This window comes from Arthrobacter sp. B10-11 (assembly GCF_033142195.1).
In the GTDB taxonomy this organism is placed as follows: domain Bacteria; phylum Actinomycetota; class Actinomycetes; order Actinomycetales; family Micrococcaceae; genus Arthrobacter; species Arthrobacter oryzae_C.
Map to the genome: position 1 here is coordinate 112,276 of NZ_JAWMTH010000001.1, position 55,200 is coordinate 167,475.

The window sequence follows — 55,200 nt, forward strand, 5'->3', positions numbered from 1 at the left end:
TCGCTGAAGTCATTCCAGAGCGGCTGGTACTGCAGGCCGGCCAGTTCGGCGCCGGTGTAGGTGGCGGTAACCGCGGCCTCGGCGGCCTCGACGCCGGCCGTGCCGTCACCGTAGCCCAGGTCCTTGGCGTAGGCGCCCAGCAGGTCCGCCGCGAGCAGGAAGCTGCCCGAGACCGGGGCCTCCGCGGACGCGGCCTTGATGCCGTTGGGGCCGGCCGGCAGCACGGCATAGGTGATGGAAGGCCCGACGGCGAGCGCCAGGTTGGTGGGCAGGGTCCAGGGTGTGGTGGTCCAGGCGAGAGCCTGCACGCCGGCCAGTTGTTTGGACAGCCCGGACTCCCCGGCCGTGATGGGGAACGTGACGGTGACGGTCTGGTCCTGGCGGTTCTTGTAGACGTCGTCGTCCATGCGCAACTCATGGTTGGACAGCGGCGTCTCGTCCTTCCAGCAGTACGGCAGGACGCGGTAGCCGTTGTAGGTCAGGCCCTTTTCGTGCAGCTGCTTGAAGGCCCAGAGCACGGACTCCATGTATTCGACGTTGAGTGTTTTGTAGTCGTTGTCGAAGTCCACCCAGCGCGCCTGGCGTGTGACGTAGCTCTTCCACTCGTCGGCGTACTTCATGACGGAGGCGCGGCAGGCGTCGTTGAACTTGTCGATGCCCATGGCTTCGATCTGGGTCTTGTCCGTCATGCCCAGCTGCTTCATGGCTTCCAGCTCCGCGGGCAGGCCGTGGGTGTCCCAGCCGAAGCGGCGCTCAACGCGGCGGCCGCGCTGGGTCTGGTAGCGGCCCACCAGGTCCTTGGCGTAGCCGGTCAGGAGGTGGCCGTAGTGGGGCAGTCCGTTGGCGAAGGGAGGGCCGTCGTAGAAGACGAACTCGTTGCTGCCGGGCGCACCGCCGGGCGCGTCCGCGCTGCGCTGGTCGATGCTCGCCTGGAAGGTGCCGTCCTGGTCCCAGTACTTGAGGATGCGCTCTTCGATCTCCGGGAACTTCACGGAGGCGGATATGCCTGCGGCGCTGGAAGCTGTGTTGGAAGGAGAGGTGGTGGAACCGGTGCCTGACGCTGCGGCAGAGGCCTTGGGGTAATAGGTCATCTCGACATCCTGGGTTGAGCTAGTGAACAAGTGGATCATTCAGGATGCGAGGACGGCCCGTGCGCTGTTTTGCAACAGCACCGCACCGCGGTACCACCTCACTTACCGCCGCCGGACCCTGTGACAGGAGAGCACCGGCGTCGGCCGCTCATTTGCTGCTGTGACGGGCTTACCCGTCCGGTTCTACTGCTCCGGGTTCCTGCGTTGCAGGAGTCCGAAGGTTCTTCCGGAAGCTCACCGGTGATGGCCGGGTCAAAGCTGATACTCGATTGTACCCAGAGTCGCAGTGTTCTCCAGCAAAACGGCCCATGCCTGGACCCGGCCCCGGCCCGGCTCAGCCCTGCTTGCGGATCAGCTTGTAGTTGGCGGCCTGTGCCACGGGCCGGATCACAATCTGGTCCAGGTTGACGTGGTGCGGCGCCGTCACCGCGTAACGGACCACATCTGCCACATCCTCAGCCGTGAGGGGTTTCTCCACGCCCTGGTACACCTTCCCCGCCGCCTCCTGGTCACCCAGCCTGTTGAGGGCGAACTCCTCCGTCTGCACCAGGCCCGGGGCAACTTCGATGACCCGGAGGTTGTTTTCCACTTCCTCCAGGCGGAGTGCACCGGTCAGGGCGTGCTGGGCGAACTTGGCCGCGTTGTAGCCGGCGCCGCCCTCGTAGGCGGCGAGTCCCGCCGTCGAGGTCAGGTTCAGGACTGTGCCCTCCCCGCAGGCCCGCAGCATCGGAAGGAAGGCCCGGGTCAGTTTCATCGTGCCCAGGACGTTCACGTCGAACATCCACTCCCAGTCCTCGGTCTTGGCCTCCGCGATCCGGTCCGCACCCCGGGCACCGCCGGCGATGTTGATGAGGGTGTCAATGCCACCGGCCTTTGAAACCTCGGCCAGGAGCCGTTCCACGTCGTCGTCGTCGGCGATGTCCGCCGCAATCGCCGTGGCTCCGGTGGCGTCGGCGAGCGTTGCAAGCCGGTCCGCCCGGCGCGCGACGGCGAAAACAGTCCACCCTTCTGCCCTCAACGCCCGGACCGTGGCCTCCCCGATGCCTGTGCTTGCTCCCGTTACTACGGCTGCCTTCGTGCGCTTTTCCTCAGTCATGGCACCACCCTAGCGTCGGAGGAACTCCGGCAGCACACGGGCGTGACGGAATGCCACGGCAGGCGGCCGCGCAGGCGATGGAAGAGATCATGAAACAATTGCTCCATGGCTGAAGACACGCAGGGTACAGACACGCCCACCACCGCCCCCATCAACGTTCCGGACAAGCCCGCCCTTGAGGGGCTGGAAGACGCCCTCACCCGGCGCTGGCTTGACGAAGGGACCTACAAGTTCAATGCGGACACCACGCGGGAGCAGGTCTACTCGATCGACACTCCCCCGCCCACTGCGTCGGGATCCCTGCACGTGGGACACATGTTCTCCTACACCCAGACCGACGTGCTGGCGCGCTACCAGCGCATGACCGGCAAGAACGTTTTCTACCCGATGGGCTGGGACGACAACGGCCTGCCCACAGAACGCCGCGTCCAGAACTACTACGGTGTGCGCTGCGATCCGGCCATCCATTACGACGCCGGCTACCGGCCGCCGGCAGAGCCCGCCAAGAACCAGCGCGACTTTGATGTCATCTCGCGCCGGAACTTCATCGAGCTGTGCGAGGAACTCGCCGTCGAGGATGAGAAGGTCTTCGAGAACCTGTTCCAGACGCTCGGCCTGTCCGTCGACTGGGACCTGACCTACCGGACCATCGACGACAAGTCCCGGGCCATCTCCCAGCGCGCCTTCCTGGCGAACCTCGCCGCCGGCGACGCCTACATGGCAGAAGCCCCTACGTTGTGGGACGTGACGTTCCGCACTGCGGTTGCCCAGGCCGAGCTCGAGGACCGCGAGGTTGCCGGCGCCTACTACCGCTACCCGTTCTTCACCGAGGACGGCGAGAAGCTTTACATCGAGACGACCCGCCCTGAACTGCTGGCCGCCTGCGCCGCCCTGGTGGCAAACCCCGACGACGAACGGTACCAGCCGCTGTTCGGCAAGAAGGTCACCTCTCCCCTGTTCGGCGTCGAAGTGGAGGTGAAGGCGCACCATCTTGCCAAGGCGGACAAGGGCTCCGGCATCGCCATGGTCTGCACCTTCGGCGACCTCACCGACGTGACCTGGTGGCGCGAACTGCAGCTGCCCACCCGCGCGATCGTGGGCCGTGACGGCCGCATCGTCGGCGAGACCCCGGACTGGATCACCACCGAAGGAGGCCGCGCGGCCTTTGCCGCGATCGCCGGCAAGACGGTGTTCAGCGCCAAGGAGGCAGTCGTCGAGCAGCTGACGGCCGCTGGACTCCTCGACGGCGAGCCCAAGAAGATCATGCACCCGGTCAACTTCTTCGAGAAGGGCGACAAGCCCCTCGAAGTGGTGACGTCCCGCCAGTGGTACATCCGCAACGGCGGCCGTGACGAGGACCGCCGCGAACGCCTGATCGGACGCGGCAACGAGATCGAATTCCACCCGGCGTTCATGCGCTCCCGCTACGAAAACTGGATCTCCGGGCTGAACGGCGACTGGCTGGTGTCCCGCCAGCGCTTCTTCGGCGTGCCGGTGCCGGTCTGGTACCCGCTGGACGCCGACGGGAACCCGGACTACGACGCCCCGGTCCTGCCGACAGATGAGCAGCTCCCCGTCGACCCGGCTGCCGACGCCGCTCCCGGATACGAGGAAGCCCAGCGCGACGTGCCGGGCGGCTTCACCGGTGACGCCGACGTCCTCGACACGTGGGCCACGTCCTCGCTGACGCCGCAGATCGTGGGCGGCTGGAGTACGGACGAGGCACTGTTCTCCAAGGTCTACCCGTTCGATGTGCGCCCGCAGGCCCACGACATCATCCGGACATGGCTGTTCTCCACGGCAGTCCGTGCCGACGCGCTGCAGGACACCGCACCCTGGAAGCACGCAGCCATCTCCGGCTGGATCCTCGATCCGGACCGGAAGAAGATGTCGAAGTCCAAGGGCAACGTGATCGTCCCCACCGATGTCCTCGAGGAGTACGGCTCGGATGCGGTCCGCTACTGGGCGGCCTCGGCCAAGCTCGGCGCGGACACCGCCTACGAGATCGCGCAGATGAAGATCGGCCGCCGCCTGGCCATCAAACTCCTCAACGCCTCGAAGTTCGTCCTGAACCTGGGCGCCACGGAAAACTCGGTGGTTTCCGCGGACCTGTCGGTGCTCACCAACCCGCTGGACCGCGCGGTGCTGGCTCAACTTTCGGACGTCGTGGCCCAGGCCACCAAGGCGTTCGAGAACTACGACTACGCCCGTGCGCTGCAGATCAGCGAAAGCTTCTTCTGGCAGTTCACCGACGATTACGTGGAACTCATCAAGGACCGCGCCTACGGTGCGGCCGGCGAGCCCGAGAAGGCGTCCGTGCTGGCCGCCCTGGCCACCACGCTGGACACGTTGCTGCGGCTGTTCGCGCCGTTCCTGCCGTTCGCCACCGAAGAGGTCTGGAGCTGGTGGCGCAGCGGATCGGTGCACCGCGCTGAGTGGCCGGCCGCCCTTGAGGTGTCCGACGGCGACACCACCATGCTGGCGACTGTCGGGGTGGCACTGAGCGGCATCCGCAAGGCCAAGTCCGAGGCGAAGGTCAAGCAGCGCACTGAAGTGCTGTCCGCCACCATCACTGCCACGGAATCAATCACCACGCAGCTGAAGGCGGGCCTTGCCGACCTGAAGGCCGCGTCCAATGCGCGCGAGCTGACGCTCGTGGCGGGTGAAGGCGACCTGACGGTCAGCGATGTTGTCCTGGCCCAGCCGGAGGACGCCCCGGGCGCCTAGCGGGCAGTTCGGGAAAGGGGAAGCCCCATCAGCGAGGAACGCTGGTGGGGCTTCTGTTTTCGGGCAAAGGGGAAGCCCCATCAGCGTTTTGCCGTTGGTGGGGCTTCGACTTTTTCGATTGTCTCGTGACGTCTGTGACAATCTGGCGGAATCCTCGGAATTTCAGGTCTTCCTACCTCGTCACTGGTAGCCAGCTTCTGACTTTGCCGAAGGCTGCGTCAGATGCGTGTCACTGAATCTTTGGTTTCCGTGTCCCTCTTCTTTCGAAGTGGGTAAGAACTATTGTTGTCCTCCCCCCGGGCATCCGCAAGGGTCCCGGGAGAATTACAGGACAGTAATTATAGATGGCGGGACGTCAGTTGAATTCAGGGCGCTCGGTGCGGCTTCGCTTGATCTCGAAGAAGTGCGGGTACGCGGCCAGGGTCACCGCGGCGTCCCAAAGACGGCCGGCTTCCTCGCCCCTGGGAATACGCGTCAGCACAGGGCCGAAGAACGCCGTGCCGTTGAAGGCAACCACCGGCGTTCCCACATCCTGCCCCACGAGGGAGATGCCCTCTTCGTGACTGGCGCGCAACTGCTCGTCAAAAGCATCAGAAGAGGCCTCGGCCGCGAGCCCGGCCGGCAGGCCGCATTCGGCCAGGGCCTTGCTGATCACGACATCAAAATCCTGCTCGCCGGCGTCGTGGATCAGGCTTCCCATGGCGTCATAGAGCGGCTTGATGACCTGGTCGCCATGCTGCTCACGGGCGGCGATGATGACGCGCACAGGACCCCAGCCCTTGTCCATCGCTTCGCGGTAGCCGGGCTCGAGTTCCCGGCCCTCGTTCAGGACGGACAGGCTCATCACGTGCCACTCGGTTTCGATGTCACGGACTTGCTCCACTTCGCCCACCCAGCGGGACGTGATCCAGGCGAAGGGGCACAGGGGGTCGAACCAAAAGTCGGCTTTGCTCGCAGTGGTTTCAGGCACGTAAATCTCCTCCGGAAAAGGCGTCAGGGCATGGCGCACTACGGCGCACATCTACCAAGAGCAAAGTACTAAGCGGATTTATTCCGCCGCTTCGCCACCACGTCGTGGGCGATCATGGTGGGCTGGGCCTTCTTCGCCACCACGTCAGCCGTGATCACGACGCTCGCGATGTCATCCCGGCTCGGGAGGTCGAACATGACGGGAAGAAGCACTTCCTCCATGATGGCGCGGAGTCCGCGGGCACCGGTGCCCCGCTCCAGTGCCTGGTCCGCGATCATGTTCAGCGCTTCGTCGTCAAAGAGCAGCTCCACGCCATCCAGCTGGAACATCTTCTGGTACTGCTTCACCAGGGCGTTCTTCGGCGTGGACAGAATCTGGATCAGGGCCGGCCGGTCCAGGTTGGAGACCGTGGTGATGACGGGAAGCCTGCCGATGAATTCCGGGATCAGCCCGAACTTCAGCAGGTCCTCCGGCATGACCTCACCGTAGGAGTCGGAGTTGTTCTTGACTTCGTTCAGCGGAGCACCAAAACCGATGCCCTTGCGTCCGGACCGCGAGCCGATGATCTCTTCGAGGCCCGCGAAGGCCCCGGCAACAATGAACAGCACGTTGGTGGTGTCGATCTGGATGAATTCCTGGTGCGGGTGTTTCCGGCCGCCCTGCGGGGGAACCGAGGCCACCGTGCCTTCCAGGATCTTCAGCAGCGCCTGCTGCACGCCTTCGCCGGAGACATCCCGGGTGATGGAAGGATTCTCGCTCTTGCGGGAGATCTTGTCGATCTCGTCGATGTAGATAATGCCTTGTTCGGCCTTCTTGACGTCGTAGTCAGCGGCCTGGATGAGCTTCAGGAGAATGTTCTCGACGTCCTCGCCCACGTAACCGGCTTCGGTCAGCGCCGTGGCATCCGCGACAGCGAACGGAACGTTGAGGCGGCGCGCCAGGGTCTGGGCCAGATAGGTCTTGCCGCAGCCGGTGGGACCGATCAGGAGGATGTTCGATTTGGCGATCTCGACGTCGTCGTGGTGGACGCCTTCGGCGAGGCTGCCGCTCTTGGGGGCGTGGCCTGCCTGGATCCGCTTGTAATGGTTGTACACGGCCACGGCGAGGGAGCGCTTGGCTGGTTCCTGGCCGATGACGTATTCCTGCAGGAAATCGAAGATTTCACGCGGCTTGGGCAGTTCGAAGCTGCCGAGGTCCGCTACTTCTGCGAGTTCCTCTTCAATGATCTCGTTGCAGAGCTCAATGCACTCGTCGCAGATGTAGACGCCGGGCCCGGCAATGAGCTTGCGCACCTGCTTCTGGCTCTTTCCGCAGAAAGAGCACTTCAGCAGATCCGTGCTCTCGCCAATCCGAGCCATATGTGAACCCCTTAGTATCCTGCTGCTACCGCAGCACTGCACCGGTTGCTGGAATCACGGTGGGTCCGGAAGGTCCGGCCGTGACATGTTCCACTCTAGGTCACATTCGGCCTGAGGGGTGGAACCTTACGCGTTGAAAACGAAAGCCGGTGCGGTCCATTTATCATGAACCGCACCGGCTCCGCGTGTCGTGCCAGTTATCTGGCGATCGCCTGCGGCTTGATCTTGCGGGAGTCAAGGACCTGGTCGATGAGCCCGTAGGACTGTGCCTCAGCGGCGGTGAGGATCTTGTCACGCTCGATGTCGTTGTTGACCTGCTCGGACGTGCGGCCCGAGTGCTTGGCAAGCGTATCTTCGAGCCAGGAGCGCATGCGCATGACTTCAGCAGCCTGGATCTCCAGGTCGGAAGCCTGGCCGCCCTGGCCGCCGGACAGGGCCGGCTGGTGGATCAGCACGCGCGCGTTGGGCAGTGCCAGCCGCTTGCCCGGTGTGCCGGCTGCGAGCAGGACGGCGGCGGCGCTGGCCGCCTGGCCCAGGCAGACGGTCTGGATCTCGGGACGGATGTACTGCATGGTGTCGTAGATGGCCGTCATGGCGGTAAACGAGCCGCCCGGGGAGTTGATGTACAGCGTGATGTCGCGGTCCGGGTCGGTGGACTCAAGCACCAGCAACTGGGCCATGACGTCGTCAGCGGAAGCGTCGTCCACCTGGACACCCAGGAAGATGATCCGGTCCTCGAAGAGCTTCGTGTACGGGTCCTGGCGCTTGAAGCCGTAAGGCGTGCGCTCCTCGAACTGCGGCAGCACATAGCGGCTGGTGGGCAGGTTCCCGGCAGACGATCCGAAATTGTAGTTCATGTTCATTTCTCCTGGAATCATTTCTGTCTTAGCCGGTTACTTTTCCGAGCCGCTGGCGTTTTGCGTTCCGCCGCCGCCGGCCACCGATCCCGCGTGAGCGGCGATCTTGTCGAAGAAGCCGTACTCGAGGGCTTCCGTTGCCGTAAACCACTTGTCGCGGTCATTGTCCTTGAGGATGGTCTCCACCGTTTGGCCGGTCTGGTCGGCGGTGAGTTCGGCCATGACCTTCTTCATGTGGAGGATGAGTTCAGCCTGGATCTTGATGTCCGAGGCCGTGCCGCCGATGCCGCCGGACGGCTGGTGCATCAGGATACGCGCGTTCGGGGTGGCGTAGCGCTTGCCCTTGGTACCGGAAGAGAGCAGGAACTGGCCCATCGAGGCAGCGAGCCCGGTGGCGACCGTGACGACGTCGTTCGGAATGAACTGCATGGTGTCGTAGATGGCCATGCCTGCGGTCACGGAGCCGCCCGGCGAGTTGATGTAAAGGTAGATGTCCTTTTCCGGGTTTTCCGCCGACAGCAGCAGCAACTGCGAGCAGATCGCGTTGGCGTTTTCATCGCGGACCTCGGAGCCGAGCCAGATGATTCGCTCTTTCAGCAGGCGGTTGTAGATGTAGTTGTCCTGGGCTGCCGGATCGACAGTAGCCATCCGGGGGGCCCCTGCTTGCTGTGACATATGTACTTACCTCTCGCTGGCGACGGTGGCGTCACGGGACGACGCCACTGAAAATCACTACTTGGACACTAACCGGTTTCGCGGCCGTTTTGTTCTCACGGATCCCACTGTTCGCTGACGGCGCACGATTGGCGCAACGGCGCCGCACAGCACTACACGGCCGCCATTCCGGGCTTTAACAATTCCGGCTTAAACGGGGAAGCCCCCGGATCAGGGATCCGGGGGCTTCCGTGCAACGTGTGTTAGAACTTCACTGCTGCGGGGTCATCATTCGGCGTGGCTTCCTCAGCGGAGGCTTCAGCTTCAACCGCTTCGCTGTCAGCGGCCGGAGCTGCTTCAGCCTCGGCGGCTGCAGCTTCTTCGCCGCCGGGGCGGACGAAGTCGCTGAGGTCAACCTTGTTGCCCTCAGAGTCCGTGACCTCGGCCTGGCCCAGCACTACGGCCAGCGCCTTGCGGCGGCGGACCTCGGAAACCATCATGGGAACCTGGCCGGACTGGTCGATGATCTGGGCGAACTGGTTCGGGTCCATGCCGTACTGGCTGGCGGTGGTCACGATGTAGTCGATCAGCTCGTTCTGGCTGACGCCGACCTCTTCCTTGTCAGCGATGGCGTCGAGGATGATCTCGTTCTGGAAGGCACGCTCGGTGTTGGCCTTGACCTCCGCGCGGTGCTCTTCGGTGTCGTGCTCGCCCTCGCCGTGGGAGTTCTCGGCCTTGAAGTGCTGCTCCAGCTGCTCTTCGACGACCGACGCGGGGACGGGAACCTCAACGAGCTCAACGAGCTTGTCCAGGACCTTGTCACGTGCCTCGACGCCCTGCTCGACGACCTTCGATTCGGCAGCCTGCTTGGCGAGGTCCTCGCGCAGTTCGGCCAGCGTGTCGAATTCGGATGCCAGCTGGGCGAAGTCGTCGTCGGCCTCGGGGAGCTCGCGCTCCTTGACGGACTTGACCACTACCTTGACCTGGGCGGCTTCGCCGGCGTGGTCGCCGCCAACGAGGGTGGTCTCGAAGATGGCGTCCTCATCGGCGCTGAGGCCGGTGACGGCTTCGTCCAGGCCTTCGAGCATGGTGCCGGCGCCGACCTGGTAGGAGAGGCCGGAAGCGGAGTCAACTTCAGCGCCGTCGATCGAGGCGGTGATGTCGATGGTCAGGAAGTCAGAGTCGGCAGCCGGGCGGTCCACGGACTTCAGCGTGCCGAAGCGGCCGCGGAGTTCGTCGAGGGCCTTGTCAACGTCTGCTTCGGAAGACTCTGCAGCCGCAACCTCGACCTTGATGCCGGCGTAGTCCGGCAGTTCGATCTCGGGACGGATGTCGACTTCAGCGTGGAACTTGAGTTCGCCGTCGGTCGCGGTGGGATCCGGAACCTCGGTGATTTCAACCTCGGGGCGGCTCAGGGGGCGGATGCCGGTTTCCTGGACGGCCTCCTGGTACCAGCCGTTGAGGCCTTCATTGATGGCGGTCTCCAGCACGTAGCCGCGGCCGACGCGCTGGTCGATCAGCTTCGCGGGGACCTTGCCCTTGCGGAAGCCGGGGACCTGGATCTGCGAAGCAACAGTCTTGTATGCCTCTTCGATGCTGGGCTTCAATTCCTCAAAGGGGACCTCAACATTGAGCTTGACCCGCGTGGGGGTGAGGTTCTCGACAGCGCTCTTCACAGTCTAAGTACTCCTGGTTTTGTGGGATGGGGTTCTGCAAACGCAATGATCTGACAAGCTGCAGAGTCGGGGTGACAGGATTTGAACCTGCGACTTCCTGCTCCCAAAGCAGGCGCTCTAGCCAAGCTGAGCTACACCCCGTAAGTGCACAGAACAGTCTACGGTCATAACGGCCGGATATGCACATTTGACACCGGGGCACTGAATTAGGTTTAGTTGTATCCGGCTCGAGCAGCCGACCGGAAGAAATGCAGCAACATGCATCTCCCCGGGGACGTAGCTTAATGGTAAAGCCTCAGTCTTCCAAACTGATTACGCGGGTTCGATTCCCGTCGTCCCCTCCAGGACAATCGATAAGCAGTACAAACGAAAAGCCCCTCTCCGGAGGGGCTTTTCGTTGTTTCAGGCGCCTTGCTGGCACCGGGGGCACCAATAGAGCTTGCGGGCCGCAAAGTCTGTCAGCGCCACCGGGGTTCCGCAGTCGCGGCAGTCCAGGCCCTGCCGCCGGTAGACGAAGTGTGACTCCTCCGGCGCCGGAAGTCCGGCGGCGGATTCCGTCCAGTAACCGGGAGGTGTCGTTATGATCCTGCCGTCACGGACGCCGTCGGACATCATGGCAACGGTGTCCTCCCAGAGTTCGCCGGCCGCCTCGGCGTCCAGGGCACGGCCGGGCAGCCAGGGATCCAGTCCCTGGCGGAAGAGCAGTTCGGCGCGGTAGACGTTGCCGACGCCGGCGATCACCTTCTGGTCCATCAGCAGGGACGCGAGGGGCGTCTTCCGTGCGCGCACTCCTGCGACGAAGCCTTCCTTGTCCCCGGTAAGGTTCCGCAACGGGTCCGGTCCCAGCCGGCCCAGGACTGCGTCGGCCTCCTCCTCCGTGATGGCGTGGCACGTCGTGGCGCCCCTGAGGTCCGCCCAGCCGTGGTCACCGGCAAGCCGGACGCGGACGGCACCGACGGGCGCGGGCGGGCCAGCGTACGGGGCAACGCCGCCGGGGCTGCCGTCCAGGGCACTCTCGCCCGTCACGCCGTCGTCGAACACTTCCCGCTCCCCCACTTTGCGGGGCGCGCCGATGCTGGACGCGCCCCGGAACGTGGCGTCCCCGCCGAAGTCCCAGGCGCCGTAGAGGCCAAGGTGAACGTGCAGGACAAGCCCGTGGTCGAAATGCAGGAACAGGTGCTTGCCGTGGGCCACCGCGCCGACGAGGGTGCGCCCGTCCAGCAGTGCTGCTCCGTCGGCAAACCTGCCCTGCGGGCTGGAAACGGCCAGGCGCCGGCCGGAGAACACGTCCGCGAACTGGCGGGCCAGCCGGTGGACCGAATGCCCCTCAGGCACTAGGCGATAACCTCGCCGGTGTTTTCGTAGGCCGCGATCTTGCCGATGCGGCGGACGTGGCGTTCATCGTTGCTGAACGGTTCCTGCAGGAAGGCCTCGATGATTTCCGTTGCTTCGTCCACGCTGTGCTGGCGGCCGCCGACGGCGACGACGTTGGCGTCGTTGTGCTCGCGGGCCAGTGTTGCCGTGGACAGGTTCCAAGCCAGTGCGGCACGGACGCCCTTGACCTTGTTGGCGGCGATCTGCTCGCCGTTCCCCGAACCGCCGAGCACGATGCCCAGGGCGTGGACGCCGGCAGCCTGGTCCGCCACGACAGCGAGCGCGGCGTTGATGCAGAAGGACGGGTAGTCGTCCAGCGCATCGTATTCCTTGGGGCCGTGGTCCACTACGGTGTAGCCCTTGGCCGTGAGGTGGGCTACCAGGTGGGCACTGAGCTCCATGCCTGCGTGGTCGGTGGCGATGTGGACGCGCGGAAAATCGGAAGAAGTGGTCACGGCATGGTCCGTTCAGTCATTAGCACCGGTAGGCTTCCGGGCTGCTTCGGGGGTCGGATCCAAGCGTACTAGGGTGCAGGCGCCGGCGGCCCGCCGTGAACACTCCGCGGACATCACGGCTGGGGCGGGCGCTTCTCACCGCGGGCCCGGGCTGCCACCCGGGACAGGACGGCGGCCACCTTTTCGGCGGAAGCGGTGCTGCCGCCGCTGACGGCCACCTTCTGGCCGTCCGCACGGTTGACGACGACGGCGGGACCGCTGCTGACCAGCATGGCGGTGGTCCCGCCGTGGTGCCGGTAGCCCCAGCCACCGTAGTCGGCAGCACGGACATCCGCCGGCGCCGCCGAGGAAATCGCCGACGCCGGAACCTCCATGACGCGGACGAAGCCAGCGACGAAAACCCGCAACCCGCTGCGGTCAACGATGATCCGTGCGAAAAGGAAGGCCGCTGCCAGCACGGCAAGCACCACCAGGAGGGCGCCCAGCCACGGGACGGCAATGGCGATCAGCGCAGCAGGGAAGAGCGAGGCGATACCCAGCATCACAAACACCGAACTGCGCGCATGGACCCACAGCCGCACTGAATCCGCGGCAAGGTCGGGGTCCAGTTCTCGGTCCAGCGCCTCCTGCAACGCACGTTCATCATCCACCGACCAGCGCTCGTCGGCTTTGAAAACGAAAAACATAATGACGCCGAGGGGCAACGCTGCCCCGCTCCCCAGGGCGAGAACGGACATATCGACCCGTGCTTCGCGGACATCGGCGATGCCTGCCTGGCCCACCAGCACTGCGGCCAGCACCGTGGTCACAAAAAGGCTGACGCTGAGTCCCGTGCCCATCATCAAACGCCGCATGACGGCGGGCCGGCCCAATGGAACGGCCTGCCCCAGGACGAGCCAACCCACCAGCACGATGATCAGGCCACCGAACGCCACGAAGGCGGAGAACGGCGCGAAGCCGGCCGGACCGGCGTCGGACCAGCGCACCGCCATGGGGTCCGGCACGTCGGCGCGCAGCAGGAATGCGCAGACGACGAACGCCGAGGCCAGCAGCACCGGGAACACTGCGGCGAAGCGCAGTGCCTTGACGTCCACCGAATCCCTGATCTTTCCCATACCTCAACGCTACTCCGCGCCGGAGCTGCGTGATCCACCTAACTTGCCATCGCCCCTTGGAGTGAAAGAATGACTTCACAGTGCCGGTAATGCCCATTGCCGGCCGGTACCCGCAACCCTTTCTGGAGGCCACACCTTGCCAGGCATGAACCTGACGCGCGCAGAAGCCCGCGAGCGCGCCAACCTCATCTCCGTTGAGTCCTATGACGTCAGCCTGGACCTGACCCGGGGCGAGAAAATCTTCGGGTCCACCACAGCCGTCAAGTTCAGCGCGCGGCCCGGGTCCTCCACCTTCATCGACGCGGTCACCCACAAGGTTCACAGCATCATGCTCAACGGCACCGAACTGGACCCCGCGGAGGTGTCGGACGGTGTCCGCATCCAGCTCCCGTACCTGGCTGCAGAGAACGATCTGCTGGTGGTTGCGGATGCGCCGTACATGAACACCGGTGAAGGACTCCACCGTTTCGTGGATCCGGTGGACAACGAGGTCTACCTGTATACGCAGTTCGAGGTGCCGGATTCGCGCCGGATGTTCGCAGTGTTCGAGCAGCCGGACCTCAAGGCGAGTTTCACGTTCACCGTGACAGCGCCGTCGCACTGGGACCTGGTGTCCAACTCCCCCACGCCCGTTCCCATCGAAACCATCCCCGGCGAGGACGGCGGTGCCCGTTCTGTCTGGGAGTTCGAAGCAACCCCCAGGCTGTCGTCGTACGTCACGGCGTTGGTCGCCGGCCCGTACCAGTCGGTGCGCAGCGCAGTGAAGTGCGCCGACGGCCGGGTTGTTCCGCTGGGCGTGTTCGCGCGCAAATCCCTCATGCAGTACCTTGACGCGGACAACATCTTCGAACTTACCCGGCAGGGATTCGAGTTCTTTGAGGCGCAGTTCGGCTGCCCCTATCCGTTCGAAAAGTACGACCAGCTCTTCGTCCCCGAGTTCAATGCCGGCGCGATGGAAAACGCGGGCGCCGTCACCATCCTGGAAGGCTACGTGTTCCGCGGCAAAGTCACGGGAGCACAGGTCGAACGCCGTGCCATCACCGTGCTGCACGAACTCGCACACATGTGGTTCGGCGACCTTGTCACGATGCGCTGGTGGAACGACCTGTGGCTCAACGAATCCTTTGCCGAGTACATGTCGCACCTCGCCGCGGTGGAGAACACGGAGTTCGACCACGCCTGGACCACTTTCGCATCGGTGGAGAAGTCCTGGGCCTACCGCCAGGACCAACTGCCGACAACCCATCCGATCTTCGCCGAGATCAACGACCTGCAGGATGTTGAGGTGAACTTCGACGGCATCACCTATGCCAAGGGCGCCTCAGTGCTGCGCCAGCTCGTTGCCTGGGTGGGTCCGGAACAGTTCATGTCCGGGGTCCGCGAATACTTCAGCAAGCACGCCTGGCAGAACACCGAGCTCAGCGACCTCATGGTGGAGCTGGAAAAAGCCAGCGGCCGTGACCTGGACCAGTGGGGGCGGCTGTGGCTGGAAACCGCCGGTGTCAACACCCTGACACCGGACGTGGCCGTGGATTCCGCCGGAACCATCACATCCTTCGCCATCGTGCAGTCGGCGGTTGCCGAGCAGCCCACCATCCGGCCGCACCGCCTCGCCGTCGGCTTCTACAACGTCACCGACGGGCAGCTGGTCCGGGTGCACCGCGAGGAACTGGACGTCGACGGCGAGCGCACCGACGTGCCTGCCCTGGCCGGCCTGCAGCAGCCCGACCTGATCCTGCTCAACGATGACGATCTCGCCTACGCCAAGGTCCGGCTCGATCCGAAGTCGCTGACCACCGCCACGGCCCACCTGAAGGACTTCCGCGAGAGCCTGCCGCGGACGCTTGTCTGGGGCTCGGCCTGGGACGCGGCACGCGACGGCGAAACACCGGCCCGCGGCTACGTTCAACTGATCCTTGCCAACATCGCCTCCGAATCCGATTCATCGGTGATCCTGGTCCAGCTCCGCCAGCTGGCCACAACGCTCAGCTTTTACGTCGCCGAAGAGCACCGGGAAGAGACGTCGGTGGCCGCCGCGGACACGCTGTGGGACCTTGCCGGCGCGGTTCCGGCGGGATCGGACTCCCAGCTGCAGTTCGTGAAGTCCTTTGCCCTCCTGGCCCGCAGCGAAGGCCAGCTGGATAAGGTCTCGGCCCTGCTCGACGGCTCGGAGTCCCTGGCCGGTCTCACCGTGGACCAGGACCTCAGGTGGGAACTGCTCGCATCGCTGGTGGCCGGCGGCCGGTCCGGCCAGGAGCAGATCGACGCCGAACTTGAGCGGGACAACACCGCCAACGGCCAGAACGCCGCCGCCCTGGCCAAGGCGGCCATCCCCACGGCAGAGGCCAAGGCTGCGGCCTGGGAGTCCATCGTGGTGAAAGGCGAGCTCTCCAACGCCCTCCAGGCGTCCGCGGTGGCAGGTTTCACCCGGGTGCTGGACCCGGCACTGCTGGCGCCCTACACGGAGAAGTATTTCGACGCCGTTCCCGGCATCGTCGCCAACCGCACCCACGCCCTCGCCCAGCAGATCGTCGTCGGGCTCTACCCGGCACAGCAGACCACCCAGGCCACCGTGGACCGGACGGACGAATTCCTGGCGACGCTGCCTGAAGACAGTGCCGCCCTGCGGCGCATGATGCTGGAAAACCGCGACGGCGTGGCGCGCGCACTGCGCGCCCGCCAGGCTGACGTCGGGTAGGGCCGGTGTCATGAGCCTCGATGAGCACCGCTACGCCGTGACCGTCCGCTGGACCGGGAACCGGGGAGAAGGAACGTCTACGTACCGGGGGTACTCCCGGGATCACGACATCGAAATCCCCGGGCTTCCCGCCCTCAAAGGTTCCGCGGATCCAACGTTCCACGGGGACAAGATGCGGTACAACCCCGAACAGCTGCTGCTGACCGCCCTGTCCCAGTGCCACATGCTCTCCTTCCTGCACGTGGCGGTGAAGCACGGCGTGGTGGTGACGGCCTACGAGGACCGCGCTGAAGCACTGATGCGGACCAACCGCGACGGCAGCGGCCAGTTCGAATCCGCCACGCTCCGGCCCGAGGTGACCGTTGCCGCCGCCGTGGACGCCGCCCTCATGGAGCAGCTGCACGAGGAAGCGAACAAGGTCTGCTTCATTGCCCGGAGCGTGAACTTTCCCGTGCTGCACGAACCTGTTGTCCGGGTGCAGGACGCCTAGCTACGGGCCGGACCTCGTTCGCGAAGGAATTCACCCACGAGCCGACGCTCGGTTTCGGCACTGAGTCCGGCCTTCCGGTCCCTGTCGAGGCCGCGGCGGCGTTCGTCGTCGAGAGTGTCCCGGAGCGTGTCCTGCCACGGGCGCAGCCTGAGCCCGGCCGCCAGGGCGGCGTCGTTGGAGCGTGCGGCAAACCCGTCATGTCCCGGCGGGAGGCAGAGGGGCAGCGAATCCGGGCCCGCCCAGTAACCGATCCCCCGGGCAGCCAGCCAGGCTTCGGGGACCACCAGCGCCCGGCCGGCGTAGTTGGCTTGCCGCTGTGCTTCCTCCAGGTAGTCATCGAACCCGACAACGCTTCCCACCGCGTTCAGGGCACCGGTCATTCCCCGTCCGGCGGCGGTGAGCACCCATGCGGCGAGGTCGCGGACGTCGATGACCTGGGTGGCACCCGGGCCAATGTCCGGAACAATGACCGGCTCCGCGTCACCGGAGAACCGGGCCGGCCAGTAGCCGTAGCGGTCGGACCTGTCGCCGGGACCGCCGATCAGGCCGGCCCGGCAGAGGTGGGCCTTCCCGCCGGCAATGGAGGTGGCGTACTGTTCGATTGCCGATTTCGCCTCGCCGTAGTTCTCCGGTGCGAAGGCAGTGCCCGGTGCGAGCGGCCGCAACAAAGCTGCGCCCTCGTCCGCTCCCGGCACCGAATGGTCGGCATACACCGAGCAACTGGACACCACGGTCCAGTGCGCTGCCAGGGGCGCCAGCGCCTCAAGCGCCTCCCTGGCCTGCTCCGGGTCACGGGCCACATCAACGACGGCGTCCCAGTCTCCTTCCGCTTCGCCATAGGCCCGGCGCCCGGCGCTGCGGTCCGCCCGCAGCCAGGTGGTTCCCTCCGGCGGAGGGGCCGCCGACCCGCGGGCAAGGCACGTCACGTCATGGCCGGCGGCGGCTGCCTGCCGGGCAATTTCTGCTGACAGGAAGGCAGTGCCGCCAAGAACCAGGATGCGCATGCAGCCACGCTACGGCGCTAGTGTTGAAGGTGAACAGAGTGTTATGCGCCCGGCGAACGAGAACGCCCGGCAGCTCCGGCGCAAGCCGATAAGCAGTAAGGAGAATCCCAGCCGATGTACAGCATGTTGTCGATCACCACGCCCGCCGCACCGGACATGTCCGGCATCAATGCCGCCGGAATCGTGATCAGCATCGGAGTGGGCGTCACGATCTGGCTGGTCGCTTCCTTCGTGATTGCCGGAATCACCAAAAGCGTGGCCGCCGGAACCACGTTCTTCAAGAAACCGCACTTCCGCTGGGTGGCCCCTGCCCTGCGCGCCCTGGACCACGAACGCCGGGTCCAGCGGGCCAAGACCATCGGATCCCTGCTGAACAGCGTGGCAGGTGTGCTGATCGCGGTAATCACCATCATGTACGTGCTCAAGAACCTGGACGTGGACATCGCGCCGCTCCTGACCAGCGTGGGCATCCTGGGTGTCGCCATCGGCTTCGGCGCGCAGCAGCTGATCCGCGACTTCCTGGCCGGCATCTTCATCACGATCGAGGACCAGTACGGCATTGGGGATGTGATTGAGACCAGCGAGGTGGTGGGCACGGTGGAGTCCATGGGGCTCCGCATCACCCGGGTCCGCTCGGACGACGGCGCCATCTGGTACCTGCGCAACGGTGAGATCCTGCGGGTGGGCAACCGTTCCCAGGGAAACTACGTGGCACCGGCGGACGACTCCGCCGACGTGACCGACCCCGATTCCGCACCCCAGCAGAAGGCCGGAGAGTAACCATGAGCACCCCAACCCCTGAACAGCCCCAACCGAAGATGCTGATGCAGAACGATCCCTTCACGCAGCCCGGGTACACGGACAACTTCTATGACGCCGTGGGCGGGCACGAGACCTTCGTGAAGCTCATCGACGTCTTTTACGACGGCGTGGCCACAGACCCCCTGCTGCGGCCGATGTATCCGGAAGAGGACCTGGAACCGGCCAAGCGGCGTTTCCTGATGTTCCTCGAACAGTACTGGGGAGGCCCCACGACCTATGGGGAGGAGCGCGGACATCCCCGCCTGCGCATGCGCCACATGCCGTTCCGCGTCACGCCCGAGGCGAAGGACCGGTGGCTGCACCACATGCGTACGGCTGTGGACGCGCTGGAACTGCCGCCACTTTACGAGGGCACCCTCTGGGACTACATGGAGCGCGCTGCGCTGTCCATGGTGAACAGCCCCTCGGACGCCTGAGAACGCCCACGCGTCCAAGGCGCAGTCAGCGCCGCTTCCGCCGGATCGCCAGTGCGGCGCGTGCGTTGCCGCCAAGATGCACCAGCAGGGCGATCAGGAGGAACGCCACGAGCACCTGCGCCGTCGTCATCAGCGCGGCCGGCCAGCCGCCCCCGAGGGTCGGATCAAGGAAGTCGTAGACGTACCAGCCGTCGATCCCGCCGCGAATCCAGGAGTAGATGAGGAAGGCGGACGGGTAGCTGAGCCAGGCGAGCGGCCGCGACCATTTTCCGTGGACCGTCTTCGTGACCAGGAGCCAGTCGAGAGCGATGAACAGCGGAGCCAGGCGGTGGTGTGCCAGCTGGGGCCAGTACATGTCCCAGCTCCACCACGGCTCGTCCGGCGGGGCGACGAGGACTGCGTAGATGATGCCTGTCATCACCAGATAGAACGTGAGTGCGCCCAGCAGGTGGTCCCACCACTCCGGCAGCCGGGCCCGGGTCCGGGCGGCGGAGACAACCAGGACCAGCCCCAGGACGAGGTTTGACTGGACGGTGAATTCCGAGTAGAGCTGGCCGATGTCCACATCGCTGCCCGGAAGGGTTGCGTCGTACGTCTTCTGCACAAGGGCCGCCAGGACGAAAACGCCGACCGCAAAGCGGAGCAGGCGGATCCAGAGGCGGTCGGGATGAAGCGCATCGTTGAAGCCGGGGTGGCGCTCGATCGGGGGAACCAGAATGGCCACATCGCTCATGCGCCCAGCTTGTCAGGCCGTAAGGCTGGCGGCTAGGAGCTAAAGTCCCGACCCCGTGCGCGCCAGGACATGTCCGCGGGGTCCGCTGAGTCGGAACCAGCGTCCCGCCCGGTAGAGCTGCTGTTCGCCGTCGCCGAGGAAGCCCAGGGTGAGGGCCGCGAACGCAGCGCCCACCGGGAGCCCCGAAGCGCCGGGGAGTTCCCGGCCCCAGACTGTGGCCCGGGCGTTGTTGACGATCAGCGCGCCGGGCTTGTCCGGGATGATGGCGGCGATCTCCGTGATGCCGGCTTCTGCGGCCTGGCGAAGCGCAGCGTCCGGCAGGGCGGCGACGGGTTCCCAGCCGGTGCGGGGCGCACCGACGCCGGCCCACGATTCGGTGACGGTCATTGGCGGCAGCGGCAGTTCGACGTCGTTCTCCCCTGCCCGGGCAAGCCGGTCCAGCACCGCCGAAATCGGTACGGTGACGTCGGTGTCCGCGGGCTGTGCAAGGGCCATGGTCCGCAGCCCGAGGATGGTCGGCGTCGCCTCGCCCAGCAACCTCGGCCGCAGCACGCACACGTAAGCGGCAAGCACCGGGCCGGAGGCCTGGAGGCGGATGGCGCCGTCGTCGATCGACTTGGCGCGGGTAGCAAAGGTGCGCAGATCGGCAAGGTCGCGGGGATCGGTGAACTGCAGGGGCTGGGTTAGGACGTCAGACACAATATCGACTCTACCGGCTGTGCCTCTTTGGGACGGCGCCGGAGTGACGTCTAAAGTCGAACCATGACTGAAGCCGACGCCGGACTGCAGGGGCCACCGATCCAGGACCCCACCTCCTCGCTCATTGAACTTTTGGACCTCGGCGAGCTTGAGGGTGCCAGGACCGATGAGGACATTTTCATGGGACCGTCCCAGCGGCAGCCCCGGCAGCGGGTCTTTGGCGGCCAGGTCCTGGCGCAATCGCTCATCGCCGCAAACCGGACGGTCGATGCGGCGCGCAGCGTGCATTCCATGCATGGATATTTCCTGCGGCCGGGTGACGCCAACAAGCCCATCACGTTCGGCGTCCAGCGGCTGCGGGATGGACGGTCATTCTCGGCCCGCCGGGTCCACGCGTACCAGGACGGAATGCCTATCCTGTCCATGATTGCCTCCTTCCAGGAGGAGGACGAGGGAATCGATCACCAGTCCACCATGCCCGAGGGCATACCCGATCCTGATTCGCTGCCCAGCACGGCGGACCTCCTGGGCAAGTTCGACCACCCCGTGGCCCGGCACTGGGCGTACGAGCGTCCCTTCGATATCCGGCACGTGGATCCGCCGCTGTACGTTTCGGCCAACGGTGACAGGGAAGCCCGGAATGCCGTCTGGATGAAAACCTTCGGGCCGATGCCCGATGACGCCAACACGCACCGGGCGGCCCTCGCCTACGCCAGCGACTACACGCTGCTGGAATCCATCCTCCGGAAACACGGACTCAGCTGGATCACGCCCGGCATGAGCGTCGCAAGCCTTGACCACGCCATGTGGTGGCACCGGCCCGTGCGCGTCGACGAATGGCTGTTGTATGTGCAGGAATCCCCGAGCGCCCAGGGGGCCCGCGGCCTGGCCACTGGCAAGATTTTCAGCCGGGACGGGCAGCATGTGGCGACAGTGGCCCAGGAGGGCATGGTCCGGGTGCCGACCGACCTCAAGAACAAAGTGGTGGGCGCCTTCCAGACAAAAGTCCTCCAGCACCAGATGCGCAAAGCCGGGAAGGACTAAACCGGGCAGCGTACGCGGAAGGCCGGTTCCCTTGCGGGAACCGGCCTTCTGCGTAGCCCGGACGGCTGTGAGCCTAGTCGCGGGTCAGGCGGCGGTGCGTGACGCGGTGCGGCTTGGCCGCATCGGGGCCGAGGCGCTCCACCTTGTTTTCCTCGTACGACTCGAAGTTGCCCTCGAACCAGTACCACTTGGACGGGTTTTCCTCGTCGCCTTCATAGGCCAGGATGTGCGTGGCCACCCGGTCCAGGAACCAGCGGTCGTGCGACACCACGACGGCGCAGCCGGGGAATTCGAGCAGCGCGTTTTCGAGGCTGCTGAGCGTCTCGACGTCCAGGTCGTTGGTGGGTTCGTCAAGGAGCAGCAGGTTGCCGCCCTGCTTGAGGGTCAGCGCCAGGTTCAGGCGGTTGCGCTCACCACCGGAGAGCACACCTGCCTTCTTCTGCTGGTCCGGGCCCTTGAACCCGAACGCCGCGACGTAGGCACGTGACGGCATTTCAACGTGGCCGACCTGGATGTAGTCGAGGCCGTCCGAGACGACCTCCCAGAGGGACTTGTTGGGATCGATTCCCCCGCGGCTCTGGTCAGCGTAGGAGATCTTGACGGAATCACCGATCTTCAGGTCGCCGCCGTCAAGCGGTTCCAGGCCCACGATAGTCTTGAAGAGCGTGGTCTTGCCGACGCCGTTGGGGCCGATGACGCCGACGATGCCGTTGCGGGGAAGCGTGAAGGAGAGTCCGTCGATGAGCGTGCGGTCCTCGAAGCCCTTCTGCAGGTTCTTGGCTTCGAGCACCAGGCCGCCCAGCCGGGGTCCCGGCGGAATCTGGATCTCTTCAAAGTCGAGCTTGCGGGTGCGGTCCGCCTCTGCGGCCATTTCCTCGTAGCGCGCAAGGCGGGCCTTGGACTTTGTCTGGCGGCCCTTGGCGTTGGAGCGGACCCACTCGAGTTCTTCAGTGAGTCGCTTGGCCTGCTTGGCGTCCTTCTTGCCCTGGATTTCCAGGCGGGCGCGCTTCTTTTCCAGGTACGTGGAGTAGTTGCCCTCGTACGGGTAGAGGTGGCCGCGGTCCACTTCCGCGATCCATTCGGCCACGTGGTCCAGGAAGTACCGGTCGTGGGTGACGGCCAGGACCGCACCCGCGTAGCTGGAGAGATGCTGTTCCAGCCAGAGAACGCTCTCGGCATCGAGGTGGTTGGTGGGCTCGTCGAGGAGCAGCAGGTCCGGCTTCTGCAGCAGCAGCTTGCACAACGCAACACGGCGGCGCTCACCACCGGAAAGGAGGGTCACGTCGGCATCAGCCGGGGGGCAGCGAAGGGCATCCATGGCCTGCTCGAGCTGGGAGTCGAGGTCCCAGGCGTCGGCGGCGTCGATGGCTTCCTGAAGGTGGCCCATTTCCTCCAGCAGGGTGTCGTAGTCAGCGTCAGGGCTGGCCATTTCCTCGGAGATCTCGTTGAAGCGCTGGATCTTCCCGTAAATCTCGCCGACGCCCTCCTGGACGTTGCCCAGGACCGTCTTCTCCTCGTTCAGCGGCGGCTCCTGGAGGAGGATGCCTACCGTGTAGCCCGGGCTGAGCCGCGCTTCACCGTTGGAGGGGGTGTCCAGGCCGGCCATGATCTTGAGGATGGTGGACTTACCGGCACCATTGGGGCCAACAACACCAATCTTGGCCCCCGGAAAGAAGGACATGCTTACGTCGTCGAGAATAAGTTTTTCGCCAACAGCCTTACGGGCCTTGGTCATTGTGTAGATAAATTCCGCCATGGTTCCAAATCTAGTGGGTCGGCGGGCTTAACTCACATTCGCGGCCGGCATTGGACGAGGGTCCGGCCCAGGGTCAGCCTCCGACGAAACATTTCCCGGTTGCCAGCACAGGAAGGACTGTGACCACCACAGCTCCGTCGCGGATCTGGCCGATCACGCAATCCCCGCCCTGCAGGGCCGCCGCCTCAATGGCGTCGACCGCCAGGCCGGTGGGCGTGCTGCCGGCCGACACCTGCAGTGAACCGGCGGGTATACCCGCTCCCGTCAGCGCCGCCGCCACCTGTTCCTGACCAGGTTTGGGGGTGGCTGCGGCGACTCCGCGGAGGACGTTGCCGACTGTTTCAGTGAGGCGGGCGGTCGCGGCGTCAACTTCCGGCTGCCCCGCCGCCGGCGACGCGGAGGAGGAGCCGGCTGGTGCAGCCGGTTGCCCGGAAGGTGATCCCGGCTCAGCGGACGCAGCCCGCGAGGAGCCTGCCGGGGACCCGGGGTGCGTTCCGGTGCAGCCCGCGAGGCCGGCTGCGATGACAAACGCCCCCATGAGCAGGGCACAGGCGCTGCGTACGCGCCGCCCGGTTGCGGACCGTGGCGTGCCGTACCGGCGACCGTACTGTTGCTGGGATGTCTCTGCGCGGATCACTGTGCCATTCTGCCATGCGGCACCGCAGGGGTACGGTGCCGCAGGCGGCGGCGTCAGCGGTGTATTCAGGCCGCGGCTCCGGTGAGTTCGCCGGTCGCCGGATCGAGCTGCAGGACGCCGCCGTTTTCGTCGTCAACGAAGATGCCTTCAGCTGCCGGGTCGTCGCTTTCGTCTTGCTCGCGGCCGTCTCCGGCGTCCTCCGGGTCTTCAGTACCCGGCCCGATGCCGTCCTGTGTCCCGGACACGGAGCCTTGCTGGCCCTGCCCCATACCGGGCTGGGCGGAGTTTCCGGCCGTGCGGATGAAGTTGGCGGAGCCCCACATGAGGTCATGGCCCACTGACTCGGCGTTGATCTCGGCAACATGGTGGATCCGGCCGTCTTTTTCCCAGCTCCGCATCTTGAGCCGGCCCACGATGATGACTCGCTGGCCTTTCTTGATGCTGCAACCCATATTGCCGGCCAACTGTCGGTAGCCCTGCACGGTGAACCAGTTCGTGTTGCCGTCCACCCACGTCCCGGACGCGCGGTCGTACCGCCGGTCGGTGGAGCCTAGCCGAAACGATGCGGTGGGCACTCCCCCGGGTGTGGTGGAACTTTTGATCTCCGTGGCAACGAAGCCCCGGACAGTGATGGTGTCAGTCATCTTGGTTTCCTGTCTCGAAAATGATGGTGCCCTAGCAGGCATCTTCAGCTTCACGCCGCGAGGGCCAGGGAGCGAGGGGCGGCCTTTGTTATGTGCAAAACTCCCGCTGAAGTCCGGATGTGGGGGACGAGTCAAAACGCCCGTAAACAGGCTGACTGGCCGAGGGCGCGCGGCACTGTAAACTTTTCTAGGCGCCGCCGGAATGGCCCGGACGCGCCCACGTGCCCCAGTAGCTCAGGGGATAGAGCAGCGGCCTTCTAATCCGCCGGTCGGGGGTTCGATTCCCTCCTGGGGCACAACAAGAAGCGGCTCCCGCCTGCGCCAAGCAGAGGGGGCCGCTTTGTTTGTCCTGGACGTGACATGCCGAAATGCGGGACAACAGCCTTCTGCGGGCTAATTACGCTAAGCATGCTTATGATTTAAGGGCGGCGCTGACTCATTTGAAGTGGCGTCGGCGCCGCGCCTTCCGCCACCGGCGGATCACCTCGGAGAGGATGGAACCATGACTCAGCAATCACCGGACAACGAGCCGCGCGAGACAGCTGCACCATCACCCCAGCCTGAGCCGGCACAGCCCGGCTCGGCCCGGCCAACGCCGGCCCAGCCTGCGCCATCAACTCCGCCAACAGCATCGCCCCTGCCCGAGGACCGCCACGTCACCAGGGCAGGCATGGTCTGGGCTGCCGTAGCCACCGCTTTGGCGGTGATGGTGCTCCTGATCATCTTCATCCTGCAGAACCAGGATTACGTGCAGGTCCGGTACTTCGGGCTCGAGGGCGCGGTGCCGCTGGGCATCGCGCTGTTCATCGCGGCTGTCGGCGGCGGGGTGCTCGTGGCTGTCGCCGGGGCGGCACGAATCATCCAACTGAGGGCCGCAGCCCACCGCCGCCGCGTCCTTGCGCAGCGGGTCCGCTAAGCACGCCAAAGCGCGCGCCGCTTCACCGGTGGTCCGCCTCGCCCCTATGCCCTTCGGGGGTGTCGTCCATCCCGGCTATATCGGGTTCGATCGTAGCGGCCAGGTCGCCGGCGACGGTGTCCCGTCCTGCCTCGTCCGCCGGCCGGGTCGTTCCGTCGTCCCCGCGCGCGGTGCCGTCTTCGTCTGGAATCTCGGTCATGTGCCCAAGCTAGCCCCGAACGTCCCGCGTGTCGACGCCCAGCACGGCGGCGCCCACGGCCAAGCCGCCTCAGGCCGAATCGTCAGCGCTCCAATAGCTCCTTAAGGTTCCCCAGCACCATCTCCCAGAGCTTGGCGGATTCCTCTGCCTCTGATTCGCTCTTGTTGTTCCCCTGCGTGATGGTGATTCGCGTGCCGTCAGGGCTTTCGTCCAGCCGGTACTCCACGGTGTGGTAGTTCTCGGGCTCATCCGGCAGCCCCGTCAGCGGGCTGTAGTGGGTGATGCGCAGGAGTTCTTCGTGCCTGTTTTCGAGCACGATGCCCTTGTCCTGAAAGCTTTTGCCCTTCCATTCCCCGGCAAAGGTCACGGGTTCGCCTACCTGCCAGGTGGTAGTCAGCTGTGTGCCGAGGAAATACTGCCTGACGATGTCCGGATCGGTCAGCGCCTGCCATACCCTGCTCCGCGGGGCGTCCACGAGCACCGACGCCCGGGCGTCCTTGATCTGATCTTCCATGTGAGTGCCTCCCTTGGCACGACAATACGCGCGGTCAACGACGGTGTTAAGGGCAAGAAAACGGCCCGGCACCGTCATCGGTGCCGGGCCGTCAGCCGGAGGCCGTCAGGCGAACGGCAGGACGAGTGCCGCGTACCGCTCCTTCATGGTGGCCAGCACATTGTCGCCGTCGGCGTCCCAGATTTCCTGGTTAAAGATTTCCACTTCGATGTCGCCGGTGTAGCCGGCCTCCCGGACCCAGGTGCCGATGGTCGCGAAGTCGATGACGCCGTCGCCCATCATGCCCCGGGACAACAGGGCGTCGGCGGCGATGGGCAGGTTGAAGTCGCAGACCTGGTAGGACGCGAGGCGGCCCTCCCGCCCTGCCCGTTCGATCTGCGCCTTCAGGTCCGGGTCCCACCAGACGTGGAACGTGTCGACGGCGACGCCGACGGCCTGGGCGTCGTACGGCGCCGCCAGGTCCAGGGCCTGGCCCAGGGTGGAGATCAGGGCGCGGTCGGCGGCGTACATCGGGTGCAGTGGTTCAAGTACCAGCCGCACGCCGTTCTCGACGGCGAACGGAACCAGGTCCGCGAGGCGGTCGGCAACGCGCCGGCGGGCGGCCACCACGTCCTTCTCCCCCGGGGCAAGGCCACCGACCACCAGGAAGAGCTCCCGGGTATCCAGCGCCACGGCTTCCAGGATTGCGGCACGGTTGTCGGCAAGTGCGGCCGCCTGCCCTGCGGCGTCCGGCGCTGTCAGGAAGCCGCCCCGGCACAGCGAGGAAACACGCAGGCCGGCGTCCTTGATGAGCTTCGCTGCTTTCTCCACACCGGCTTCGTGGACGCGGTCACGCCACGGGCCAATCGCGGGGATACCGGCACGGGCACAGCCATCAACAGCCTCGGCCAGGGTCCATTTCTTGGTGGTGGCGCTGTTGAGGGACAGCCTTGAGAAGTCGTTGCTCATACTCCCACTCCGTTGATGCGCAGGTAGTCCGACATGCGGAACGCGGCCAGGGCAGGGTCCTTGAGCAGGCCTGCCTGGTCAGCCAGTTCGAAGGTCTTCGCCAGGTGCACTACGGAGCGGCCCGAATGCAGTCCGCCCACCATCTGGAACCCCGGCTGTTTGCCGTTGAGCCAGGACATGAACGCGATGCCGGTCTTGTAGTAGAACGTGGGTGCACTGAAGATGTGCTTGCCCAGTTCCCGGGTGGAGTCCAGGATGGCACGGGCCCTGACGGCGTCGCCGGCGTCGTAGCTTTGCAGCGCGGCCGATGCTGCCGGGTAGATGGCGGCGAAGATGCCCAGCAGGGCGTCCGAGTGGCGGGTGCCGTCGCCGTCGATCAGTTCCGGATAGTTGAAGTCGTCGCCGGTGTACAGGCGGACACCCTCGGGGAGGGCCGCCCGGAGCGCCACCTCGTGGCTGGCGTCAAGAAGTGAAACCTTGACGCCGTCCACCTTGTCCGCATGCTCGCGGATCAGGGACAGGAAGGTGTCCGTGGCTGTGGAGACGTCGTCCGAGCCCCAGTAGCCGGCCAGGGCCGGATCGAACATGGTGCCCAGCCAGTGCAGGATCACCGGCTGGTCCGCTTCCTGAAGAAGCGTGGAGTACACATGCAGGTAGTCGTCCGGACCGCTCGCCGCCTGCGCCAGTGCCCGTGAGGCCATGAGGATGACTTTGGGTCCGGCCTCGGAGACGACGGCGACCTGCTCGCGGTAGGCGTCCAGGACAGCCTGGATTCCGGCAGCGCCTGTTGGCAGGGCGGCCAGGTCCAGCTGGTCGGTGCCGGCGCCGCAGGACACCAGATCGCGGACGGACTTGCCGGCCGTGGCCGGGCCACCCGCTGAGACAACAGATGCGGCCTCGACGCCGGTGCGCTTGATCAGCTGCTGGGTGGCCGCCCAGTCCAGGCCCATGCCGCGCTGGGCTGTGTCCATGGCGTCGGCCACCCCGAGGCCGTAGGACCAGAGTTCGTGCCGGTAGGCCATGGTGGCGTCCCAGTCCAGCCGGGCCGGGGCTCCCGGAGTGTTGTCCGCGGTGACTTCGGGGATGACATGGGCTGCGGCGTAGGCGTGCCGCGAGGTGATGGGTGCCACGGGCTTGGACCAGGCGGGGGCCGGCTGCAGCCGGTATTCGCGGGTTCCGCCGTCGCCGGTGGGAAGGATCAGTGATGTCATCAGAGCGTGATCTCCGGGATGTCGATGGTGCGGCGCTGGTCGTTGGACTGCAGGCCGAGCTCGGCGAGCTGGACGCCGCGGGCGGCGGAGAGCAGGCCAAAACGGTGCTCGCGGCCGGCGACGACGTCGCGCAGGAATTCTTCCCACTGCAGCTTGAAGCCGTTGTCCAGTTCGGCGTTGGCCGGGACTTCCTGCCACTGGCTGCGGAAGGACTCAGTGACGGGCAGGTCCGGGTTCCAGACGGGCTTGGGCGTGTGGGCGCGCTGCTGCGCGACACACTTGTTCAGGCCCGCGACGGCTGAGCCGTGGGTGCCGTCGATCTGGAATTCCACCAGTTCGTCGCGGTAGACGCGGACGGCCCAGGACGAGTTGATCTGGCCGACGACCTGGTCGCCGCCCGGGGTTTCCAGTTCGAAGATGCCGTAGGAGGCGTCGTCGGCCGTGGCCTTGTATTCCTTGCCGGCCTCGTCCCAGCGGGCCGGGATGTGGGTGGCAGTTTTGGCGTTGACGCTCTTGACCTTGCCGATGATGCCTTCGAGGACATAGTTCCAATGGCAGAACATGTCCGTGGTCATACCGCCGCCGTCTTCCTTGCGGTAGTTCCAAGACGGGCGCTGGGCCGCCTGGACGTCGCCTTCGAAGACCCAGTAGCCGAACTCGCCGCGGATGGACAGGATGCGGCCGAAGAAGCCTTCGTCGACGAGGCGGCGCAGCTTGACCAGCCCGGGCAGGTACAGCTTGTCGTGCACCACACCGGCGGTGACGCCGGCCTCCTTCCCGATCCGGGCGAGTTCGATGGCCTCTTCGAGGGTTTCGGCAGTGGGTTTCTCGGTGAAGATGTGCTTGCCGGCGAGCATGGCCTTCTTCAGTGTGGCCGCGCGCAGGCTGGTCATGGACGCATCGAAGACGACATCGACGTTGGGGTCGTTGATGACGGCGTCCAGGTCGGTGCTCCACTCGGAGACCTTGTGCAGTTCGGCAAGCTCCCGGATCTTGGCTTCGTTGCGTCCAACCAGGATGGGTTCGACCAGGACCCTGGTGCCGTCCTCAAGGGTGAAGCCGCCTGCGTCGCGGATGGGGAGGATGGAGCGCAGCAGGTGCTGGCGGTAGCCCATCCGGCCGGTGATTCCGTTCATGGCGATACGGATCGTCTTTGTTTCGAAGCCCATGTGTCCTCCACAGTGTGTCAGCTCAGTCGTTTGCTGGGAAAGCGCATTCCCACTGCATTTATGATGCATCGTCAGGGCCTGCATGGCAAGCGCTTTCCCGAAAGTCTCACGAACTGCCATAATGACCATGACGCGCACGTTTGCTGAACAGGAGAAATCGGTGGCTGCAAGTACCCTCACCGAGGTGGCACGACTGGCCGGAGTCTCACCGGCCACTGCATCACGGGTCCTCAACGGTTCTGCCCGTAAACCGGGCCCGGGAGTTTCCGAGCGGGTGCGGCAGGCAGCCGAAACCCTCGGCTACATTCCCAACGCCCAGGCACAGGCACTCGCGAAGTCCAGCTCGGGGCTGGTGGGCCTGATTGTGCACGACATCGCGGATCCCTATTTCTCGGCCATAGCCCGCGGTGTGCAGGAAGTGGCGCGTGAACAGCACAAGATGGTGCTGCTGGCCACCACGGCCGGGACCCCGGCCGATGAGAAGGAAGCGGTGGCCGCCTTTGCGGCCAGGCGCGCCGACGCCATTGTGATTGCCGGCTCGAGGTCATCTCGGCCTGAGGATGAGCAAGGCAATGCTGAACTTGCCGCCGAACTGGACCGCTATTGCCGCAACGGCGGCCACGTGGGTGTGGTGGGGCAGGCAATCGTCGGCGCAGCGGCGCTGGACGGATACCACCTCGTGGAAGTGCCGAACGAGCAACTGGCTGCGGAATTTGCCGTGAAGCTGGCGGCCAGCCACTCGGGTGACTTCGTGATCATAGGCGGCCCCGAAGGGCTCATCACCTCCGATGACCGGATCCGCGGCTTCCAGTCCGGTCTGGCCGCGGCCGGCCGCCCGGCTGCCGAGGTCCTCCGCGCCTCCTTCAACCGTGCCGGCGGCTATGCGGCCGGGCTTGTGCTGGCGGAACGCATCAGGGACGCCCGGAGTGCCGAACCGGCGAAGGAGGGCGCGAAACCGGCACTGTGCATCTTCGCCGCCAACGACGTCATGGCAATCGGCGCCACCGCGGGGCTCCGCGCCCAGGGATTCCGGGTTCCCCGCGACGCCCTGGTGGCCGGCTTCGACGACATCGAAACCCTTCGGGATTTCCGCCCCGGGCTCTCAACGGTCCGCCTTCCGCTGGAGGAGATCGGCCGCCTGGCCACCCTGAGCACCGTGGGCGCCGAAGTTCACGGCGGACTGGACATGGACCACGACGGCGGCACGGCCGTCACAGGTCAGGTGACACTCCGGCGGAGTACGGAGTGGACTCCCTGACCGCAGCGGCCATGGAGCCGCCAGGCCTCAGCGCCGTCCCCGCCACCGTCCCCGCGGGCCGGGAGTCCCCGGCCATCCTGGTCCTTCCCGGCGGCGGCTACCAACGCCACGCGGACCACGAGGCCGAGCCGGTGGCCGGGTGGCTTTCGTCGCTGGGCATCCATGCCTTCGTGCTGCGCTACCGGGTGGCTCCGCACCGCCATCCGGCGCCGCTGGCCGACGCGAAGGCCGCCCTGGCCTGGATCCGGAGCAGCGGGCACGGACTGGCAGTGGACGGCTCACGTGTCGGGGTCCTCGGATTCTCCGCAGGCGGTCACCTGGCTGCCACGCTGGCCGCAGGCATCCCCACCGGCGACGACGCACTGGACGTGCCGGATTCCCGTCCGGACCTCGTCATCCTGTGCTATCCCGTGGTGTCCTTCGAAACGTCCGTCCACCAGGGCAGCATCGATAACCTGCTCGGCGCCTCGCCGTCCAGGGAACTCCTGGCCGGGCTCTCCGCCGAGCTGACCGTGACCGGCCGGACTCCCCCGGCCTTCATCTGGCACACCTTTGACGACGGTGCCGTTGATGTCCAACACAGCCTGCGCTATGCCTTGGCGCTGCGCCAGGCGTTCGTGCCGGCCGAACTGCATGTGTTTCCGGAGGGCAGGCACGGGCTGGGCCTCGCTGCCGGAGTTGCCGGCGTGGAGCGGTGGACTGAACTGTGCGCCACGTGGCTTGACGGACACGGGTGGCGGGAATGAACACCGAGCCCGTGACCACCGCAGCGGCGGCCTGGCCCGACGTCGAGCGCCTCTTTGGAGTCGGCGGTGCAGGGCCGGACCGGGGACGGCACCGAGGGACCGGTCTGGTCGGTGACCTGCTTCGTTGTGGCGCCTGGCCACCGCCGCAGCGGCGTGGCCGGGGCGCTCCTTCGCGCCGCCGTCGGCCATGCCGTGGCCCATGGTGCCGGCATCGTGGAGGGCTACCCCGTGGATCCCGGACTTCGGCCGAAAGCCGGTCCGTCGGACCTGTACCACGGAACGTTGCAGCTGTTCCTGGAAGCAGGCTTCGAGCAGGTCGGCGATGCGGTGCCCGGCCGGGCGCTGGTCCGGCTCTTCGTTCGGGGCTAGCTACCGGCCGGGCCTGGGCCTGCCGGTGTCAGGCCGTGCGGGGCGGCGAGGACGGATCGCAGGGCAGTGCCTGCTGCGCCGAGGAGGGCAGCCGACTGGCCGAGTTCCGAGACCGCCACCCTCGAGGGGCCGACGACGCCGGGCGCGTAGTCAGCCAGGCTCCGCAGCACGGCCGGTGCAATCCACGGCCCCATCCGGGTGAAATGCCCGCCCAGCACCACGGCGGAAAGGTTCATCAACCGGGCCGTGGATGCTGCTGCGATGCCCAGGTAGTGGCCGGCGCGCTCAACTGCTGACGTTGCCGCCGCATCTCCGGCGACAAGCCGTTCAGCCAGGTCCGTGAGCCGGACCGATGCTGCACCCGGGGCAATGCCGGCCTCGGAGAAGATGGCCTCCTGGCCCGCGAACGTTTCCAGGCAGCCGCGGCCGCCGCACGAGCAGTCCGGACCCGAAGGTTCCACGACCACGTGGCCCACCTCGCCCGCCTGTCCGCGGGGCCCGGAAAAGAGCCTGGATCCGATGACCAGCCCGCCGCCGACGCCCACCTCGCCGGAGACAAACAGGTAGTCCCGGAAATCCAGCCCGTGACCGTACCAGAGCTCGCCGAGGGCAGCGCAGTTTGCCTCGTTGTGCAGCACAGTGCCCAACGGCGCAGCGGGCAGCAACCCGTCGAGCTCCAGGGTGACGTCCTGCCAGTGGAGGTTGGGGGCGCTGGAAACGGTGCCGGTTGCCGTGTCCACCAGGCCGGGGACGGCCAATACGCCGCCGAGGATCTCGATCCCTGTCAAGGCGGCCTCCGCGGCAACGTCACTGACGAGTCCGGCCAGGAGGGCCATCACGGATCCAGCCGGCTGGCCGCGGTTGCCGCATTCCAGTGTCCGGTGGGCGCGCAGCGTTCCGCCGAGGTCAAGCACGCCGGCCGAGATGTAATCCACGTTGATCTCCATGCCCACCACGCCGCGGCGTGTGCTGAGCTCGAGGCCGACCCCCGGGCGTCCGCGTTCACCATCCCGCGTGGCGCCCGACTCCGTGACCAGCCCGGAGTCCGCAAGTTCCGCCACCAGGCTGGACACGGACGCCTTGGTCAAGCCTGTGAGGGAGGCCAGGTCGGCGCGCGTCGGATAGCGCTGCGGATCCGTCCTAGCCTGCGCAAGGGCGGCAAGGACCCGGACCAGGTTGCCACGCCGGACGTCCTCCACACGGCCCGGCGCCGGCCGCGTCCCCCCGCCGTCGTGATTTTTTTCCAGTGACATTTCCGCCGCCCTCATCATTGACCCAAGTCAATCATGATGCATATAGTTCAGATTGAAAACTAATTTAGCTGCCGGGTCTCGAACTCCGGACGCCAGCTGGCACCCACCTCTGAACCAAGGACGCTTCATGACTCTTCAGCCCACCCCTGCAGACCGCTTCACCTTCGGCCTTTGGACCGTCGGCTGGACCGGCGCCGATCCGTTCGGCGTCGCCACCCGCCCCGCGCTGGACCCTGTCGAGGCCGTCCACAAACTCAGCGAAATCGGCGCCTACGGCATCACCTTCCACGACAACGACCTGGTCCCGTTCGACGCAACGTCCTCGGAGCGGGAACTGATCCTGAAAAACTTCAAGGCGGCCCTGGCCGAGACCGGCCTGAAAACCCCCATGGTGACGACCAACCTGTTCAGCCACCCGGTCTTCAAGGACGGCGGCTTCACCTCCAACGACCGCTCCGTCCGCCGCTTCGCACTCAGCAAGGTGCTGCAGAACATTGACCTGGCAGCCGAGCTGGGCGCAGAGACGTTCGTGATGTGGGGCGGGCGCGAAGGCAGCGAGTACGACGGTTCCAAGGACCTCTCGGCTGCCCTGGACCGGATGAAGGAGGGCGTGGACACGGCCGCGGCCTACATCAAGGACAAAGGCTACGGCCTGCGGATCGCCCTGGAACCGAAGCCCAACGAGCCGCGCGGCGACATCTTCCTGCCCACGGTCGGCCACGGGCTGGCCTTCATCGCCCAGCTTGAACACGGCGACATCGTAGGCCTTAACCCGGAAACAGGGCACGAACAGATGGCCGGACTGAACTTCACCCACGGCATCGCCCAGGCGCTGTGGGCCGGAAAGCTGTTCCATATCGACCTCAACGGCCAGCGCGGCATCAAGTACGACCAGGACCTGGTGTTCGGCCACGGCGACCTCACCAGCGCGTTCTTCACCGTGGACCTCCTCGAAAACGGATTCCCCAACGGCGGCCCGAAGTATGACGGCCCGCGACACTTCGACTACAAGCCCTCGCGGACCGACGGTTACGACGGCGTCTGGGAATCCGCGAAGTCGAACATGGCCATGTACCTGCTCCTGAAGGAGCGCGCCCTCGCCTTCCGCGCCGACCCGGACGTCCAGGAAGCGCTGGCCACCTCCGGCGTCTTCGAACTGGGCGAGCCGACGCTGGCCGCCGGAGAGACCACCGCGGACCTGCTGGCTGACGCTTCCGCTTTCGCGGAGTTCGACGCCGACGCAGCTGCCCGGCGCTCGTTCGCCTTTGTCCGCCTCAACCAGCTGGCCATCGAGCACCTGCTCGGCGCACGCTAGGCTTCCATCCATGCCGTTGGTAGCAGGAATCGACAGTTCCACGCAGTCATGCAAAGTGGTGATCCGGGACGCGCACACCGGCACCCTCATCCGCCAGGGCCGCGCCGCCCACCCCGACGGCAGCGAGATCCACCCCGACCACTGGTGGACCGCCCTCCAGGATGCCATCGCCCAGGCGGGCGGCCTGGGCGATGTGGCCGCCGTCTCCGTGGGCGGCCAGCAGCACGGCATGGTGTGCCTGGACACCTCCGGCGCGGTGGTGCGCCCGGCCCTGCTCTGGAACGATACGCGCTCCGCGGAGGACGCGGAACAGCTGATCACCGAGGCCGGTGACGGCGACGCCGGGACAGGAGCTGCCTACTGGGCGGATGCAACGGGTACCGTTCCGGTGGCCTCCCTGACCATCACCAAGCTCCGCTGGCTGGCGCGCAAGGAGCCGGACAATGCACGCCGCGTTGCGGCCGTGTGCCTGCCGCACGACTGGCTCAGCTGGCGGCTCGCGGGCCACGGCCCGGGAACCGGTCCGTCGTCGCTGGAGTTCCTCCGGACGGACAGGTCAGATGCCTCCGGAACCGGGTACTTTTCCACGGCGACGGGGACCTACCTCCCGGAGGTCCTCGAAAAGGTGCTGGGCCACGTACCGGTGCTTCCCGCCGTCGCCGGTTCCCTGGAGGCGGCAGGAAAGATGCCGGCCGGCGCAATCATCGGCCCCGGCGCCGGTGACAATGCGGCTGCTGCGCTTGGCGTCGACGCCCGTCCCGGCGATGTCGTGGTGTCGCTGGGGACTTCAGGAACGGTCTTCGCAGTCTCGGAGACTCCTGCTGCCGATGCCACCGGACTCGTTGCCGGTTTCGCGGACGCCACCGGGAACTTCCTCCCGCTGGCCTGCACGCTGAACGCCACCCGGATCTTTGATTCCACTGCTGAGCTGCTCGGCGTGACGCTGGCGGGACTTACTGAATTGGCCCTTGCCGCCCCGGCCGGGTCCGGCGGGCTCACGCTCGTGCCGTATTTCGAGGGTGAGCGCACGCCCAACCTGCCGCTGGCCACCGGCTCCCTCCACGGCGCCACACTGGCCAGCTATACCCGACACAACCTGGCCCGGGCCGCCATTGAAGGAGTGGTCTGTTCCCTCGCGGACGGCCTCGCCGCCCTCCAGGCCCAGGGCGTGACGGCAGGCCGGATCATCCTCGTGGGAGGCGGGGCGCAGTCGGCTGCCGTGCAGCAGGTTGCCGCGTCCGTTTTCGGCCTGCCCGTGGTGGTGCCGGCGCCTGGGGAATACGTGGCCGACGGCGCCGCCCGCCAGGCGGCGGCCGTCCTCAAGGGACGGTGGCCGGAGTGGGATCTGGCCGGCACCGAAGTAACAGCGGCCGACGGCGGCGCACCGGAGGTCCTCGAACAGTACCGGCGGTATGCCAGCCGCTACCTCAACGGCTGACGCCTGCACCTCACCGGCTGATCGCGCGGATGGTCCAGCGGGCCTCGTGGGAGTCCCCCGGAGCCAGCCGCAACACATCAGTTCCGCTGTTGAAGGCATCAGGCGGGCACGTCATGGGTTCAACCGCCAGGCCCAGCCGGGACGGTCCGGCAGGCTTGTCGGCAGTATGGATCTGCAGCCAGGGCAGCGCCGTGTCCCATTCCAGTTCCACTCCGGTGCCGGAGGGGTCGTGGATCCGCACTGCGGCCAGGCCGTCTGCGTTGGCGGCCAGCCCCGTAAAGGCATGGTCGATTTCAACGTCTCCGAGGACTTTCCCCGTCCGAAAGTCAAAAGAGTGGTCCTGCACAGGGGCGGTTCCTTGCGGGAGCAGCCGGTCCTCCGAGACCTCCATGAACTCGGCGGCCGGGATCTGCACCGTCCATTCGTCGAGCGGGGCGGGCCCGGCCACCAGGTACGGGTGCGGGCACACCCCGTACGGCGCCGCGTGCACACCCACATTCACCGCGCGTACCGTGCTGTGCAGCCCGTCGGCCCGCAGTTCGTATTCAACGGACACGTCGAGGCGGCCGGGATACCCCGCATCGGGTTCAATGCGGGTTCCGAGGCGCACGGAGGACGCGGTGCGCTCCTGCAGCTCCCATTCCGTTCCGAACACGAGGCCGTGCAGGGCGGTTCCCCGGTCCTGCTCGTTGACGACGGCGTGGAACTCTTTGCCGTCGAAGCTGTACCGGCCGTCGGCCAGACGGTTCGGCCAGGGCGCGCAGATGACACCGCGGTAGTCCGGGATACTGCCGGCTTCGCCGAAGCTGACCACCAGGTCGCGGCCATCATGTTGCAGTTCGCGCAGCGCTCCCCCACGGGCGGTGGCGATGGCGGTGTAGGGGCCGAAACTGATCAGGTGCTCGGTGCGGGTCATGGGGGTCCAATACTGCCGGTAATAGACGTTGTTAGCGCTCACTATCCTAATACACCGCCCACCTTTAGCGGCTAGCCCTGGCGAGTGCGTCAGCGTGCCGCAGGCCGAGACCGCCGGGCGGTACGGCAGTAGAGTGGCCACCATGGCCAACCAGGAACTGATTGCCGGGATCCGCAGCCGGCTGACGGCGGCAGCCGACCCGGTCCGGGCTGCCGGAAGCCAGGCCTATCTCAAATCGGACATGCCATCGCTGGGGGTCAGGGTGCCCGAAGTCCGGAGAATCACCACCGGCGCCGCCGCCCAGTGGCCGTGCGGCTCGTTCGAGGAACTGCACGGAACAGTCCTTGACCTCTGGCGTTCTGCATCGTTCCGGGAAGAGCGCTACGCCGCCATCGACCTTACCCGTTCCCGGCTGGCCAGGGGCAGGCTGGAGATGCTTCCGGTGTACGAGGAAATCATCCGGACCGGCGCCTGGTGGGATCTGGTGGACGGAGTGGCGCACCGGATCTGTGACCTGCTCCAGGCCCACCGCCCGGAGGTTGAGCGGCTGCTCCGCGCTTGGAGCGAAGACCCCGACATGTGGATCCGCAGAGCTGCCATCACGGCCCAGCTCGGGGCAAAGGACGCCACCGATCCCGCCCTGCTTGCCTCGGTCATCGAGGCCAACCTGGCGGACCGGGAGTTCTTCATCCGCAAGGCCATTGGCTGGGCATTGCGCGAGTACGCAAAGACCGATCCGGAGTGGGTCAGGCAATTCGCGGCCCGCCACGAAACCGGGCTCAGCCCGCTCTCGCGCCGTGAGGCCCTCAGGAACCTCCCGGTCAGATGACCGGACGGGTGGTCACCGGCTCATCCGGCTTGCTGAAGAGCTGCTTGGTTTTGGGATCCAGGAAGATCAGGTACAGCGCGAACATCAGTGCGATGATGGCCGCCGCGTTGCGCGCCAGTGCCAGGGGAAGGCCAAGGTCCTCGGTCTGCAGGTAAGGGAAGACTTCAAGCTGGTCCGAGATGGCGTAGACCATGAAGAACGACACGATGAAGTACAGGGCCTTAACCTGCCAGTCGTCCCGGATGCCGGTGACGGCGAACAACGGGATCAGCCAGACCACATACCAGGACTGGATCATGGGGGCCAGCAGGACAACTGCCGCGAACCCCAGGGTGAGCCTGCGCATCAGGCGGTCATGGTCACCCCGGAAGATCAGCCAGGCGACAAGCCCGACGGCGAGCAGCTTGCCGGCGTCGTAAACGTATTTGGCCAGCCCCCAGCCGTCCAGCCCGAAAGCGTTCGAGATGGAGGCCACCACCAGCCCCAGCAGGCCTACCGGCGCGTACCAGATCCAGATGCTGCCGGGAGCGGAGAGTCCATTCACCCAGCCGAAGCCGAAGCCGTTGACCATGCTCATCGCGTACAGGATTGCCAGGCTGATGCCGGCCGTGAGTCCCCAGAAAACAAACTTCCGCGGCCAACTGGCGTTCTTGCCGGCCCAGAGGAGTCCGATGAACGGCAGGAACACAATCGTGATCGGCTTGACGGAGATCGACAGCGTCACCAGGAGCAGCCCGAACAGCACGCGCCTGGTTGCGCAGTAATAAAGCCCGGCCAGGGCCAGTCCGATCATGAGGGCATCGTTGTGGACACTCGCGATGAAGTTGGTCAGGAACAGCGGGTTGGCCGCGGTCAGCCACAGCGCCCGGTGCGGATTGACCCCGTGCAGCTCCGCCAGCTTCGGGACGTACACGATACACAGGACCACACCGCCCAGGGCGGCGCCGCGGAACAGCATGATGCTGGCCTCGGGATGCACGTTCGTGGACCACACCACCAGCTGTTCAATCCACAGGAACAGCTGGCCATAAGGAACGGGCGCTTCAGTCCACATCTTGTCCGCGCCGAGCTGGAAATAGTTGGACAGCGCCGAGATCCCGTTTTCGTAGGGATTGAACCCTTCGACCATCAGGCGCCCCTGCCCGATATAGGCGTAGACGTCGCGGCTGAAGAGCGGCACGGAGAACATCATGGGCAACCCCCACAAGGCAACAGCCTGCAGGGTGGCCCTGCGGGCACCCGCACCCCAGACGCGGACGCGCTGGCCGAGGCGAAGCCAGGCCCGGACCAGGAGCATGCCGCCCACAGCCAGGAGCACGATGGATAGTGCCACGCCTATTGCTTCGGTTCGCATCCAGATGAACAGCGGCAGGCGGCGAAGCTCGGAAACAGGCGCCAGCCAGCCAACCCCGAGCGAACCAATGGCCATGAACATCGACCCGGCGAACCCTGAGAGGAGGGGCGAAAGCGGATTGTCCACCTCCGCTGCAGCCGTCTCCGGTGACGTACCGGCAGCCACATTTCCCGCCGCAGGCACAGGCGCCGTCATCTCAGGATCGTCCAATCTGTTGTGGGGCATCTTCCACCCGGTGTCGGCCGGGCAGGCCGGCAGGGGCGGGGCCGCAACGGTGCAAAGAGGGCACAGCCGCGTACACGAAATCCTAGCATCGGACAGCTCTGGGGCAGCGGAACGGTAGGCTGGTCGGGTGCCTATAACTAACGAACGCATTGTCTGGATCGACTGCGAGATGACCGGCCTGGACCCCAAGAACGACGCCCTCATTGAGGTGGCCGCCCTGGTGACGGACTCCGAACTCAACATCCTCGGCGACGGCGTGGATGTCGTCATCCGGCCGGACGATGCCGCCCTGGCCCAGATGAACGATTTCGTCCGCGACATGCACACGCGTTCCGGGCTCCTCGAAGAACTCCCGCACGGGAAGACCATGGCAGAAGCCGAGGCAGTGATCATGGAGTACATCGCGAAGTGGGTCCCGGATCCCCGCAAGGCTCCGCTGGGAGGCAACTCCGTGGGCACTGACCGCGTGTTCCTCGTCCGGGACATGCCCGCCGTCGTGGAGCACCTTCACTACCGGGTCATTGACGTCAGCACCATCAAGGAACTGTCCCGGCGCTGGTTCGCCCGGGCCTACTTCCAGGCCCCGGCCAAGCACGGCGGGCACCGCGCCCTCGGGGACATCAAGGATTCCATCGATGAGCTGCGCTACTACCGGGAAGCAGTATTCGTCCCGGCACCGGGACCGGACAGTGCCACCGCCCAGCGCATTTCGAAGTCCGTCATGGCCTCCGCCGAGCCCCTTGCAGAGGCGTCGGAAAAGTAATCTGCGCCACGTTTGAAGGAAATTTTCCCGAAACCGGCAAAAGTGGCCAAAACAGCTCCGCGGAGCAGGTAAGCTATATGACGTTGCCTTCCAAGACAGCCGGTTCGCCGGACGGTCCCTAGGGCACATGGTGGGCTTAGCTCAGTTGGCAGAGCGCCTGGTTGTGGTCCAGGAGGTCGCGGGTTCAACCCCCGTAGCTCACCCTCACAGGATGGTATTGCCGCCGTCCAGCAAGGAGGCCGCACCGGATATCCGGTGCGGCCTTTTGTGTTTCACCGCACTGCATCAAAGGAACCGCCTGACATGACCGTTCTGCCGATCACCATCTGGGGCGAGCCGGTTCTCCACCGACGGGCCGCCGAGGTGGAAGTCTTCGATGACGAACTCCGCACCCTCATTGCCGACATGTTCGAAACGAACGACGCAGCCAACGGCGTGGGGCTCGCCGCCCCGCAGGTGGGCGTCGGCAAGCGGATCTTTGTGTACAAATACGCCAATGACGACGGCGTGCCCCCCACGGGGGTCCTGGTGAACCCGGTCCTGACGTTGTCCAAGGTTTCCGGCGCGCTCCCTGATCCTGATGAGGAAGTGGAGGGCTGCCTGTCATTTCCCGGCGGCCAGTACCCGCTCAAGCGCGCAGAGTGGGCCCGCGTGCAGGGCTTCGACGGCGACGGGAACCCGGTGGACTTTGAGGCCACGGACTGGTTCGCCCGGATCATCCAGCACGAGTACGACCACCTGGACGGCAAGCTCTACGTGAACCGGCTGATGGACCGGTACGCGCGGAAGGCCATGAAGCAGGCCAAGCGGAGCGGCTGGGGAGTTCCCGGCCTGACGTGGATGCCCGGCGTCGACCCCGACCCGTTCGGGCACTAAGCAACGCGCGGCCGTAGCCGCCGGGGACGCTTCGACGCCGCGCCGCGCCGCTCCTCTAGCGGGGAACGATGGTCTGCTGCTGCGGACACGATGACAAAACGCGCTTCATGGCGTCCTTTTCAGCCTGGGTCACCCACAGGGTGTAGGCGGCTTTGACGGAAATCTGGCGGGCTACGTAGTGGCACCTGAAAGCTTTGTTTTTCGGCAGCCAGGTGGCCGCGTCCGAAGCGCTTTTTTCCTGGTTGGCCGGCCCGTCCGCCGCGATGAGGTTAAGGGGATCATTGGCAAAGCTCTGGCGCTGCTGCGGCGTCAGCTGCCGGGCACCCTTTTGCCAGGCGTCGCCCAGGGCCACAACGTGGTCGATCTGGACTGCCTTGCTGCTTTCCGCTCCCCTGGTGAAGGTCACCACCGCTCCGGTGTACGGCTCGTGGAACTCACCGCGCGCTACCCGGCACCGGGAACCCTCGGTGAACTGCGCGGCGTCCAGGTCGCGCCGCAGGATGTCGTTGCGGGTGTCGCAGCCGTTGCGGTCCACATCCAGCCATGCCTGTCCGAATGCCGTGCGGTCATAGTTGTCGTTGGACGCCCGCCCTTTGACGGCGAGGGTTTCGAGCGCGTCCGCCGCACTGCCGTCCGGTACCGGCCGAACCGGAGGGACTGCTTTCATCCACGCCGCGTCCAGCACGGGAGCTTCACTGGGTCCGCTGACCGCAGGCTCCGCTGCGGCAAACTGGCCAGCCGAGAAAAACCAGCACACGGCGGCGACCAGTCCCGTGGCGACCACAATCAGGACGGCCCAGGCCTGGCGGGAGCGGCGGCGGGCGCGACGGTAGGCAGCCCAGCTGATGGTCATGGTTGATCTGTCCGGAGAGTATTCCTATGCACCGGACGAGCCTAGGTCAGGCCACTGACAAAGTGGCCGATATCCCCAGTGTGGAGGAGGAGTTATTGCTCCTTCATCACACGCTTGAGGTCCTCGGCGGCAAGGTCCAGCAGCTCCTCAAGCTGCTTGATCCTGCCCTCGGGAATCTCTCCCGCGGCACGCGCCACCCGAGCCTGCTCAAGGAGGCGGGTGGCTTCCTTGTGGTTTTTCCGCGCTATATCGAGGGCGCGTTCCAGTGTGGTTTCATGTTCGAGAGTCGATTCCTGTTCCATGACTCCATTTTGGGACCGTTTCCCGGCCGATGCCAGAGCACCGGCCGGGAAACCTCAGAGCTTTGCCTGCCTTGGTTCCTAGACCGCGATTGCCGCCAGCGCCGCAGCGGGTTCCTTGACGGGGAACGACGGCGGGTTGACCCCGGCCATTTCCTCCATCACGCGGACCACCTGGCAGCTGTAGCCGAACTCGTTGTCGTACCAGACGTAGAGGATAACGTTCTTGTCGTTGGAGATGGTGGCGAGGCCGTCCACGATGCCCGCACGTCGTGAACCGACGAAGTCCGTGGACACAACCTCGGGGGAATCGATGTAGTCGATCTGCTTGCGCAGGTCCGAATGGAGGGACATCTGGCGCAGGTAATCGTTCACCTCATCCTTGGTAGTGCCGTTTTCCAGGCTCAGGTTCAGGATGGCCAGGGAGACGTCAGGGGTGGGGACGCGGATGGAGCTGCCGGAAAGCTTGCCTTGAAGTTCGGGCAGCGCCTTCGCCACAGCAGTGGCCGCACCCGTTTCCGTGATGACCATGTTCAGGGCCGCGGAGCGGCCGCGCCGGTCACCCTTGTGGAAGTTGTCGATTAGGTTTTGGTCGTTGGTGAAGGAGTGAACGGTTTCCACGTGCCCGTGGATCACGCCGAACTTGTCGTTGATGGCCTTCAGGACCGGGGTGATGGCATTGGTGGTGCAGGACGCCGCCGAAATGATCTGGTCCGAATCCTCGATGCTGCCGTGGTTAATGCCGTGCACGATGTTCTTCAGCGCGCCCTTGCCCGGTGCGGTAAGGAGAACCCGGGCCACGCCCTTGCTCTGCAGGTGCTGCGACAGGCCTTCAGCGTCGCGCCAGCGTCCCGTGTTGTCCACCACGAGCGCGTTGTTGATACCGAATGCGGTGTAGTCGATCGTGGCGGGGTTGTCCGAGTAGATGACCTGGACCTGCACGCCGTTGGCGGTGATGGTGTTCGCTTCTTCGTCCACCCGGATGGTGCCCTCAAAGGAGCCGTGGACGGAGTCGCGGCGCAGGAGGCTGGCGCGCTTGGCAAGGTCCTTGTCCGAGCCGCGGCGCACCACGATGGCGCGCAGGCGCAGGCCGTGGCCGCCGCCGGCCTTTTCGATGAGCAGACGGGCCAGCAGGCGGCCGATGCGGCCAAAGCCGTACAGCACGACGTCGGTGCTGGTGCGGTCGTCAGCACCGCGCTTGCCCACGATCTCCGCCAGTTCGGCGCGGAGGAATTCTTCCAGGCTGGCACCGTTGCCTTCAAGCTTGTACTTCTCCGTCAGGCGGGCCACGTCGATGGCTGCGGCACCGAGTTCGAGCTCGGCCAAGGTGTTCAGCAGGGGCGCGGTCTCTTCGAGCAGCAGCTCGGTGTTGCTCATGCGGCGGGCGAACCGGTGCGCCTTGAGGATGTTCATGGTGGACTTGTTGATCAGGCTGCGACCGTGGATGCTGGTCACCACGTTGTTCTCGCGGTACAGCCGGCCGATGACCGGGATCATGGCCTCGGCAAGCGCCTCACGGCCCATCCACGTATCAAGACAAGAATCTGACGTCTGGCTCACAGAACTACCTTCCTTGGGTCAACCACATACGCCCTCGTATGCAGATGTCGGCCACCGGAGGTATTCCGGGGCACAGGCATCGGCGGGGATTCGGTCCACCCCGGACACCTTGGAGAATCGCAAAGAAAAGCCGCCGGCTGCGAACGCAGACCAGGCGGCAGAACTTCTACGTTCGCTATCCATTCTAGGGCGGCGCCGGCTCCCCCACGGCCCCGTAAAGCGTGAAGTCACTCACATGCCGCCGTACGGCAGGCCTCGAAGAGCAGGCCGTAAACGGTGGTGGATGGGTTGACCGATACGCCGGGTTCTGTGTTCCCGCACCGTTGCCGGAGCGGGAGTAGCGGCCATCCATCTACGAACGCCGTTGCCGACGCCCTCCAGCGGCCTACCCGGACACTCGGGCGGGCAGCCCTCGAACGTGTCCTGTCTGGCCTTGCTCCGGGTGGGGTTTACCTAGCCTTCCCGGTCACCCGGGAAGCTGGTGGTCTCTTACACCGCCGTTTCACCCTTACCTGCTTCGTGCCGCTTTCAAACCGGCGCGATGCAGGCGGTCTATTTTCTGTGGCACTGGCCTGCGGGTTACCCCGAGTGGGCGTTACCCACCACCCTGCCCTGCGGAGCCCGGACGTTCCTCGAGCCACTTGCGTGACGCGCGGCCGCCTGGTCAACCCATCCGCGTTTCATTCTACGGGCTGTGCCGGCTGCCCGGTTCCGCAGCAGGTGCGAGGGGCTTTTCGATCCCCTGGTGGGACAATGGAACAAGATCAACCCGGCACAAAGGAGGGGATCCGAATGGACCCCACCATTACGTTCATCGCCATCGCCGTCACACTGCTGCTGCTCATCTTGCTGAAAATGTCCATCCGGATCGTGCGGCAGTATGAGCAGGGTGTGCTTTTCAGGCTGGGCAGGGTCATTGGAATCAGGCTGCCGGGGCTTCGGTTCATCATCCCGGTCATTGACCGTCTTCCGCTGGTCAGCCTGCGGATCGTGACCATGCCAATCCAGTCGCAGGGCATTATCACGCAGGACAATGTCAGCGTCGACATCTCAGCCGTGGCCTACTACCGCGTGGTCGATGCGGTGAAATCCGTCGTGGCCATAGAGAATGTCGCCGCCGCCATCGACCAGATTGCCCAGACCACGCTGCGGAAGGTCGTTGGCAGGCACAGCCTGGACCAGACGCTGTCAGAAACCGAGCGAATCAATAGCGATATCCGGGAAATACTGGATGCCCTGACGCTCGAGTGGGGTGTCGAAGTGACTTTGGTGGAACTGAAGGACATCCAACTTCCCGAAAGCATGAAGCGTGCCATGGCCCGCCAGGCTGAGGCCGAGCGGGAAAAGAGGGCGAAGATCATCGCGGCGGAAGGTGAGGCTATCGCGGCAGCCGCCCTCGGCGACGCGTCGGACACCATGATGGCCCACCCGCTGGCCCTGCAGCTGCGGAATTTGCAGTCCCTGGTGGAAATCGCAGTGGACAAGAACTCCACAGTCGTCTTCCCGGCGCCGCTGATGAGCACCATCGGCGAACTATCCGCCTTCCTCGCCCGCGAGACCCAGGCGGCCACCGCTGCAGCCAAACCACCGGTCAAGGCGGCCTGACTGCCGCGGTGCCGCCGGCAGGACCGCGACATCACGCCCTCGTTCCAGCGCCGGTAAGATCGTACGGTGCTGATTCTGCTGCCGCCGTCCGAAGGCAAGACCCCCGCTGCCCAGGGAGAAGCCGTCGACTGGACCGCCCTGAGCTTTCCCACCTTGAACACCTACCGGGCGAAGGTGCTGGAAGCGCTGGGAGGCGTCAGCGCCCACCGGGACGCACTCGCACTGCTGGGCGTCGGCGCATCCCTGAGTGCCGACGTCGAACGCAACACCCGGCTGCACACGGAACCGGCGGCGCCGGCGCATCAGGTCTATTCCGGCGTCCTGTACGACGCACTCGGCTATCAGTCGCTGACGGCGGCGCAGCGCCGGAAGGCGGATGAATCAGTACTGGTGGTCTCCGCCCTCTGGGGCGCCATCCGCTTCGCCGACCGGGTGCCCGCTTACCGGCTGTCGATGGGAACGTCACTGCCCGACGTCGGCCGGCTGGCCTCGTTCTGGAAGCCGCAGATTTCGGCCGCACTGGCGGGCGAAACCAAAGAGGAACTTTTAGTGGACTGCCGCTCCAGCACCTATGCTGCCGCCTGGGCCCCGCCCCCGGCGCAGACCGTCACCGTCAACGTCTTCACTGAAGTGAACGGTGTGCGCAAGGTCGTAAGCCATTTCGCCAAACACACCCGCGGCGAACTGGCCCGCCACCTGCTGACCCGACGTGGTGCCGCCCCCCGTACCCCGGCGCAGCTGCTGAAAGCGGCCCGCGAAAAGTGGGAAGCCGAGCTGGTCGAAGGCACGCCGCGCAAAGCGCATGCCCTCAACATCATCCTGCCCAACTGACTCGCAGTTAACGTCGTCATTCGCGCTTTTCACGACGTTAACTGCCAGCTACTTGGGTATGCCTAGGCCCACTCTGCCGAACGGACCAGGATGCAGCCCGAGTCCGGACAATAAACGATGTCGTCCTCGGCGGCTGCCTTGATGTCGGCGAGGTCGCCGGGGCTGAGCTGCATGCCGGAGCCCTCGGACTTACCGTGGAACAGCCGGGCTGCGCCGACCCCGCGCTTGGCAAGGGTCTTTTCGTAGGCAGCCAGCAGACCGGCATCGAGGCCGGCCGCGAACTCCGAGCGCCTGGCACCCACTTCGGCGGCTTCCGCGGCAATTTCAGCCAGTGCGGCGTCCAGCTCGGCGCGGATCCCGCCAAACGATCCCTGGACGTCGTCCACGATCTTCTGCTGGGCAGCCTGGCGCTCACGGAGCCCTTCCAGCCGTTCCATGACCTCCAGCTCCACGTCCTCGAGGGTGGACAGCCGTTTGGTGAGCGAAGCGATGTCGCTTTGGAGCGCGACAAGGTCCTTGGACAGGCCGGTACCGCTGTTCAGCCGCGCTTCATCGCGCTTGATCCGCGAGGCCACCTGCTCCACGTCAGCTTCCGAGCGCTTGAGTTCGGCTTCCGCGTCGTGAACCGCCATTTTCGCCGCGCCGAGTTCGCCGTTGGCCACGGCCAGGGCGGCCTGGAGGTCGCTGATCCGGGGATCGGCTTCAATGCTCCGGCGGCGGTTGGACAGCGATTTGAGCCTGGCGTCGAGTCCCTGCAGTTCGAGCAATTTCAACTGTTCTGCCGGTGCTGCCTTGGCCACTATTACCTCCGCTTGTTCCTACCGGCCGCGGCCGGGCACCGGACCGGCGCAGTTTAGACTCTAGCGCCTAGCGTGCTCCCCTGCCTCGCTGCGCTCACCCGGGGACCCCGCGCACGCCAGGCTTAGCCCGGAGTCAGAATGAAGTCCCATGGATCGCTATTGGTGGTGCTCACCCGGATCTCGACGTCGTGCCCCTGGTCGCTGAGGACGTTTCCCAATGCTTCGGCCGCCGCCGGCAGCCACAGCCACTCGCTGGCGAAGTGGGAAACGTCGATCAGGTACGGCCGGTCATTCACGGCATTCTCGCGCGCCTCGGACGCGGGATGGTGGCGAAGGTCTGCGGTCACGAAAAGGTCGGCGTTGCTCGCGCGGACCTCGTTGAACAGGGAGTCCCCCGCGCCGCCGCATACCGCAACGCGCCGCACCAGTCCGTCCTTGTCCCCGGAGACGCGCACGCCGCCGGCCACGGCCGGCAGGATGCCGAACACCCGGGCAGCGAAGTCCCCCAGCGTCATGACGTCCTCAAGGTCGCCCACCCTGCCGATGCCCTCCTCGGGCAGGCCGTTCAGGGCAGGGGTCAGGGGCACAACGTCGTGGAGGCCCAGGGCGTCTGCCAGGACATCTGAGACGCCCCCGACGGCGGAGTCACCGTTGGTGTGGACGGTCAGGAGCCCGGTCCCGGATTCGATCAGGCGATGGACCGCCTTCCCCTTGGCCGTAGTGGCCGCGACCGAGTTGACTCCCTTAAGCAGCAGGGGGTGGTGCGTGATCAGCAGTTCCGCGCCCCACTCGATGGCTTCCTCGATGACGTCCAGGGTGGGATCCACCGCGAACATGATCCTGCTGACTTCGGCCGACGGATGGCCCGCGACCAGGCCCACCTCGTCCCACTCTTCGGCGAGGGACTCCGGCCAGAGCTCTTCCACGGCCAGCAGGATTTCGCCGAGCGTGGGGGCGTCCGCGGGTTCGGCGGCGGCGGACTCAGCACCGGTACGGGCATCTTCTGCAACGTCGGTGTTCACAGGTTCCATACCCTCATTTTTACCCTATTCGCCGCCGTCGCCCGCACGCGCAACAGTCTCGTAAGGTGGTGGAGGGAATCATCAGCGCGCTTCAACCATTGAAGAGGACATGAAGACTTTTGTGCTTGGCGGAGGCTGCTTCTGGTGCCTTGACGCCGTCTACCAGAAAACCAAAGGTGTCACGTCCGTCATTTCGGGCTACACCGGCGGCCACGACCGCCATCCTGACTATTACTCGGTCTGCTCGGGCACCACGGGCCATGCCGAAGTGGTGGCTGTGAGTTTCGACGAGGAAGTGATCCCGGCCGAGGTCATCCTGGATATGTTCTTCGCCCTCCACGATCCCACCACGCTCAACCGCCAGGGATACGACGTCGGCACCCAGTACCGCTCCTCCATGTTCTACGAGACCACGGAGGAAAAGATCCTCTTCGAGGAGGCGATCGAACGGAACCAGGAACTGTGGGCGCATCCGATCGTCACCGAGGTCAGCAGGCTGCCCGTATTCCACGTGGCGGAGGATTTCCACCAGGACTACTACGCCAAGCATCCGGAGCAGGGCTACTGCCAGGTGATCATCAACCCCAAGCTGGCGAAGGCGCGGAAATATTACTCTGCATGGCTTAATGCTTAGCAGCGGTCCGGCCGCCCTCGTTAGGCTGACCTCAGTATTCGCTGTTCAGAGAACTCTTCAGAGATAGGCACAAATACATGGCACGGATCTACGACGACGTCACCCAGCTTGTCGGCGGCACTCCGCTGGTCAGGCTCAACCGGCTCACCGAGGGCCTCGACGCCCAGGTGGCGGTCAAGCTCGAGTTCTACAACCCGGCCAACAGCGTCAAGGACCGTATCGGCGTGGCAATTGTCGACGCAGCGGAGAAGTCCGGCGCCCTGAAGCCCGGCGGAACCATCGTCGAAGGAACCTCCGGCAACACCGGCATCGCACTGGCCATGGTGGGTGCCGCACGCGGTTACAAGGTCATCCTGACCATGCCCGAGACCATGTCAACCGAACGCCGCGTGATGCTCCGCGCGTTCGGCGCCGAGATTGTGCTGACGCCGGGCTCCGAAGGCATGCGCGGGGCCGTGGAGAAGGCCCAGGAGATCGTGGCCAACACGGAGAACTCCATCTGGGCACAGCAGTTCGCCAACGAGGCCAACCCGGAGATCCACCGCACCACCACGGCCGAGGAAATCTGGTCCGACACCGACGGCAAGGTGGACATCTTCGTCGCCGGCATCGGCACCGGCGGCACCGTCACCGGCGTCGGCCAGGTCCTGAAGGAACGCAAGCCGGACGTCCAGATCGTCGCCATCGAACCGAAGGACTCCGCCATCCTGAACGGCGGCGCCCCCGGCCCGCACAAAATCCAGGGCATCGGCGCCAACTTCATCCCTGAAATCCTGGACACCAACGTCTATGACGAGGTCCTTGACGCCACGCTGGAGGATTCCGTCCGCGTTGCCCGCGACCTCGGCGTCAAGGAAGGCATCCTGGGCGGCATTTCCTCCGGTGCCATCGTCTGGGGAGCCCTCGAGCTCGCCAAGCGCCCGGAGAACGCCGGTAAGCTCATCGTCGCGGTTGTCTGCGACTTCGGCGAGCGTTACATCTCCACCGTGCTCTATGACGACATCCGCGGCTAGGTCTTAGCCCGCCATTCACCGTTTCCTGTAGAAAGGTCTTTGTGAGCTTCTTCGCAAGACTTAAGGAAGACCTCGATGCCGCCCGGTCGCATGACCCGGCGGCTCGAGGTTCTTTTGAGAACTTTTTCGCCTACTCCGGCCTCCATGCCATCTGGGCGCACCGCCTGACGCACAAGCTCTGGAAGAATCCGTCGCTTCGCTTTCCGGCCCGCCTCATTTCGCAGCTGGCGCGGTTCCTGACCGGGATCGAAATCCACCCGGGAGCCACCATCGGCCGGCGGTTCTTCATCGACCACGGCATGGGTGTGGTCATTGGCGAGACCGCGGATATCGGCGAGGACGTCATGATCTATCACGGCGTGACCCTGGGCGGACGGTCGCTGGCGAAGGTCAAGCGGCATCCGACTATCGGGGACCGTGTGACCATCGGCGCGGGCGCCAAGATCCTGGGCCCCATCACCATCGGACGGGACAGCGCCGTGGGAGCCAACGCCGTGGTGGTCAAGGACGCCCCGCCGGAGTCCATCATCACAGGTGTTCCGGCAACATGGCGCCACCGCGATGCCCAGCGCGAGACCAAACCTGCCGTGGACCCGGCCGAGTACTACATCGAGTACCGGATCTAGCCCGAAAACCGCCGGTAGATCGCCCGGAGGACCACGTCGAACACGGTGTCCGGCAGGATCCTTCTGAGGGTCAGGATGGTGCGCGCACCATTGCCTACGGGATAGCGTGTCTTCGGACGCGCGGCCGTCGCGGCGTGGACTATGGCATCGGCAATGACGTCCGGGTGCGTTGACATGCTGGAGCCCGCCGTGGAGGCCAGCGCTGCAGCGACTATTTTCGCCTGGTCCCGGTACGGGCCGTTCCCGGAAGTTTCCAGCAGGCTTTCGCCGGAGATGCCGCCCCACTCTGTCTGTGTGCCCGCCGGCTCGATGATGGACACCCTGATGCCGTGGGGCTTGAGTTCCAGGCGCAGGGAGTCACTCAGTCCCTCGACAGCGAATTTTGTGGCGTGGTACCAGGCGCCAAGGGGCTCGTACATCTTCCCGCCGATGGAGGACACATTGATGATCCTCCCCTGCGCCGCTGCCCGCATGGCAGGCAGCACCAGCTGGGTCATGCGTGCCAGGCCGAAGACGTTGACGTCGAACTGCCGCCGGCCTTCAGCCAGTTCCACTTCTTCCAGGGAGCCATAGGAGCCGTAGCCGGCATTGTTCACAAGGACGTCGATCCGGCCGTGTGCCTCCAGGATTCCGCCAACGGCTGCCGACATGGACGCCTCGTCCGTGACATCCAGGGCCAGCACCTCTACGCCGAACTCTTTCAGCGGCTCCATCTTTTCGACCCGCCGGGCGCCGGCGTACACCGTGAAGCCCTTCTGGCTGAGCTTCCTGGCTGCCTCGAACCCGATACCGGTGGACGCACCTGTGACAAAGGCGACTGGCTGGGACATGGGTTGTACTCCTTAGGGACAGTGGCCGCTTAAAGTCAATGGCCGGCGCCTCCCAGAGTATCCGGGAGGCGCCGGCCATTTGATGTCACCGCCGGTGTCACCGCCGGTGTGGCGCCGAAGCTAGTGGGTATCCACTGCCTCGATTTCGGACTTGTCCTCGCCCCACAGGGTGTGGAACGTGCCCTCGGCGTCCACACGGCCGTAGGTGTGCGCGCCGAAGAGGTCGCGCTGGCCCTGGATGACGGCGGCCGGCAGGCGCTTGCGGCGCAGGCCGTCGTAGTAAGCCAGTGAGGAGGAGAATACCGGGACGGGGATGCCCAGCTGGACAGCAGTGGCAACCACACGGCGCCAGGCCGGCAGGACCTCGGCGATGGCCTTGGTGAAGGCCGGCGCGAACAGCAGGTTGGCCGGCTTGTCCTCAGCGGCGTAGGCCTTGGTGATTTCCTTCAGCAGTTCCGCGCGGATGATGCAGCCACCGCGCCAGAGGGAAGCGATCTCGTCCAGCTTCAGGTCCCAGCCGTATTCCTTCGCGGCGGAGGTGAGCATGTCCAGGCCCTGCGCGTAGGAAACCAGCTTGGAGGCGTACAGCGCCTGGCGGACATCCTCGACGAACGTTTCCGGGACCTCGACGGCGATTTCCTCGCCGGCCAGCAGTTCCTGGGCCAGCTTGCGCTGTTCGGTCTGGGACGAGAGGGCACGGGCGAACACGGACTCCGCGATGCCCGACGTCGGGGAACCCAGCTCGAGCGCGGAGATGACCGTCCAGCGGCCCGTGCCCTTCTGGCCGGCGGCGTCAACCACGACGTCGACAAACGGCTTGCCTGTACGGGTGTCCACGTGGCCCAGGACCTCGGCGGAGATTTCGATCAGGAACGAAGCCAGCTCGCCCTTGTTCCACTCGGCGAAGATCTTGGACTGCTCGGCCGGTTCGATGCCGGCACCGGAGCGGAGGAGGTCGAAGGCTTCGCCGATGACCTGCATGTCGGCGTACTCAATGCCGTTGTGGACCATCTTGACGAAGTGTCCGGCACCGTCGGTGCCGATCCAGGCGCAGCAGGGCTGGCCGTCGACGTTGGCTGCGATCTTTTCGAGCAGCGGTCCGAGGGCGTCGTAGGACGCCTTGGAACCGCCGGGCATGATGGACGGGCCGTTCAGGGCGCCTTCCTCACCGCCGGAGACGCCGATGCCGACGAAGTGCAGGTCCTTCTTGGCCAGCGCGGCTTCGCGGCGGCGGGTGTCCTCGTAGTGCGAGTTGCCGGCATCGATGATGATGTCGCCCGCTTCCAGCAGGGGCTCAAGCTGCTCGATCACGGAGTCGACAGGCTTGCCGGCCTTGACCATGATGAGTACGCGGCGGGGCTTTTCCAGGGAATCCACAAGCTCCTGGAGGGTTTCGGTACGCACGAAGTCGCCGTCGTGTCCGTGCTTTTCCAGCAGCGCGTCAGTCTTTTCAACAGACCTGTTGTGCAGGGCAACGGTGAAGCCGTTCCGGGCCAGGTTGCGGGCGAGGTTGGCCCCCATCACCGCAAGGCCGGTGACACCGATGTGTGCTGACATCAAAACTCCAATTCATTTCTGTGCAACGTGTGCATTCTGTTCCGCACTTCCTGCGGAACACGCTTTAAGAACCAGTGGCTGTCAATAAACCATATGTATTTCCGTCGACTACGGGAAAGTTGCGACCACGTTTTGGAAGGTGGCGCGTCACAAAACAGTCTATGATGCCGCCGGCGTCCGGCCGGGCGGAGCCGCTCGGCACGATTATGCTTACGACTATGTCAACCAGCCTCCATCATCGCGCCATCGAACACCTGGGCACCCGCATCGTGAGCGGCGCGCTGCCCCAGGGCCACGTGATGCTGGCTGAGCAGCTCGAAGACGAGCTGAAGGTCTCCCGCTCCGTGGTACGCGAAGCCGTCCGCGTCCTGCAGTCCCTCGGCCTGGTGGAAACCATCAAACGCGTGGGTATCCGGGTGCTGCCCGCCAGCCGCTGGAACCCGTTCGATCCCCTGGTCATCCGCTGGCGCCTGGCCGGCGAGGGCCGCGGCGCCCAGCTCAGGTCCCTCGCGGAACTGCGCTCCGCCGTCGAACCCGTCGCTGCCGAACTGGCCGCCGCAAACGCCCCCCAGGAGATCCGCAAAGAACTGCTGGATGTATCCCTGGCAATGCGCGACGCCGGCAAGGCCGGCAATGTGGCGAAGTTCCTGCAGCTGGACATCCACTTCCATTCCCTCCTCCTCACTGGTTCCGGCAACGAAATGTTCGCCAACCTCGTGGGGCAGGTGGCGGAAACCCTGACCGGCCGCACCATCCACGGACTCATGCCGGACCATCCGCGTGATACCGCGCTGCAGTGGCACGTGGACGTGGCGGAGGCCATCGCCGCCGGGGATGCCGCCGGCGCCAGGGAGGCTTCCAGCCGGATCATGCGCGAGACGATCTCCGAGATGGAAGCCAGCTGGCGGGACCAGCCGAGGACCTTCATCCCCCTGCCGAACAACTAAGCGCGAACGTACACTTGAGGCCCTCAAGGCAGGGCCGCAAGTGTACGTTCGCGCGGAAGTTCTACCCAGGGCTGAAGTCCAGCAGCACCTTCCCGGATTCGGCCGAGTTCCTGGCCACGTCGAAGGCCTCGAGCCCGCGCCCCAGCGGGAAATCGTGGGTGACCACCGGGTCCACGAACAGCGTGCCGTCCGCCAGCGCCGCGATAACCTCGTCGATTTCGCCGTTGAAGCGGAACGAACCCAGCAGCTCCAGCTCGCGGGTGATGGCCAGGGAGATCAGGACGGGCTGGGGACCTGAGGGCAGGAGCCCCACCATCACCACCTTGCCGCCCCGGACAGCTCCCTTGATGGCGGAGGCAAGCCCGTGGTGGCTGCCGGACGATTCGATCACGACGTCCGCCTCCACCGCGGCAATGGCGTCGGCTTCGTCGCCCTTGAGGACCTCGTCGGCGCCGACGGCGAGGGCGATCCCGAGTGGTTTGGGGTGCATGTCGACGGCGACGATCCGCCGGGCGCCGGCGCGCTTGAGGACTGCGACAGCCAGAGCCCCGATGGGACCGCAGCCGATCACCAGGGCTGTTTTTCCCCTGACGTCCCCGGCGCGGGCCACGGCATGCCAGGCCACACTGGCCGGCTCCGCCAGCGCGGCCGTCCGCAGGCTGAGGCCGTCCGGCAGCGGACGGAGCATCCTGGCGGGCAGGGTGGCGTACCGGCTGAAAGCGCCGTCGGTGTGCGGGAAGCGGGCGGCACTGCCCAGGTAGGTGCAGCCCGGTGACAGGTTGGGCCGGTCTTCGGGATACCGGGCGGCGCCCGGGCCGGGCGTGGCCGGATGGACGGCCACCGGCGTACCTGCCGCAGGTCCCGTGCCGTCCGCCGCCGCGTGCAGGACGGTTCCCACGATTTCGTGCCCCAGGACCATCGGGGCGCGGAGGATAGACTCCCCTGCGGCGCCGTGCAGCCAGTAGTGGAGGTCCGAGCCGCAGATCCCGCCGAAGGCAACTTCCACCACCGCTTCGTCGGAACGTGGCGCCGGGACGGGCACATCCTCGATGCGCAGGTCTCCGGCCGCATGGGCCACGACGGCTTCGGAGGTGGCGGGGAGTTCGTGGATGCCGGGCATCAGACCACCACCGTCATTCCGCCGTCGATGAAGATGGTCTGGCCGTTGACGAAGTTGGACCCGTCCGAAGCAAGCCACACCGCCGGACCGGCCAGATCCTGCACAGTCCCCCAACGGTTCGCCGGCGTCCGGCCCAGGATCCAGGAGTTGAACTGCTCATCATCCACCAGGTTCTGCGTCATCTCAGTATGGATATAGCCGGGCGCGATCCCGTTGATCTGCAGGCCCGACGCCGCCCACTCCGCCGTCATGGCCCGGGTCAGGTTGCGCAACCCGCCTTTCGCCGCGATGTACGGGGCGATGGTGGGCCGTGCCAGGTCCGTCTGCACCGAGCAGATGTTGATGATCTTGCCCCGGCCGCGCGGAATCATGTGCCGGGCAGCCTCCCGCCCCACCAGGAAGGCGCTGGTCAGGTCCGTGGAGAGCACCCGCTCCCAGTCGCTGACGTCCAGATCCAGCATCGGGACCCGGTGCTGGATCCCGGCGTTGTTCACCAGGATTTCCAGCGGGCCCACGTTCTCCTCCACCCACGCGACGCCCCGCGCAGCCGCCGAGTCTTTCGTGACATCGAACGCGCAGCTGTGCACGCGCCCCGGCGGGTAGTCCGCAGCCATCGCGGCCTCAGCGTCCTTCAGCCGTTCCGGATTGAGTCCGTTGAGCACCACCGTGGCCCCGGCATCAGCCAGGGCCCGTGCCAGGGCATTGCCGATCCCCCGGCTGGAACCCGTCACCAGGGCAACCCGCCCGGTGAGGTCAAAAAGTGAATTCATCGTTTACTGTTCCTCAATTGGTCGTGGCAGCCGGTTGTGACTGCCGGCGTGGCTGTGTGGCGAGCTGAGATTCGAGATGGTTTGCCGGACGGCGGCGAGGTCGAGGTCCCCGAGCCCC

General features: G+C 65.7%; 55 protein-coding genes, 4 tRNA genes and 1 other RNA gene (2 of these 60 cut by a window edge). 24 read left to right on the plus strand and 36 right to left on the minus strand.

Annotated elements, in window-relative coordinates; all coding sequences use genetic code 11:
• Window positions 1–1,091, minus strand: partial view of an isoleucine--tRNA ligase gene (gene ileS, locus RW112_RS00580; RefSeq protein ID WP_317779971.1) — the beginning only. 2,290 nt of this gene lie to the left of the window's left edge; 1,091 of the gene's 3,381 nt are visible here — the first part of the coding sequence; it begins with the start codon at window positions 1,089–1,091; its stop codon lies off the left edge, out of view.
• Between the two features lie 334 nt (window positions 1,092–1,425).
• Window positions 1,426–2,187 carry an SDR family oxidoreductase gene (locus RW112_RS00585; protein ID WP_317779972.1) on the minus strand — a complete coding sequence of 254 codons (762 nt, stop codon included), beginning with the start codon at window positions 2,185–2,187 and terminating at the stop codon, window positions 1,426–1,428.
• Window positions 2,188–2,292: 105 nt separating this feature from the next.
• On the opposite strand from RW112_RS00585, the gene valS reads away from it, so the two are divergent.
• A complete protein-coding gene (valS, locus tag RW112_RS00590) occupies window positions 2,293–4,914 on the plus strand; it encodes a valine--tRNA ligase (RefSeq protein ID WP_317779973.1) in 2,622 nt (873 codons plus the stop codon).
• Between the two features lie 355 nt (window positions 4,915–5,269).
• Here the strand turns inward: valS and RW112_RS00595 are convergent, their stop codons facing one another.
• The 6 genes from RW112_RS00595 to RW112_RS00620 all read right to left on the minus strand — a co-directional run bounded on the left by RW112_RS00595 (window position 5,270) and on the right by RW112_RS00620 (window position 10,570).
• A complete protein-coding gene (locus RW112_RS00595; RefSeq protein ID WP_317779974.1) occupies window positions 5,270–5,884 on the minus strand; it encodes a disulfide bond formation protein DsbA in 615 nt (204 codons plus the stop codon).
• 68 nt (window positions 5,885–5,952) lie between these two features.
• On the minus strand, window positions 5,953–7,242 hold the full coding sequence (clpX, locus tag RW112_RS00600; RefSeq protein ID WP_317779975.1) for an ATP-dependent Clp protease ATP-binding subunit ClpX: 1,290 nt from the start codon (window positions 7,240–7,242) through the stop codon (window positions 5,953–5,955).
• A gap of 197 nt (window positions 7,243–7,439) precedes the next feature.
• The gene (locus RW112_RS00605) at window positions 7,440–8,099 is read right to left on the minus strand and encodes an ATP-dependent Clp protease proteolytic subunit (protein WP_309980128.1); all 660 of its coding nucleotides are present in this window, start codon (window positions 8,097–8,099) and stop codon (window positions 7,440–7,442) included.
• 36 nt (window positions 8,100–8,135) lie between these two features.
• Window positions 8,136–8,747, minus strand: coding sequence for an ATP-dependent Clp protease proteolytic subunit (locus RW112_RS00610; RefSeq protein ID WP_317779976.1), 612 nt, complete (start codon window positions 8,745–8,747; stop codon window positions 8,136–8,138).
• Between the two features lie 269 nt (window positions 8,748–9,016).
• Window positions 9,017–10,429: a trigger factor gene (tig, locus tag RW112_RS00615; RefSeq protein ID WP_317779977.1), complete on the minus strand. Its 1,413-nt coding sequence runs from the start codon at window positions 10,427–10,429 to the stop codon at window positions 9,017–9,019.
• A gap of 66 nt (window positions 10,430–10,495) precedes the next feature.
• Window positions 10,496–10,570 (minus strand) — tRNA-Pro (locus tag RW112_RS00620).
• A gap of 129 nt (window positions 10,571–10,699) precedes the next feature.
• Between RW112_RS00620 and RW112_RS00625 the strand changes: the two genes are divergently transcribed.
• A tRNA-Gly gene (locus RW112_RS00625) sits at window positions 10,700–10,773 on the plus strand.
• A gap of 58 nt (window positions 10,774–10,831) precedes the next feature.
• On the opposite strand, the gene RW112_RS00630 is transcribed toward RW112_RS00625, so the two are convergent.
• The 3 genes from RW112_RS00630 to RW112_RS00640 form a co-directional block, all read right to left on the minus strand.
• On the minus strand, window positions 10,832–11,764 hold the full coding sequence (locus RW112_RS00630; RefSeq protein ID WP_317779978.1) for an Fpg/Nei family DNA glycosylase: 933 nt from the start codon (window positions 11,762–11,764) through the stop codon (window positions 10,832–10,834).
• Window positions 11,764–12,258: a ribose-5-phosphate isomerase gene (locus RW112_RS00635; protein WP_305941307.1), complete on the minus strand. Its 495-nt coding sequence runs from the start codon at window positions 12,256–12,258 to the stop codon at window positions 11,764–11,766. Before RW112_RS00635 ends, RW112_RS00630 begins: the two co-directional genes overlap by 1 nt.
• A gap of 113 nt (window positions 12,259–12,371) precedes the next feature.
• Window positions 12,372–13,373: a hypothetical protein gene (locus RW112_RS00640; RefSeq protein WP_317779979.1), complete on the minus strand. Its 1,002-nt coding sequence runs from the start codon at window positions 13,371–13,373 to the stop codon at window positions 12,372–12,374.
• 145 nt (window positions 13,374–13,518) lie between these two features.
• Here RW112_RS00640 and pepN point away from each other — a divergent pair, with 145 nt between their 5' ends.
• Both pepN and RW112_RS00650 read left to right on the plus strand, forming a co-directional pair.
• Entirely contained in the window at window positions 13,519–16,071 is a 2,553-nt protein-coding gene (pepN, locus tag RW112_RS00645; protein ID WP_317779980.1) for an aminopeptidase N, read from the plus strand.
• Between the two features lie 10 nt (window positions 16,072–16,081).
• Window positions 16,082–16,561 (plus strand): OsmC family protein, encoded by a 480-nt coding sequence (locus RW112_RS00650; RefSeq protein ID WP_317779981.1) that lies wholly within the window; start codon window positions 16,082–16,084, stop codon window positions 16,559–16,561.
• Here RW112_RS00650 and RW112_RS00655 read toward each other — a convergent pair.
• Window positions 16,558–17,565 carry an epimerase gene (locus RW112_RS00655; protein ID WP_317779982.1) on the minus strand — a complete coding sequence of 336 codons (1,008 nt, stop codon included), beginning with the start codon at window positions 17,563–17,565 and terminating at the stop codon, window positions 16,558–16,560. The genes RW112_RS00650 and RW112_RS00655 overlap by 4 nt on opposite strands.
• A 114-nt stretch (window positions 17,566–17,679) precedes the next feature.
• Here RW112_RS00655 and RW112_RS00660 point away from each other — a divergent pair, with 114 nt between their 5' ends.
• Together RW112_RS00660 and RW112_RS00665 are read left to right on the plus strand one after the other, a co-directional pair.
• Window positions 17,680–18,345, plus strand: a complete 666-nt coding sequence (locus RW112_RS00660; protein ID WP_317779983.1) for a mechanosensitive ion channel family protein — start codon at window positions 17,680–17,682, stop codon at window positions 18,343–18,345.
• A gap of 2 nt (window positions 18,346–18,347) precedes the next feature.
• On the plus strand, window positions 18,348–18,803 hold the full coding sequence (locus RW112_RS00665; protein WP_317779984.1) for a globin: 456 nt from the start codon (window positions 18,348–18,350) through the stop codon (window positions 18,801–18,803).
• Window positions 18,804–18,828: 25 nt separating this feature from the next.
• On the opposite strand, the gene RW112_RS00670 is transcribed toward RW112_RS00665, so the two are convergent.
• Window positions 18,829–19,536 (minus strand): Pr6Pr family membrane protein, encoded by a 708-nt coding sequence (locus RW112_RS00670; RefSeq protein ID WP_317779985.1) that lies wholly within the window; start codon window positions 19,534–19,536, stop codon window positions 18,829–18,831.
• 39 nt (window positions 19,537–19,575) lie between these two features.
• Window positions 19,576–20,235 (minus strand): hypothetical protein, encoded by a 660-nt coding sequence (locus tag RW112_RS00675; protein WP_317779986.1) that lies wholly within the window; start codon window positions 20,233–20,235, stop codon window positions 19,576–19,578.
• Between the two features lie 63 nt (window positions 20,236–20,298).
• On the opposite strand from RW112_RS00675, the gene tesB reads away from it, so the two are divergent.
• Window positions 20,299–21,279 (plus strand): acyl-CoA thioesterase II, encoded by a 981-nt coding sequence (gene tesB, locus RW112_RS00680; protein WP_317779987.1) that lies wholly within the window; start codon window positions 20,299–20,301, stop codon window positions 21,277–21,279.
• A gap of 73 nt (window positions 21,280–21,352) precedes the next feature.
• On the opposite strand, the gene ettA is transcribed toward tesB, so the two are convergent.
• From ettA to RW112_RS00695, 3 genes are all read right to left on the minus strand, one after another.
• On the minus strand, window positions 21,353–23,035 hold the full coding sequence (ettA, locus tag RW112_RS00685; RefSeq protein ID WP_305941317.1) for an energy-dependent translational throttle protein EttA: 1,683 nt from the start codon (window positions 23,033–23,035) through the stop codon (window positions 21,353–21,355).
• 73 nt (window positions 23,036–23,108) lie between these two features.
• The gene (locus RW112_RS00690; RefSeq protein WP_317779988.1) at window positions 23,109–23,672 is read right to left on the minus strand and encodes a DUF6993 domain-containing protein; all 564 of its coding nucleotides are present in this window, start codon (window positions 23,670–23,672) and stop codon (window positions 23,109–23,111) included.
• 65 nt (window positions 23,673–23,737) lie between these two features.
• Entirely contained in the window at window positions 23,738–24,316 is a 579-nt protein-coding gene (locus RW112_RS00695) for a single-stranded DNA-binding protein (protein ID WP_317779989.1), read from the minus strand.
• Window positions 24,317–24,539: 223 nt separating this feature from the next.
• Between RW112_RS00695 and RW112_RS00700 the strand changes: the two genes are divergently transcribed.
• Window positions 24,540–24,612 (plus strand) — tRNA-Arg (locus RW112_RS00700).
• Window positions 24,613–24,818: 206 nt separating this feature from the next.
• Window positions 24,819–25,232: a lipopolysaccharide assembly LapA domain-containing protein gene (locus RW112_RS00705; protein WP_317779990.1), complete on the plus strand. Its 414-nt coding sequence runs from the start codon at window positions 24,819–24,821 to the stop codon at window positions 25,230–25,232.
• Window positions 25,233–25,254: 22 nt separating this feature from the next.
• Here the strand turns inward: RW112_RS00705 and RW112_RS00710 are convergent, their stop codons facing one another.
• The 5 genes from RW112_RS00710 to RW112_RS00730 all read right to left on the minus strand — a co-directional run bounded on the left by RW112_RS00710 (window position 25,255) and on the right by RW112_RS00730 (window position 29,273).
• Complete coding sequence (locus RW112_RS00710; RefSeq protein WP_317779991.1) at window positions 25,255–25,431, minus strand: hypothetical protein; 177 nt, start codon at window positions 25,429–25,431, stop codon at window positions 25,255–25,257.
• 82 nt (window positions 25,432–25,513) lie between these two features.
• Entirely contained in the window at window positions 25,514–25,945 is a 432-nt protein-coding gene (locus RW112_RS00715) for an SRPBCC domain-containing protein (RefSeq protein ID WP_317779992.1), read from the minus strand.
• A 105-nt stretch (window positions 25,946–26,050) separates the two neighbouring features.
• Window positions 26,051–26,893 (minus strand): sugar phosphate isomerase/epimerase family protein, encoded by an 843-nt coding sequence (locus RW112_RS00720; RefSeq protein WP_317779993.1) that lies wholly within the window; start codon window positions 26,891–26,893, stop codon window positions 26,051–26,053.
• Window positions 26,890–28,104 carry a dihydrodipicolinate synthase family protein gene (locus RW112_RS00725; protein WP_317779994.1) on the minus strand — a complete coding sequence of 405 codons (1,215 nt, stop codon included), beginning with the start codon at window positions 28,102–28,104 and terminating at the stop codon, window positions 26,890–26,892. The genes RW112_RS00720 and RW112_RS00725 overlap by 4 nt, the downstream gene beginning before the upstream one ends.
• Window positions 28,104–29,273, minus strand: a complete 1,170-nt coding sequence (locus RW112_RS00730) for a Gfo/Idh/MocA family oxidoreductase (protein WP_317779995.1) — start codon at window positions 29,271–29,273, stop codon at window positions 28,104–28,106. The genes RW112_RS00725 and RW112_RS00730 overlap by 1 nt, the downstream gene beginning before the upstream one ends.
• Window positions 29,274–29,433: 160 nt before the next feature.
• Here RW112_RS00730 and RW112_RS00735 point away from each other — a divergent pair, with 160 nt between their 5' ends.
• The 3 genes from RW112_RS00735 (at window position 29,434) to RW112_RS00745 (ending at window position 31,646) form a co-directional block, all read left to right on the plus strand.
• A complete protein-coding gene (locus tag RW112_RS00735; protein ID WP_317780799.1) occupies window positions 29,434–30,531 on the plus strand; it encodes a LacI family DNA-binding transcriptional regulator in 1,098 nt (365 codons plus the stop codon).
• A gap of 11 nt (window positions 30,532–30,542) precedes the next feature.
• Window positions 30,543–31,277 (plus strand): alpha/beta hydrolase, encoded by a 735-nt coding sequence (locus tag RW112_RS00740; RefSeq protein WP_317780800.1) that lies wholly within the window; start codon window positions 30,543–30,545, stop codon window positions 31,275–31,277.
• 66 nt (window positions 31,278–31,343) lie between these two features.
• Window positions 31,344–31,646, plus strand: a complete 303-nt coding sequence (locus tag RW112_RS00745; protein WP_317779996.1) for a GNAT family N-acetyltransferase — start codon at window positions 31,344–31,346, stop codon at window positions 31,644–31,646.
• On the opposite strand, the gene RW112_RS00750 is transcribed toward RW112_RS00745, so the two are convergent.
• Window positions 31,643–32,899, minus strand: coding sequence for an ROK family transcriptional regulator (locus RW112_RS00750; RefSeq protein ID WP_317779997.1), 1,257 nt, complete (start codon window positions 32,897–32,899; stop codon window positions 31,643–31,645). The genes RW112_RS00745 and RW112_RS00750 overlap by 4 nt on opposite strands.
• A 127-nt stretch (window positions 32,900–33,026) precedes the next feature.
• Between RW112_RS00750 and xylA the strand changes: the two genes are divergently transcribed.
• Complete coding sequence (xylA, locus tag RW112_RS00755) at window positions 33,027–34,214, plus strand: xylose isomerase (protein ID WP_317779998.1); 1,188 nt, start codon at window positions 33,027–33,029, stop codon at window positions 34,212–34,214.
• A gap of 10 nt (window positions 34,215–34,224) precedes the next feature.
• Entirely contained in the window at window positions 34,225–35,652 is a 1,428-nt protein-coding gene (xylB, locus tag RW112_RS00760) for a xylulokinase (RefSeq protein ID WP_317779999.1), read from the plus strand.
• Window positions 35,653–35,662: 10 nt separating this feature from the next.
• Here xylB and RW112_RS00765 read toward each other — a convergent pair whose 3' ends face one another.
• Complete coding sequence (locus tag RW112_RS00765) at window positions 35,663–36,568, minus strand: aldose 1-epimerase family protein (RefSeq protein WP_317780801.1); 906 nt, start codon at window positions 36,566–36,568, stop codon at window positions 35,663–35,665.
• Window positions 36,569–36,710: 142 nt separating this feature from the next.
• On the opposite strand from RW112_RS00765, the gene RW112_RS00770 reads away from it, so the two are divergent.
• A complete protein-coding gene (locus RW112_RS00770; RefSeq protein WP_317780000.1) occupies window positions 36,711–37,397 on the plus strand; it encodes a DNA alkylation repair protein in 687 nt (228 codons plus the stop codon).
• Here RW112_RS00770 and mptB read toward each other — a convergent pair.
• Entirely contained in the window at window positions 37,390–38,946 is a 1,557-nt protein-coding gene (gene mptB / locus RW112_RS00775) for a polyprenol phosphomannose-dependent alpha 1,6 mannosyltransferase MptB (protein WP_317780001.1), read from the minus strand. The genes RW112_RS00770 and mptB overlap by 8 nt on opposite strands.
• 157 nt (window positions 38,947–39,103) lie before the next feature.
• On the opposite strand from mptB, the gene orn reads away from it, so the two are divergent.
• From orn to def, 3 genes are all read left to right on the plus strand, one after another.
• Complete coding sequence (orn, locus tag RW112_RS00780) at window positions 39,104–39,739, plus strand: oligoribonuclease (protein WP_317780002.1); 636 nt, start codon at window positions 39,104–39,106, stop codon at window positions 39,737–39,739.
• Window positions 39,740–39,869: 130 nt separating this feature from the next.
• Window positions 39,870–39,942 (plus strand) — tRNA-His (locus tag RW112_RS00785).
• Between the two features lie 100 nt (window positions 39,943–40,042).
• The gene (gene def, locus RW112_RS00790) at window positions 40,043–40,615 is read left to right on the plus strand and encodes a peptide deformylase (RefSeq protein ID WP_317780003.1); all 573 of its coding nucleotides are present in this window, start codon (window positions 40,043–40,045) and stop codon (window positions 40,613–40,615) included.
• A gap of 55 nt (window positions 40,616–40,670) precedes the next feature.
• Here def and RW112_RS00795 read toward each other — a convergent pair whose 3' ends face one another.
• The 4 genes from RW112_RS00795 to rnpB all read right to left on the minus strand — a co-directional run bounded on the left by RW112_RS00795 (window position 40,671) and on the right by rnpB (window position 43,999).
• A complete protein-coding gene (locus RW112_RS00795; RefSeq protein WP_317780004.1) occupies window positions 40,671–41,468 on the minus strand; it encodes an HNH endonuclease family protein in 798 nt (265 codons plus the stop codon).
• Window positions 41,469–41,560: 92 nt separating this feature from the next.
• Entirely contained in the window at window positions 41,561–41,770 is a 210-nt protein-coding gene (locus tag RW112_RS00800; protein ID WP_317780005.1) for a hypothetical protein, read from the minus strand.
• A 78-nt stretch (window positions 41,771–41,848) separates the two neighbouring features.
• The gene (locus RW112_RS00805; RefSeq protein WP_317780006.1) at window positions 41,849–43,327 is read right to left on the minus strand and encodes a glyceraldehyde-3-phosphate dehydrogenase; all 1,479 of its coding nucleotides are present in this window, start codon (window positions 43,325–43,327) and stop codon (window positions 41,849–41,851) included.
• A gap of 280 nt (window positions 43,328–43,607) precedes the next feature.
• An RNA gene (gene rnpB / locus RW112_RS00810) (RNase P RNA component class A) lies at window positions 43,608–43,999 on the minus strand.
• A gap of 120 nt (window positions 44,000–44,119) precedes the next feature.
• Here rnpB and RW112_RS00815 point away from each other — a divergent pair.
• Window positions 44,120–44,932 (plus strand): slipin family protein, encoded by an 813-nt coding sequence (locus tag RW112_RS00815; protein WP_317780007.1) that lies wholly within the window; start codon window positions 44,120–44,122, stop codon window positions 44,930–44,932.
• A 66-nt stretch (window positions 44,933–44,998) separates the two neighbouring features.
• Window positions 44,999–45,763, plus strand: coding sequence for a peroxide stress protein YaaA (locus tag RW112_RS00820; protein ID WP_317780008.1), 765 nt, complete (start codon window positions 44,999–45,001; stop codon window positions 45,761–45,763).
• A gap of 62 nt (window positions 45,764–45,825) precedes the next feature.
• Here the strand turns inward: RW112_RS00820 and RW112_RS00825 are convergent, their stop codons facing one another.
• Both RW112_RS00825 and RW112_RS00830 read right to left on the minus strand, forming a co-directional pair.
• On the minus strand, window positions 45,826–46,563 hold the full coding sequence (locus tag RW112_RS00825; RefSeq protein ID WP_305941339.1) for a zinc ribbon domain-containing protein: 738 nt from the start codon (window positions 46,561–46,563) through the stop codon (window positions 45,826–45,828).
• A 122-nt stretch (window positions 46,564–46,685) separates the two neighbouring features.
• Complete coding sequence (locus tag RW112_RS00830) at window positions 46,686–47,594, minus strand: Nif3-like dinuclear metal center hexameric protein (RefSeq protein WP_305941340.1); 909 nt, start codon at window positions 47,592–47,594, stop codon at window positions 46,686–46,688.
• A gap of 100 nt (window positions 47,595–47,694) precedes the next feature.
• On the opposite strand from RW112_RS00830, the gene msrA reads away from it, so the two are divergent.
• The 3 genes from msrA (at window position 47,695) to epsC (ending at window position 49,858) form a co-directional block, all read left to right on the plus strand.
• On the plus strand, window positions 47,695–48,219 hold the full coding sequence (msrA, locus tag RW112_RS00835) for a peptide-methionine (S)-S-oxide reductase MsrA (protein ID WP_317780009.1): 525 nt from the start codon (window positions 47,695–47,697) through the stop codon (window positions 48,217–48,219).
• 77 nt (window positions 48,220–48,296) lie between these two features.
• Window positions 48,297–49,232, plus strand: coding sequence for a cysteine synthase A (gene cysK, locus RW112_RS00840; protein WP_011692288.1), 936 nt, complete (start codon window positions 48,297–48,299; stop codon window positions 49,230–49,232).
• 41 nt (window positions 49,233–49,273) lie between these two features.
• On the plus strand, window positions 49,274–49,858 hold the full coding sequence (gene epsC / locus RW112_RS00845) for a serine O-acetyltransferase EpsC (RefSeq protein WP_317780010.1): 585 nt from the start codon (window positions 49,274–49,276) through the stop codon (window positions 49,856–49,858).
• Here the strand turns inward: epsC and RW112_RS00850 are convergent.
• Window positions 49,855–50,688, minus strand: coding sequence for an oxidoreductase (locus tag RW112_RS00850; RefSeq protein ID WP_317780011.1), 834 nt, complete (start codon window positions 50,686–50,688; stop codon window positions 49,855–49,857). The genes epsC and RW112_RS00850 overlap by 4 nt on opposite strands.
• A 120-nt stretch (window positions 50,689–50,808) precedes the next feature.
• The gene (gndA, locus tag RW112_RS00855; RefSeq protein WP_317780012.1) at window positions 50,809–52,245 is read right to left on the minus strand and encodes an NADP-dependent phosphogluconate dehydrogenase; all 1,437 of its coding nucleotides are present in this window, start codon (window positions 52,243–52,245) and stop codon (window positions 50,809–50,811) included.
• A gap of 218 nt (window positions 52,246–52,463) precedes the next feature.
• On the opposite strand from gndA, the gene RW112_RS00860 reads away from it, so the two are divergent.
• Complete coding sequence (locus tag RW112_RS00860) at window positions 52,464–53,192, plus strand: FadR/GntR family transcriptional regulator (protein WP_317780013.1); 729 nt, start codon at window positions 52,464–52,466, stop codon at window positions 53,190–53,192.
• A gap of 61 nt (window positions 53,193–53,253) precedes the next feature.
• Here the strand turns inward: RW112_RS00860 and RW112_RS00865 are convergent, their stop codons facing one another.
• The 3 genes in view from RW112_RS00865 to RW112_RS00875 are tightly spaced (at most 3 nt apart) and all read right to left on the minus strand, a layout consistent with a single transcriptional unit that may run on beyond the window.
• Window positions 53,254–54,312: an L-idonate 5-dehydrogenase gene (locus tag RW112_RS00865; protein ID WP_317780014.1), complete on the minus strand. Its 1,059-nt coding sequence runs from the start codon at window positions 54,310–54,312 to the stop codon at window positions 53,254–53,256.
• Entirely contained in the window at window positions 54,312–55,082 is a 771-nt protein-coding gene (locus tag RW112_RS00870) for an SDR family oxidoreductase (RefSeq protein WP_317780015.1), read from the minus strand. The genes RW112_RS00865 and RW112_RS00870 overlap by 1 nt, the downstream gene beginning before the upstream one ends.
• Window positions 55,083–55,085: 3 nt before the next feature.
• Window positions 55,086–55,200, minus strand: the end of a protein-coding gene (locus RW112_RS00875; RefSeq protein WP_317780016.1) for an NAD(P)-dependent oxidoreductase. 866 nt of this gene lie beyond the right edge of the window; the window shows 115 of its 981 coding nt (coding positions 867–981); its start codon lies beyond the right edge, outside the window — the gene reads right to left on this strand; it ends in the stop codon at window positions 55,086–55,088.

Excerpts from the sequence above, each read along its gene's own strand:
- RW112_RS00585 (WP_317779972.1), bottom strand. The coding sequence starts at position 2,187 with ATGACTGAGGAAAAGCGCACGAAGGCAGCCGTAGTAACGGGAGCAAGC.
- valS (WP_317779973.1), top strand. The coding sequence starts at position 2,293 with ATGGCTGAAGACACGCAGGGTACAGACACGCCCACCACCGCCCCCATC.
- clpX (WP_317779975.1), bottom strand. The coding sequence starts at position 7,242 with ATGGCTCGGATTGGCGAGAGCACGGATCTGCTGAAGTGCTCTTTCTGC.
- RW112_RS00605 (WP_309980128.1), bottom strand. The coding sequence starts at position 8,099 with ATGAACTACAATTTCGGATCGTCTGCCGGGAACCTGCCCACCAGCCGC.
- RW112_RS00610 (WP_317779976.1), bottom strand. The coding sequence starts at position 8,747 with ATGGCTACTGTCGATCCGGCAGCCCAGGACAACTACATCTACAACCGC.
- RW112_RS00640 (WP_317779979.1), bottom strand. The coding sequence starts at position 13,373 with ATGGGAAAGATCAGGGATTCGGTGGACGTCAAGGCACTGCGCTTCGCC.
- pepN (WP_317779980.1), top strand. The coding sequence starts at position 13,519 with ATGAACCTGACGCGCGCAGAAGCCCGCGAGCGCGCCAACCTCATCTCC.
- RW112_RS00650 (WP_317779981.1), top strand. The coding sequence starts at position 16,082 with ATGAGCCTCGATGAGCACCGCTACGCCGTGACCGTCCGCTGGACCGGG.
- RW112_RS00655 (WP_317779982.1), bottom strand. The coding sequence starts at position 17,565 with ATGCGCATCCTGGTTCTTGGCGGCACTGCCTTCCTGTCAGCAGAAATT.
- RW112_RS00660 (WP_317779983.1), top strand. The coding sequence starts at position 17,680 with ATGTACAGCATGTTGTCGATCACCACGCCCGCCGCACCGGACATGTCC.
- RW112_RS00665 (WP_317779984.1), top strand. The coding sequence starts at position 18,348 with ATGAGCACCCCAACCCCTGAACAGCCCCAACCGAAGATGCTGATGCAG.
- RW112_RS00670 (WP_317779985.1), bottom strand. The coding sequence starts at position 19,536 with ATGAGCGATGTGGCCATTCTGGTTCCCCCGATCGAGCGCCACCCCGGC.
- tesB (WP_317779987.1), top strand. The coding sequence starts at position 20,299 with ATGACTGAAGCCGACGCCGGACTGCAGGGGCCACCGATCCAGGACCCC.
- ettA (WP_305941317.1), bottom strand. The coding sequence starts at position 23,035 with ATGGCGGAATTTATCTACACAATGACCAAGGCCCGTAAGGCTGTTGGC.
- RW112_RS00695 (WP_317779989.1), bottom strand. The coding sequence starts at position 24,316 with ATGACTGACACCATCACTGTCCGGGGCTTCGTTGCCACGGAGATCAAA.
- RW112_RS00705 (WP_317779990.1), top strand. The coding sequence starts at position 24,819 with ATGACTCAGCAATCACCGGACAACGAGCCGCGCGAGACAGCTGCACCA.
- RW112_RS00710 (WP_317779991.1), bottom strand. The coding sequence starts at position 25,431 with ATGACCGAGATTCCAGACGAAGACGGCACCGCGCGCGGGGACGACGGA.
- RW112_RS00715 (WP_317779992.1), bottom strand. The coding sequence starts at position 25,945 with ATGGAAGATCAGATCAAGGACGCCCGGGCGTCGGTGCTCGTGGACGCC.
- RW112_RS00720 (WP_317779993.1), bottom strand. The coding sequence starts at position 26,893 with ATGAGCAACGACTTCTCAAGGCTGTCCCTCAACAGCGCCACCACCAAG.
- RW112_RS00725 (WP_317779994.1), bottom strand. The coding sequence starts at position 28,104 with ATGACATCACTGATCCTTCCCACCGGCGACGGCGGAACCCGCGAATAC.
- RW112_RS00730 (WP_317779995.1), bottom strand. The coding sequence starts at position 29,273 with ATGGGCTTCGAAACAAAGACGATCCGTATCGCCATGAACGGAATCACC.
- RW112_RS00740 (WP_317780800.1), top strand. The coding sequence starts at position 30,543 with ATGGAGCCGCCAGGCCTCAGCGCCGTCCCCGCCACCGTCCCCGCGGGC.
- RW112_RS00750 (WP_317779997.1), bottom strand. The coding sequence starts at position 32,899 with ATGTCACTGGAAAAAAATCACGACGGCGGGGGGACGCGGCCGGCGCCG.
- xylA (WP_317779998.1), top strand. The coding sequence starts at position 33,027 with ATGACTCTTCAGCCCACCCCTGCAGACCGCTTCACCTTCGGCCTTTGG.
- xylB (WP_317779999.1), top strand. The coding sequence starts at position 34,225 with ATGCCGTTGGTAGCAGGAATCGACAGTTCCACGCAGTCATGCAAAGTG.
- RW112_RS00765 (WP_317780801.1), bottom strand. The coding sequence starts at position 36,568 with ATGACCCGCACCGAGCACCTGATCAGTTTCGGCCCCTACACCGCCATC.
- RW112_RS00770 (WP_317780000.1), top strand. The coding sequence starts at position 36,711 with ATGGCCAACCAGGAACTGATTGCCGGGATCCGCAGCCGGCTGACGGCG.
- mptB (WP_317780001.1), bottom strand. The coding sequence starts at position 38,946 with ATGACGGCGCCTGTGCCTGCGGCGGGAAATGTGGCTGCCGGTACGTCA.
- def (WP_317780003.1), top strand. The coding sequence starts at position 40,043 with ATGACCGTTCTGCCGATCACCATCTGGGGCGAGCCGGTTCTCCACCGA.
- RW112_RS00795 (WP_317780004.1), bottom strand. The coding sequence starts at position 41,468 with ATGACCATCAGCTGGGCTGCCTACCGTCGCGCCCGCCGCCGCTCCCGC.
- RW112_RS00800 (WP_317780005.1), bottom strand. The coding sequence starts at position 41,770 with ATGGAACAGGAATCGACTCTCGAACATGAAACCACACTGGAACGCGCC.
- RW112_RS00815 (WP_317780007.1), top strand. The coding sequence starts at position 44,120 with ATGGACCCCACCATTACGTTCATCGCCATCGCCGTCACACTGCTGCTG.
- RW112_RS00830 (WP_305941340.1), bottom strand. The coding sequence starts at position 47,594 with ATGGAACCTGTGAACACCGACGTTGCAGAAGATGCCCGTACCGGTGCT.
- msrA (WP_317780009.1), top strand. The coding sequence starts at position 47,695 with ATGAAGACTTTTGTGCTTGGCGGAGGCTGCTTCTGGTGCCTTGACGCC.
- cysK (WP_011692288.1), top strand. The coding sequence starts at position 48,297 with ATGGCACGGATCTACGACGACGTCACCCAGCTTGTCGGCGGCACTCCG.
- RW112_RS00850 (WP_317780011.1), bottom strand. The coding sequence starts at position 50,688 with ATGTCCCAGCCAGTCGCCTTTGTCACAGGTGCGTCCACCGGTATCGGG.
- gndA (WP_317780012.1), bottom strand. The coding sequence starts at position 52,245 with ATGTCAGCACACATCGGTGTCACCGGCCTTGCGGTGATGGGGGCCAAC.
- RW112_RS00860 (WP_317780013.1), top strand. The coding sequence starts at position 52,464 with ATGTCAACCAGCCTCCATCATCGCGCCATCGAACACCTGGGCACCCGC.
- RW112_RS00865 (WP_317780014.1), bottom strand. The coding sequence starts at position 54,312 with ATGCCCGGCATCCACGAACTCCCCGCCACCTCCGAAGCCGTCGTGGCC.
- RW112_RS00870 (WP_317780015.1), bottom strand. The coding sequence starts at position 55,082 with ATGAATTCACTTTTTGACCTCACCGGGCGGGTTGCCCTGGTGACGGGT.